Here is a 57,671-nt window from a genome sequence, read left to right as displayed (position 1 = left end):
CATCATAATAAAACAAAGGTTCTGCGCTATGTCAAAATGGTTATCCCGCACGCTTACCGCATCAGTACTTACTCTCGTGAGTATAAACTCGGCCTTAGCCAGCGACGATTTCGAACAATGTAAAAACAACCTGAGTGAACAGGCTGTTAAAGCCGGTATTTCTCAGGAGTTGGCCACACAAGTTTTTGCTGAGATACGTTATCAGCCCCGGGTTATTGAACTCGACCGCAATCAGCCTGAGTTTGTTCAAACTTTTCCTGGCTATTACACTAAGCGAGTAAATGATTGGCGGATAAATAAAGGCAGGGCCATGTATACCGCCCATCGCGAATTACTGACTGAGCTCAGTCGCAAGTACGGTGTTCCAGCCCACTATCTTGTCGCCTTCTGGGGTTTGGAAACCAATTTTGGCTCCTACAAAGGCAACATGAACGTCCTGGATTCGCTTACCACCCTGGCATGTGATGAAAGAAGAAGCCGCTTTTTCACTAAGGAATTGATGACGGCCATTAAATTACTCGACAGGGAATCTCTCGAACAATCTAAAATGGTGGGCTCCTGGGCTGGCGCGATGGGTCATACTCAGTTTATGCCTTCCGCATATATGCACTACGCCATTGACGGCGACAGCGATGGTAAGGTGAATTTATGGGACAGCGAAAAAGACGCCCTTGCATCTGCGGCTAATTTTTTATTCCGGTTGGGATGGCAACCCGGTTACCGTTGGGGTCGGGAGATTACACTACCCGATAACTTTGACTACCGGCAAGCGGGCTACAAACACAAACGTCCAATTTCACAATGGAACAAAATGGGCGTGACAAAACCCGACGGCACACCTATTGGGAACAGTGAAGAGCCAGCGTTTGTTGTCGTTCCTGCAGGGCACAATGGCCCCGCGTTCATTGCTTATCACAACTTTCGCATTATTATGCGCTGGAATAACTCTGAATTTTACGCCATCGCGGTGGGTAAGCTGGCCGATCAGATCGCTGGCGAAAGCGGTTTAGTATCGCCACTGCCTGACCTTCCGGCATATAGTAGAAGTGATATAATGAAACTACAGGCCGCCTTGAATAAACTGGGACATGATGTAGGTAAACCCGATGGTATCATTGGCCCCGCAACCCGCACTGGTATCAGGCAATATCAGATTGACAACAATATGATCGCCGATGGCTTTCCTGGATTAGATGTGATGAAAGCCATCGGCGTATTTGAAGAAGAAGAAAATTAAGAGTGACTTTCGCCTGTGCGGCTAGTACATGTGCTGGCCGCCGTTAATGGAAAGGGTGGAACCGGTAATAAAGCCCGCTTCATCACCCACCAGAAACATCACGCTACGAGCTATGTCTTCAGGCTTGCCTAATCTGCCTACCGGAATCGTGGCAATGATTTTCTTGAGGACTTCTTCTGGCACTGCTCGCACCATATCAGTATCCACGTAACCCGGCGCAATAGCATTCACCGTTACGCCTTTACCTGCACCTTCAAGGGCTAGCGCCTTGGTAAAGCCGTGAATACCCGATTTCGCGGCGGCATAATTGACCTGACCATATTGCCCAGCCTGACCATTAACCGAACCAATGTTGACAATACGTCCAAAACCACGGGCACGCATGGAATCGATAACAGCCCGACATGTATTAAAACACGATGCCAGGTTTGTCTGAATAACAGCATCCCACTGTTCAAAAGACATTCTGTGCATAGTACCATCCCGGGTGATCCCGGCATTATTCACTAATATTTCTACCGGACCATAATCTACGCTGATTTGATCAATGGCTTTTTTTGTCGCTTCAAAATTAGAAACATCAAATTTAAAGGAAGGGATCCCCGTTCGTTCGGTGAATGCTTTCGCCGCCTCATCGTTACCACCATAGTTTGCAACTACGGTATATCCCGCATCTTTCAATGCAACGCAAATTGCCTCACCAATTCCTCTGGTACCACCTGTGACTAATGCTACTTTGCTCATTTCGTCTCCCTATTTTGTTGACGTATATATGTACAACATGACTATATAAGCATGCCAAGAAGCAGAATGACAATGCTTTCGTTACAGCTTTATGATGATAGTCATCATACAAAAATAGGGACAATGTAATGGTAGATTAAAAACGTTAATATTATCAGCACGTTGACAAAAAACACGACTGTAGAATTGTTAACTGGTCAGATCTTTTCTCAAAATAACAAGATGTTACCACCCTGCTAACTCAATTTATGAAGACCAATAATTTACCCTACGTTTCTATCCTTTGCGGGGTTTTATTGATTTTCCCGGTTCGGCCGCCATGGGATTGTCCGGCCATCTGTGTTTTGGATAGCGACCTTTCATATCTTTTTGTACTCCAAAATAGCTGCCCCGCCAAAACGTCGATAAATCGGATGTTGTTTGAATTGGTCTGCCTGCAGGAGACAACAACTCAACGGTAATCACTTTGTTGTTATCTCCAACGGTAAGCACAGTGTCGCACCCAAACATTTCTTGTAAACGCACGGAAAGTATTACTTCGCCGTCACTGCGATACTTGAGTTTTCGCTTCTCGCCACTGGGCACCACAATACCCTGTGGTAACAAGGTATCCAGGGCGTGCTGCTGGCTCCACGGCAGTGATTCATGACACCACTTGGCCCAAGGAAGGTTCAATAGCGCATCCCAGGTTTTGTGTGCACTGAGTTGTTTGCAGAGAAATTCGCCATCGATAAGTGCTAAAGGTGAGGCTGCGTCACGCCACTCGGCAGGCTCGTCAAAAGCCCGCGGCTGAGGTAAGCCAAGGGACGTCGCCAGTTTATAGCGGTGCCACCATTGCCAGTTCTGCTCACTGAGTGGCCATTGCTCAATAGTCAAATTTTGTAAGTGACTTACCCAGGCGTTGCCGATGGCCTGCTTATTCAATTGAGAGGCAGGTTCGGACTGCAGAATGATCTCACCGAATCCTTCGACAGCACGCGCTTCCATCTGCTTTTTCTGACTGTTGTAAATAACCGTTTCTCTGATAGCGAACTCATTGCTGTACAACCTGCGGAGCAATGCTTCGTCGATGGGTTCCACAATGCGACACACCACGTCGCCGCCAGACAACTGACCGCTGACAACCACTAGCCACGGCGTTTTTTCATGAGATCCCGCAGGGAATACAGCACCTCTGCCACACGCCATTTTATAGCGTCCAAACTCCCGGAAAATACTCACACGCTGCGCAAAGGCCAGTGCCAGGCACACCGACAACGGTTCTCCGCCTATCGATTGTAATGACATATCAAGAGGACTATTAATTAACCTGGCATATCGCTTCGCTTGCCTGTCAATGCGACGCATGGTGTTTTTATCCGCACGAATTATCCAGTCAGTTAAATGCAAACAGCTGTCGGCAGACGGACTTTCCTCTATGATAGCAGCGCAATAACAAGCCACCTGAGGTAGGTGAGGCATTGCTAACTCACTGCTACGACGTTTGGCTTCCAATAGCATATGCCCCATTCTCGGCGTCACTGGCAAAGCCGATAGCTGACGTCCGTAGGGAGTGATGTTGCCCTGTTCATCCACCGCACCAATTGCGGCGAGTTGAGCCTGCGCCAGTTGACACTGTGTACTCGTGGGCGCGGTGAGTAAAGCCATGGCGGACAGTGTCGTACCCCAAGACAACGCATCGAGCATAACACCGGCAATGTCTTCTCTGACAATTTGCGGCAGCGAAAAACGGGCAAGGCGGTGATGGTGTTCTTTACTCCACAACCGGTAAACCTTTCCGGGCCCTAAACGCCCCGCCCGTCCTTTTCTCTGTGTGGCCGATGCCTGGGATATCATTTGCATAGTCAAGGTGGTGAGTGCCGTGGCAGGATGATACATCGGAACATTCTCAAGGCCGCTGTCTACCACTACAGTGACACCTTCAATGGTCAAGCTCGTTTCCGCAATGTTAGTTGCCAGAATGACTTTTCTACGCCCATTTTCGTCAGGTACCAAAGCCGCTTGCTGTGCGGTTTTATCCATGGCGCCATACAACGTGTGCAACTGAATATTCTGCCTGCTGAGAAACGCAGACAATTCACGTCGCACCTGATTAATCACTGCGACTCCAGGCAAGAAAACCAGGATGTCACCGTCATCGTTGTGAACACTGTCGATTACAGCCCTGGCGGTTTTTTTCACCACCAAAGCGGCACTGGTTTCTCCCAGATACACTTCTTCAACGGGAAACTGCCGTCCTTCTGTTTTCAGCACCTCGGCCTTTGGCACCAAGGTAATTAGCTCATCTACATCGAGTGTAGCGGACATCACCACTAACCGCAGATCGTCACGCAATCCTTCTTGTACTTCCAGGGCCAGAGCTAAACCAAAATCACTGTGGATACTGCGCTCGTGAAACTCATCAAAAATAACGATATCTATACCTGTTAATTCGGGATCGTTTTGGATTAAACGTGACAACACTCCTTCGGTAACAATCTCAAGGCGAGTTGCGGCACTTATTTTTGCCTCTCCACGTATGCGGTAGCCCACCGTTTCTCCCACATTTTCGTCCAACAGAGATGCCAAATACGCCGCCAGATTTCGCACCACTACGCGGCGCGGTTGAAGCATAATGATTTTTTTATCTGATTGGACGAGTAAAGACAACGGTAATACAGTGGATTTACCGGCTCCCGGCGGTGCACCAACAATAACGTTCCCTTTTTGCAGATGGGTTTTCAAAGGGGCTGTCAAAGCACTGGCAGGTAATTGGGTTTGGCTTGGGTGCATTAAAACACTATGGTCATCGTTGGAATCGCGGTATTTTACCTGTCTAAAAAGGCTCTAGCCACTACAGATGAAAATACGAAGAAGATAACCTTATGCGAAGTTTCATTGGTCTCGATTTGTCCATAGCTGAAAAATTGTCCCTCGAGCGGTGGCGGGAAAACGCGCTCCCTGACATCCCGAGCAAATCCAAGCGCGGTATTGCCTCTGGGGCTTACGCTATCCCCGCAGCGAATTTCCATATCACACTCGCTTTTCTGGGCAATATAACACCTCGTCAACACAACGCACTGATACCGGCTCTCGACGCGATTAGCGCACCTCCGTTCGCCCTAACCTTAGATTCCACTGGTTACTGGCATGGCCCCAAAATAATATTTGCCGCACCTTCATCACCGAATCAGGCAATCGCGCAACTAGCAGGAGAAGTCAAAAAGGCCGCACGTCGTGCCACTATCCCTATTGACAATAAAGCGTATCAGCCTCATGTGACCTTAGTGAGAAAGGCTAGCAGTTTCACGCCGCCGCCATTGTTCATGCCTTCTATAACCGTGAAAGCCAATGCGTTTCACTTATTTGAATCAAGATCTACGCCGTCAGGCGTGCAATACCCCATAAGAGCATCGTGGACATTAAACCCAAATTTAACAGTGCGAGAACAACTTAAACAAGGTTTACTATGACTTATGCTATTTCGGGCTTTACAGAACGCACGATGATGGGTAAAACATCACAATCCTGAATTTACGTTTACAGATATCATGCAACAAACATTTCGCCTGGTTATCGATTGCCCTGACCAAATTGGCCTGGTTGCCCGTGTGTCACAGTTTTTGGCAGACCACGGCGCTACTATCGTAGAGGCCAACCATCACACCGACCTGCAAACAGGCCGTTTTTTTATGCGCCATGAGATTGGGGCAGACTCGATACGTCTCGATTACGCCGCTTTTGTAGAGGCTTTTACACCCGTAGCCAATGAATTTCAGATGAACTGGAAACTCACGGATTCACGGGTTAAGCATCGTGTTGCATTGCTGGCTAGTATTGAATCCCACTGTTTGGTAGATTTGCTGCATCGCTGGCATACCGGCGAGCTGCACTGTGACATTCCGGTTATCATAGGCAACCACCCCCAAATGAAGCAGTTTGCTGATTGGTACAAGGTGCCTTTCCACTGGATAGATTTCAAAGCGCTAGGCAAAGAACAGGCGTTCTCCCAAATCGAAACACTGCTGGATGAATACAGGATTGACCTCACGGTATTGGCCCGTTTCATGCAAATCCTGCCTGATACCTTGTGCAGCAAGTTGCAGGGCAAAGCCATTAATATTCATCATAGCTTTCTGCCGTCTTTTGCTGGTGCCAGACCTTATCAGCAAGCCTACGACCGCGGTGTAAAACTCATTGGTGCCACCTGCCATTACGTCACGAAAGATCTCGACGAAGGCCCGATTATTGAACAAAGTGTAAAACGCATCAGCCACAGCGACACAGCCGCAGACATGGTGAGAAAAGGCAAAGACTGTGAAGTCACGGCGCTGGCTCACGGTGTGCGTTATCACTTGGAGGACCGGGTTATCATTCACCGCAACAAGACCGTGGTATTCGCCTAACCCCTGCACCTATCCGCTGCTTGTAAATAACCGCTTGCAAAGCGGTTATTTTTCTACCATTGCAAATGCTACCGCTAACTGACGTGTACATGTGCTACCTGGCGTTAACCAGTGTTTTTCTTTAAACTGAAAGCCGTACAATAAACCATTTCAGCGCCATGATATTTCTAAGCGCTGACGAAACGCGAATCACGCGGAATGAGCATAACAATAACGACGGAAAAATTTATGGGAAAAATAACGTACACCCTGGCAGCCGCTGCCGTATCTTTGGCCCTGGCAGGCTGCTCTGATCCTGCGCCGACACAGTCAGCGCCGTCCGAAACAACATCGCCTCAACCTCAGTTCGACAATGTGTTACTACAGGAATTTCAGGGGCCGTACGGCGGCGTGCCACAGTTCGATAAAATGCAACTGGCAGACATAAAACCCGCATTAGAAGAAGCCATGGCACTGAACATGGCTGAAATAGAAGCCATCGCCAATAACCCTGAAGCACCGACCTTTGAGAATACCATTGTCGCTATGGAGCGAGCCGGTAGTGCGCTTAGTCGCGTATTTACGTACTACGGTATATGGAGTTCGAATAAATCCAGCGCCGAATTTCGCGAAATTCGCGCCGAAATGTCTCCTGTGCTGTCCAGTTTCTTTACCCAAATCACCCAAAATGAAGCGTTGTTTGCACGGGTAAAAGCTGTGTATGAAAGTGACGCACTAAAAGCCCTCACTCCAGAAGAGCAACGCATTACATGGATCACTTACAACAACTTCGCCAGAAACGGAGCTACCCTCGACGGCGAGGCAAAAGCGCGGTATGCAGAAATAAGCAAAGCGCTGGCCACGCTGTACAACCAATTTTCCACCAATGTGCTGGCTGACGAAGAAAACTACGTTACTTACATTACTGAAGACCAACTCGGTGGATTACCACAATCATTTGTTCAAAGCGCTGCAGCTGCAGCAAAAGAGCGAGGCCAGGAAGGAAAATATGCAATTACTAACACTCGTTCATCCATGGACCCATTTCTCACTTACAGCACCAACCGTGCGTTGCGTGAACAAGTGTGGCGAACTTACTACAACCGAGGCGACAACGGCGATGAATTTGACAATAACGCTATCATAAAACAAATTCTGCTCCTGCGGGATGAGCGAGTAGCACTACTAGGCTATGACAATTACGCCCAGTGGCGGTTAGAAGATCGGATGGCAAAAACACCTGAGAATGCTATGGATCTTATGATGAAAGTCTGGCCCGCCGCCATCGCCCGCGTGGAAGAAGAAGTAGCTGATATGCAAGCCATTGCCGATGCTGAAGGCGCTGATATTACTATCGCCCCCTGGGACTATCGCTTTTACGCAGAAAAAGTACGCCAAGCCAAGTACGACCTCGATTCAAACGAGGTTAAACAATATCTGCAACTGGATAAGCTCCGCGAAGCAATGTTTTACGTGGCGGGCAGGCTGTTTAATTTTGAATTCACACCGGTAACAGACGGCACAGTGCCAGTATTTCACCCCGATGTAAAAGTGTGGGAAGTTACGGATAAAGACAGTGGCAAGTTAGTGGGTTTGTGGTACTTAGATCCCTTCGCTCGCCAAGGCAAGCGCTCAGGCGCGTGGGCTACAACATACCGCAGATATACCACCTTTGACGGCGAAACCACCGTACTTGCATCGAATAATTCTAATTTTGTCAAAGGGGCCAATGGGGAGTCTACACTGATTTCCTGGGATGACGCCGAAACGTATTTCCACGAATTTGGCCACGCACTTCACTTCTTGTCTGCCAACGTGAAATACCCCACGTCCCATTCCGGCGTTCGGGATTATACCGAATTTCAGTCGCAGTTACTCGAGCGCTGGCTGACGACCGATGAAGTTATCGATAACTATCTGGTCCACTACAAAACTGGAGAGCCAATTCCAGCAGACCTGGTCGTTAAAATCAAAAAGGCGTCTACCTTCAACGAAGGCTTTAAAACTACCGAATATATGGCCTCTGCCATTATGGATTTGCTCTACCACACCACAGATCCTAACACCATAGAGCCGGATACTTTTGAGCGTGAACAACTGGCTAAACTGAACATGCCGGAAGAAATTGTAATGCGGCATCGCAGCACACACTTTGGCCACGTTTTTTCAGGTGAAGGATACGCCTCATCGTATTACGGTTATATGTGGGCTGAAGTGCTAACGGCTGATGCTGCTGAAGCATTTGCCGAAGCGCCTGGAGGATTCTATGATGAAGCTTTAGCTGGCAAGCTGGTGAAGTATTTATTCTCTGTGCGCAATGCCATGGACCCTGCAGAAGCATATCGTTTGTTCAGAGGCAGAGATGCCCAGGTAGACGCATTAATGCGAGACAGGGGCTTCCCGCTACCCCAAAAAGAAGACTAACGTACCACTCAAGCCAAGCCTCTGTGATTTCACAGGGGCTGTTTGGTACATGGGGAACCACTAAAACCCAATTTTATAACCCAAATGAATTTGGTTGTCTGCACTGCGGTCCCAAGACAATACAAGATCTGAACTGTTTGCCCGCCATGATTCCCGTCTAAGGGCGAAAGACAGCGTATGAGCGTCTCTCCATCCCTGTGTTTCTAAGTAAACTGAAAACGTTGTGCTATCTGGAAGCGAAAACGAACCGCTCATGGGAAGATCCAAGTCGTGGGCCGGGCGTAATTGAGAAGCCAACCCCATTCGGTAATTGGGTTGCTGCCACCAGGTGATGAGTTCGTAAGCCCGTGAAGTTACCCGTTGATTAAACACACCAAATTCCAACACGCCCCGCCCGTAGCGCGCAATCGCTTCCACATTAATATTGCGGGTTAGCGAAGTGGCGACACTGAGCTTGTAGTCTTTTTGCCGACAACCATCGAATTTAATTTTATTTTTAGACAGAGAAACGGAGATCCTGTCTGAAACGTCAACTTTCTCACTCAGCCAGCTTTCCGCTTGTTCGCCGATGGACGAGCCGGCGACACATATACTGGGGGCGAACGTCATCGATGCTACAAGTGCAAGACTGTAATATTTCATCACCACATTACCCCCGCTTGTTGCGCTACTCTTCATGATAAACGCCTCTGCAATAATCAGAGTATAGACAACCACGGGAATATGTTGGGTATAAAAATCAATGCACGGGCATCAAATTCAAATTAATTGCATTAAATTGTTCTGTTACCTGAACTCCAGTACGGCAATTTTAGCGCTGCTATATGGTGTGCTCTCCTGGGTAATCCACACTTCACCGTCTTTTGCGTAGCAAACACCTTCCACCTGGGTAAATTCCGGCAGTAGATCTACAGTTTTCACCTGATAATTCGCATCGAGAGTAGCGATAAACGCTTTAAATAAACCGAAGGCATTACTGCGATAGCCTACCAGAACAAATTCCTGATATTGCTCACTCCAATCGGCACCGGTTACTACACCGGGCAAGTTGTCAACAGAAACGGCAGGCGTAAGTACTTGCTTATCTATGTCTGGCGATATGTGGTACACATGTGAACGGCCAGTCTCCCAGCTTTTAGAAAAAATGATGAGGTCCCCATCTCGATATGTCATTGCTTCACCGTCAAAATCGTGGGCATAGGGCTGATTTTGCGCAGGTCGGTTGTTGGCATAGGAAATACTGATGGTCTGTTCAACATCACTGCGCTCAGCGGCAACCCGATAAATATTCAGCGCAGATCGTTTCCCTGCATTGTTGCCTATATCGCCGATAAACAGATTTTCCGCATCACCGGTTATGGTTTCCCAATCGCGATTTGTAGCCGACACTTCTACTCGCCCAGTGGTTTCTCCATTGCGGTTTATCACGAATACTTCGGGCTTATTACCCGAATCATTAATTGTAAATGCCATGTCATCACGGCAGAACAAACCAGATGTTTCTCCCAGTTCCGCATCGAGAGTGCTGACTGAAGAAACTGTAAAACCGTGTTGCGGGACCGCAGAAACAGAACAACCCGTTATTATCCATAGTGGGGTAAGCAAAAATAAAAATCGGCGCACCTTTACGATATTCCTTTAATGTTGATATCAACTCATTGATAGTAAGCCATTCGAACTAACTCTTATAGCATACTTAAGTGTACACAATACAATCAGCGGCTAATCCGCATGATCCATAACACAGTATAAAACAGCAGAACGAGAAAAAAATGCCGTTAGTCACGCTGTTTACGCAGATGACAGCAACAGAAGGAACACACAGTGACAGATCCACTACTCAGCTTAGTTAGCGTTGGACTACTTTCTATTTTTTGCCAGTTTTTGGCTTACAAAATAAGGTTGCCGGCTATTCTACCTCTGCTTATCACGGGTATCATCGTTGGCCCGGTGTTTGGCATGCTCGACGCCGACGCCTTATTTGGCGATCTTCTCTTTCCCATAGTATCCCTGTCGGTTGCAATCATTTTGTTTGAAGGCTCGCTAACACTAAAATTCAGCGATATTGCCGGACACGGCAATATGGTTCGCAATTTGTGTAGTATTGGGGTTTTAGTAACCTGGGTCGTTGCTGCCGTTGCAGCTCACTATAGCCTGGCACTCAGTTGGCAGCTCTCAGCGTTGTTTGGGGCATTGGTAACTGTAACCGGTCCGACGGTTATTGTGCCGATGATCCGTACTGTGCGTCCCAAAACGAACATCGCTAATATTCTTCGTTGGGAAGGCATTGTCATAGACCCCATTGGCGCTCTGTTGGCGGTACTTGTTTACGAGTACATCGTTGCCTCTCAGGACACCGCCTTACTTCACACCCTCATTGCCTTTGGTAAAACCGTTGGTATTGGCACAGTACTTGGCGTCGGATCCGGCTATCTACTCGGGCTGGCACTGCGGAAAAAACTCATCCCACACTACCTGCAAAACACCGCGGTACTAACACTTATACTTGGTGTCTTCGCTATTTCAAACCACGTGGCCCACGAATCCGGCTTACTCGCGGTGACCATTACAGGCATGGTACTGGCCAACATGAAAGATGTTGATGTGGAAGACATTCTGGAATTTAAAGAAACACTTAGTGTGTTACTTATTTCCGGACTCTTCATCATTCTGGCGTCCAGACTCAATCTCAACAGCGTATTCGATGTCGGAGCAGGCGTTATGATTGTGCTTGCAGCAATCATGTTTATCGCCAGGCCTTTATCTGTTCTGGCGTCTTCAATTGGCACCGGTCTCAACTGGCGGGAATTGGCGCTAATCAGTTGGATTGCACCGAGGGGGATAGTAGCAGCGGCAGTATCAGCACTCTTTTCGCTAAAACTGGAACAAATTGGTTACGAGGGCGCAGGCGCCGTTGTTCCCATTGTTTTCATCGTCATTATTGCCACCGTGGTAATACAAAGCCTGTCAGCAAAATACGTTGCCCAGTTTCTCGGAGTCCGTTCACCTCCCCCCAACGGATTTCTCATATTCGGTGGCAGTAAGTTTAGCCGTCTATTGGCAAGTGAACTCGTACAGCACGACATTCCGGTTTGTATTGCCGATACCAACTGGGATGCGGTGAAAGCCTCCCGAATGATGGAAATTCCGTCTTATTTTGGCAACCCAATATCAGATCACGCAGCCAGAACTCTGGACATGGGCACATTCGGTACCGTACTGGTGATGTCACCGTATAAGCAACTCAACCCAATGATTGCTTATCACTTTGAATATACCGTGGGCAAAGACAGGGTCTGGGGGCTCACCAACAATGAACAAACCGCACGTCCGAGTCACCAGGTTGGAACACAGTATGCCAAAACCCTGACCCTTTTCGACGAAGGCGTTACTTATGGTTATTTGGCTTCGGCGGTATCACACGGAGCCAAGGTGAAGACCACGGGTCTGAGTGACGAATTTACCTTTGAGGACTACGTTAAAACCTACAAAGACAGAGCGATACCTCTCATTGCCCTCGACAACAACAACCGTACCCATGCGTTTCTAAATGGAAGGGAGTTGTCACCAAAATCAGGATGGAAGGTAATAGGTTTGGTCATTCCGGACAGCGAAGCGGTATAAGGTAAATTGGCACCCTATCCTCAGACAGGGTGCCTCTCCCTGGAAAACTGTGTAATCAAGCGCTTCCCTCTGTTGTTATTATTGGATGCTTTGTTGTTTGTTTTTTACTTGATTTACACTGTCAGTCTATTAATAGCAATTATACGGCCAACTTTTAATTTTATTTATATTTCAAATAGATAGAATAAAATAGAACAAATAACATACACTCCAATACAACTGAGGCATCCAAATTAGTGCAACTTGTCGTCACGACGCCCGTTTGTGGTGCATCCGGAAGACATCCTCATAATTTCTGCTGTGGTATTGACCGCCCCTCTGTTGGCTTGCAAAACGGCATAACCCGCTTCGCCTGCACTTTTGGCACTTTGTGGATTTTTCAGCCACATATCGCATTGACGAGTTAATGTCTGTTGGTCATGTACTATCACCAAGGCTCCTTTTTCCTGCAGATACTGACAGATAACCGGATTGTTGTACGTATGTGGGCCCATGATAATTGGCAATTGCCGCGCAGCAGGTTCAAGAGCATTGTGTCCGCCACGCTCTGCCAGGCTTCCGCCAACGAAGGCGATATCAGCCAAGCCATAGGCGTGGTTAAGTTTGCCCATTTCGTCAATCAGGAAAACCTGCGTATTCTTATCAACGCACTGACCACTTGAGGAACAAACCAGTTTAATGCCAGTATTAATCAGTAACTGTTTGACGGCATTGAACCGCTCGGGATGTCTTGGAACCAAAATTAACAACAATGAGGGGTATGTCGATTGCAAATGCTGATAACAAGTTAACAATGCCACTTCTTCTCCATCATGAGTACTGCCCCCTATGATCACGGGCCGCGTCCCTTTAGTTAACCCCCACGACACCGGCGGTAGCCCCTCTACATTGGAAGCCTGATCAAATTTTATATTATTAGTGAGTGTTAACTTACGCTCTGCGATACCCAAATAAAGATAGTTGTCGTAATCACGCTTACCTTGAGCGCACACGTGATCTATTTTGTGTAACATGGGAGAAAACAACAAACTGACTTTCTTGTATCGCTTTGCAGACCGGGTTGTCATCCTCGCGTTGGCAACGACAACGGGGATTTGACGACGCCAGCAACTGTGAATTAAATTTGGCCACAATTCGACTTCTGTGATCACAACCATCTTTGGCTTTACCCGTCTCAACATGCCTGCCATGGCCATATGTAAGTCGTAAGGCAGATAAAAGTGATGAACCGCATCCTTAAAAATATCCCGCACCCGAGCCGAACCAGTGGGCGTAGTGGTAGTAATGGTAATCGCCGTATCAGGCTCTTCCCGCATAATCTTCTTTATCAGTACAGACGCTGCAACCACTTCCCCCACAGACACGCAATGAAACAAATAGCCATGTGGTGCTTTAGGCGGCAAGACAAATCCAAATCGCTCAAACCGGCGGCGGTTATACTCACTGTTTCTCTTATTTCCTCGAATAACTAAATTGGCAAAGGCAAAGGGAATTACGAGCGCAAGCAGGAATGAATACAACCACCTAAAGGCATTTTCCGCCAGTGAGGGTTTCCATCCGTCAGTAATGTCTTTCATAAAATGTCTTTTTAACCGTCATCAAAGTGTCGTGTAAATTTGCTTAGATCGCGTTTTATCGTACGAGTACTACACTGGATAATGAAACGCAACGGGACTCAACCAAGGGTGCTATTTGTAAAATTAAGTGCAATTGGTGACATTGTAATGGCCTCAGGCCTACCGTCCAACATAAAAGAAGGGTTAAACGCCGCCGAAGTGTATTGGCTGGTAGAGGCACCTTACGCCGACTTTGTCCGTGCTCATCCGTGTATCGATGGCGTCATCCCCTGGCCGAAACAAATGTGGTCAGATCTCATTAAACAAAGAAAATGGTTGCGTTTGTTTGGTGAGGTTCGCAGCTTCAGAAGACAACTAAAACGTCTTAAAGCCGATGTAGCCATTGACGCCCAGGGACTATTGAAGAGCGCCGTCCTGTGCTGGCTGAGTGGCGCAGGCCGCAGAGTAGGGTTTCGCAGTAAGGAACACAGTCACTGGCTGTTAACGGAGTCTATAGATAAACCTATCTCAGATAACATGAGTTCTGAATACGTATCTATGGGTGAATACCTGGGTGCTTGTGACTATTCTATGCTCTTACCCGCCGAGAAACACGTACAGGCTTTCGTTAATGAGCTTCGTCATCAATATCGTCTAAATCAGATCTTCATTGCGCTGTGCCCTTTTACGACTCGTCCTCAAAAGCACTGGCCTCAATCCCACTGGCAGCGTCTTATCGCACTGGTTCAGGTCAACTGGTCGTTCCCCGTAGTAATACTCGGTGGCCCGGACGACAGCGACGCCGCTGATGAGCTCGCAGTTACTCATGACAACGCTATCAGCCTGGCAGGCAAATTAAGTCTCAGCGCGAGTGGCGCTCTATTGGCTTATGCCAGTGTCGTCATTGGTGTGGACACGGGACTCACACACCTGGCCATTGCGCATCAACGCCCGGTACTGGCACTTTTTGGCTCTACACGCCCGTATACTCAAACCCCAGCCGGAAACGCCACCGTGTTCTACCACTCCTTGCCATGCGCCCCTTGCAAGCGCAAACCATCCTGTGAAGGGGCTTACACATGCATGGCGGCTATTCCCCCGGAACAGGTCGTCGCCTCGTTGAAAAACGCGCTGGATAGGATACCTTCGGTTTGACTATTCACGTACTCCATATTGAACTTGGCCGACACCTCTACGGTGGAGCGAAGCAAGTGGTGTACTTGCTCAATGCACTAAATTCAACTGCCATAACCAGCACCCTCGTGTGCCCCACTGACAGTGACATAGCTAAATTACACCTGCCCCATTGCCGCACTATTCCCGTGCCATATGGTGGCGACATTGACGTGTGTTTTCCTTTGCGGTTAAAAGCTCTAGTTACAAAATACAAACCTGACATCATTCACGTACACAGCCGCAGAGGTGCAGATGTATGGGGAGGCCTTACTTCTATTGTATGTAACATTCCAGCCATCTGTACCCGTCGCGTGGACAACCCGGAAGGGAAAATGGCGCGCTACAAATATCAGTGTTACGATGCAGTCGTCAGTATTTCCCACGGTGTCCAGCGGATAGTGACACCTCACTGTAACAAGCAAATTCAGCAAGTCGTTCATTCAGCCGTTGATACCGCAGACTTCCATCACCGAGCAGACCGCAATTGGTTTAATGCGCAGTTTTCCATCCCCGAAAACTACAAGGTAATAGCCAACTTCGCACAACTGATTCCCCGCAAAGGTCAGGCAGATATTATTCTGGCAATGAAAAACGTATGTAGACGGGTTCCCAATGTAATTTGTTTATTGTTTGGTAAAGGCAAACAGGCAAGTTATTATCAAGCGCTGATAGACAAACATGATCTAGAGCATTGTGTTCGCTTGTGTGGGTTTACCGAGGATGTCCCCAAAATATTGCCAAACATCGATATTTTAGTGCATCCAGCTTACGCCGAAGGTCTGGGCATTATCCTTCTCCAGGCCGGGGCATGTGGCAAACCCGTAATTAGTAGTCCGGTAGGCGGGATCCCAGAGATAATCGAACACGGCAAAACCGGCTGGATGACTACCCCGGGCGACGTTTCCCAATTGGAACACGCCATTGTCCACCTTCTCAGGCAACCTCGCGAAGCAGAAAAACTTGGATCAGCACTCCGCGAACATGTCACTCGTCATTTTACCCCCTCTGCCATGGCTGTTCATTATGAAAGTTTGTATCAGCAACTGCTCAATCAACCCGCCTGTCGGCGATCTTCATAGACTACTACTAAAGTATTAGCTCTATAAATTCCTTTCTTTTTCCTTGTCGGCAAATCTAACAATTATTTTAAAACAACCACAACAATATACAACAAGTGATTGTTTTTAATATAATTTTTATTATGGCACAAATAATGCTTTAGCCGTTTGCACGCTTATTGCGTTCAACAAATCATCTTTAAAAAGGAATCCACAGATGAACTTAAAAAAATTATCAAAATCTGCATTGCGTAAAGCGAGTGTTATAGCAGGACTGACACTCGGAGGCATGTTGTTTGGTGCTGCTTCCTCACAAGCTGCAGCGATTAAAACCGACATTGTTATGATTGTTGATGAGTCTGGCTCTATGGGCGGTGTTCAGGCTAACTTGCGTAACAACATTGGTTTATTTGCCTCTATCCTGTCTGCTGGTGGTATCGATGCACGTTATGCCCTGGTAGGCTACGGTAGAAGTGGCGACCTGATACGCTTGGTCACAGACTTCACCGATCCTGCCGGTTTCGCGACTGCTGCTGCTAACCTGGTAGCCAGCGGTGGTACTGAACCTGCTTATGATGCAACAGCCTATGCCCTAAACTCACTTGCAGCAGAAACCGGTAACCTGACCTACCGTGCTGATGCTGTTAAAAACATGATCCTATACACAGACGAACGTTCAAATGGCGATAGCGAATACGATGAGGTATCGCTTGATGCACTCTTGAAGTCAAATAATTCACTGTTTAATGCTGTGGTATCTAGCGAATTTTATACAGATTTGGTTGATCTTGCAGTAAACAATGGCGGTCAGTTCTTCGACCTTGACTTCCTTAACACGAATGACCAAACAGTCGTTGAAGATTTCGTTCGCCAGTTTGCGCAAGCAAAACTGCAGGAAACTATCGATTTCTGTGTTGCAAACCCTAATGACCCAGCTTGCCAAAATGTACAGGTACCTGCCCCTGCGACATTAGCCTTGTTTGTTCTTGCTGGTCTAGGCTTCGCTAGCCGTCGTAAATTTGCTTAAGCCGTTGTTTGAAACGGGTTCCCTGAACCCGTTTTTACGGGCATAAAAAAACCGCTCAAACGAGCGGTTTTTTTGTCTCTTTCAACGATTACGCTTCCGCGATAACAACCAGTTTAACTGTGGCCATTACTTCAGAATGCAATTGTAGGTCGATGTCGTATTCACCTGTTTCACGCAGCGTGCCTGTAGGCAGTTTAACTTCCGCTTTAGCTACTTCTACGCCAGCTGCAGTAACTGCATCGGCGATGTCGCGTGTACCAATAGAACCGAACAATTTGCCCTCGTCACCAGCTGGGGCAGCAATAGTCACTTCACCCAACTCAGTTACTTTATCAGCACGTGCTTGAGCAGCGGCTAACTGTTCAGCAATTTTTGCTTCCAGTTCTGCACGACGTGCTTCAAACTTTTCGATGTTTGCTTTAGTCGCAGGAACCGCTTTTCCCTGAGGGAAAAGGAAGTTACGTGCAAAACCAGCTTTAACTGTTACCTGATCGCCCAGACCACCAAGGTTAGCGATTTTGTCTAATAAGATGATTTCCATCTAAGTTACTCCTTCGCCAATTACTTGTTGTGTGAATCTGTGTACGGCAACAACGCTAAGAAACGCGCACGTTTGATAGCAGTAGACAGCTGACGCTGATACTTTGCACTGGTACCGGTAATACGACTAGGAACGATTTTACCGCTCTCAGTGATATAGTTTTTCAGTGTAGCAATATCTTTATAATCGATTTGCTCAACACCTTCTGCAGAGAAACGGCAGAACTTACGACGTCTGAAAAAACGAGCCATGATTGATCTCCTTACGCGTTATCTTCAGTGGTTTCGGGTTTCTTTTCTGCGCGCTCAGTGCGAGGTGCAGAATCGTCACGACGCTCACGACGTTCTTCCTTCATCATAGGAGAAGGTTCAGTCACAGCGTTTTTAGTGCGCATAACCAGATTACGCAGGATCACATCGTTAAAGCGGAAAGCATTTTCCAACTCGTCAACAGCTTCTGCAGTTGCTTCAGCGTTGATCAAAACGTAGTGTGCTTTGTGAAGCTTTTCGATTGGGTAAGCCAGTTGACGACGACCCCAGTCTTCCAAGCGATGGATTTGACCACCGTCTTGCTTCAGGATGGTGGTATAACGCTCGATCATACCAGGTACTTGTTCACTCTGATCAGGGTGAACCATAAATACGATTTCGTAATGACGCATTACACGCTCCTTACGGTTGTAGCCTCGACAGTACAGCCAGACTGTATGGAGACAAGGAACTTAAAGTAAGATGGCTGTAAGGGCGCGCATTATATAGATGATCTGAGCACTACACAAGCAAATATACGGGAGGTGCAGATATTAAGGTGAGCCGGGATTAACTCACCACTAATACAGCTACGCCAGTCAGTGCACCTAACGACCAAAAAATCGTACTGCGGCTAATTTTATCTCCCATAATCGCAGCGACCATCAAAGAGAAAATCGCACTGGTGGCGATAAGGGTTTGTACAATACCGGCTTTGGCATTTGCGAAGCCCAACATCTGAAAATACATAGCGAGTACAGTCCCAAGCAGGGTGGCAATGGCAAAAATCCCCCACACTCTGGCTTTGTTTTGTCCTGTCGGGAGCCATTTCTCCCGGCGCACCGCCATAAGTACTACCACAATCACTACACCACCAGCCAGACGCCAACACGTTGCTTCGGCAGCACCAATACTGTAGCTGGTGAGAATATCCCGGCTGATCACTGCCCCAACCGCCTGGCATATTGCTGCAGCCCCCGCATAAAGATAACCCGTTGATGGCATAATATGGGGTGACGTTTTGCGTGTAGATTTTACAACCATATCTACGGATATAATTACCACCGCCACCCCGAGCCATTGTATCCAGTTCAGCCATTCGGCTATCCACATCATGGCAAGCAAGGCTGCAAAAATAGGCGCCAGGGTCTCCGTTACCAAAACTGACTGACTATCACCTATACGCTTTAGTGCCAGGAAAAAGCAAGTGTCACCAATGCCAATACCTATTACACCGCTTAGCAGCAACCAAAGATAAGCCTCGGTTGGGAGATGGGATAAAGGGATAAAGCCAATACAAACCACGCTCAGCAACACCAGGGTGGAGATACCTTTATACAGGTTCATTGACAATGCAGAAAAGCGATTGCCTAGCTGACGAAACAGGCGGGCGGCAACAGCCCAAAAAAGAGCAGTGGTAAGGGCGGCGAGTTCACCGATCATGGCAGCTACTGATGGTTGTGGATTACAAGGGACGGCATGCTATCAAAAACAGCATGCCGTGAGTAGTAACGATTAACCAGATTTAGCCCCTCTTTGGGAAGAGTGGCTACTCGCGAAAATCGGTTAATATATTATCAGCAATCTCGCGCACCCAGATATTTCTGAACGAAACAGGATTGGTGTGATCTTGCAACTGTAATGGGGCACAGCCGTGTGCTTCGTACGTCGGCCCGCCTATCCATTCACTTCTACCCAGTATTTCCGTGTGATTTTGTACCAGTACACCATTTATCAGTACGGTGACATAGCCAGGTTTTACCAATGATCCGTCGGAAAATTCCGGCGCGTTAAAAATAATATCATAAGTTTGCCATTCTCCAGGGGGATGCAGAGGATTAACCAGAGGAATTGACTGTTTATATATACTCCCCGCCTGGCCGTTGGGGTAGGTCTTGTTATTGTAAGAATCTAGAATTTGTACTTCATATCGCTGCTGGAGAAAAATGCCAGAATTATTTCGCTCTTGCCCTTCCATACCCTCTACGTCTGCAGGAGTTTTCCATTCCAGATGCAGTTGGACATCGCAAAAGCTTTGCTTTGAAACGATATCACCTGCACCTGGGGAAACGGTAAACGCGTTTCCGCTCACCTGCCATGTTGCTTTGCCCCCATGAATACTCTCCCAGGCATCAAGGTTGTCACCATCAAACAGCACAATCGCATCTGATGGCGCGCTATTGGGTTTGGCAGTTACCATCGCAGGCACCGGTTCCCATACCTCGGTTTTCTCCGCTTTTTCCTGGGGCGATAGTTCCGTCCCGGCCGCACTCACTGACAAACCGGAAAACAGCAACGCCGTTCCGATTCGATTAAAAGAAAAAATAGTCACGTGTCATTACCCTTATTGCAACTGACGACGGGAATGTGCCCGTCACCGGCAAACGGAATTGCAAGTTTGCCAGCACCGATATCGAATTTCACCCGTTAAGACGTAGCCCAGGCACCCTGCCCTTTTTTATACGGCACATTGCCATCGTAACGGGTTGGGATTGGATCATAGCGAAGTACCTGGGTACCTCCGACCCTGGAAGTAAAAAAGCAAAAGAGAACCAGTTGCTTTATTAATGAGAAGTAATGAGGAACAACGCTAACCTCTTCAGGTCCCCAGGCGTTAGGCCGCGCGGTATCCACTCCTCTCAACCCCTTATCTGAATTGTAGTCACGGGCTTGAGCATCTAATTCTGATAGCAGCGCCAGTTTCTCTTTGTCGCTGAGCAGTAGAAATGCCTTGTTGTACTTTTCTTTTGCCGTCTCATTAAGTTTCACTAAGCCATCGCGAAACGTTTTTTGTAGCGCAGGGGTGTAGCAATCTGCAACGAGCACCGCCATCATACTGCCAACATCAGCATCCTTTGCGCCAGGCGTGTCAGTTCGCGGCAAAATTATCTCACCAATTTCGTTCATATACGCCACATCGTCTTTTGTAAAACCGGTGTTTTTAAGCGGCACGGAGGGAAACTCCACATACGCCATTACATCGCCCATGAAGGCAACACCGGTTGCGGCAGTGATCATTTTCAGTAAGTCACGACGATTCATGTTACAAGTTCCCCTTTTTCAGTTCTTCTACTGCAAAATGAGCTGCTCTGGCCGTCATCGCCATGTAGGTTAAGGACGGGTTCACACACGACGCAGAGGTCATTGCCGCTCCGTCGGTAACAAACACGTTCGGCGCGTCCCACACCTGGTTGTGGCCGTTCAACACAGACGACTTGGGATCCCGCCCCATGCGCGCGGTTCCCATTTCGTGAATACCCATACCAGGCGCGTACTCAGCGTCGTAGCCACGCACATTCTTAAGCCCTGCCGCTTCGAACATGTCAATGGCGTCCTGCTTCATGTCTTGACGCATTTTCAGCTCGTTTTCTTTGATTTCCACATCCATGGCAAGTACCGGCAGCCCCCATTTATCTTTTTTCGTCGGATCGAGGTAAATCCGATTTTCGTGGTAAGGCAACATTTCACCAAAAGCAGTTGCTCCGATATACCACCCACCCGGTTCGGCCATCGCCTCCTTGAGTCCGGCTCCAATGCCAAGTTCAGCGATATCTTTACTCCAACCGCCGCGACCAGCCCCTCCCTGATAGCCAAATCCTCGCAGGTAATCCCGTTGGTCATTCCCCCAGTTTCTGAATCTCGGGATATAGAACCCAGCGGGACGACGCCCCTTGTAATATTTATCGTCGTAGCCTTCAACGGGTGCGCTGGCACCAACCCGAAAATGGTGGTCCATCACATTGTGACCCAGTTCACCACTGCTGCTTCCAAGACCGCCTTCCCATACATCAGTCGCCGAATTCATTAACAACCAGGTGGAGTTGAACGCCGACGCGTTGACGAACACGATTTTGCTGTTGAACACATAAGTTTGGTTGGTTTCCGCATCTATTATCTCCACTCCGGTGGCCCGCTTGGTATCTTTGTTGTATATAATTTCTTTGACAATAGAAAACGGACGCAGCGTCAGGTTACCCGTTGCCATGGCAGCGGGTAGCGTCGAAGACTGAGTAGAGAAATAGCCACCAAACGGACAGCCCAACCAACATTTATTGCGGAACTGGCACCCCACGCGAATATCGTTTATCCCCTGAGTAATGTTGGCTGTTCTGGCGTGAATAATGTTGCGCGTTCCGTTAAAGGCTTTTTTGACCCTTGCCGCCACATCTTTTTCTACAATATTGAGAGGAATGGGTGGCATAAAATGCCCATCCGGCAGCACATCAAGTCCTTCCCGGGTACCACTGATCCCAGCAAATTTTTCTACATAGTCATACCAAGGCGCAAGATCTTCGTAGCGAATAGGCCAGTCTACCGCAATGCCTTCTTTCGCGTTGGCGGTGAAGTCCTCTTCATTCAAACGATAGCTTTGCCGTCCCCACAACAAAGAGCGACCACCCACGTGGTAACCTCGATACCAGTCAAAACGCTTCTTTTCCACGTAGGGGGCGTCTTTTTCATTTGCCCACATACCGAAAGTAGGTTCATTTAGAGGGTAATCTCTGCGCAATACAGGATACCCCGCTTTCATTTCTTGTGTAGCGAGTCCGCGATGCGGATAATCCCAGGACTCTTTGTGCGCATTGACATAGTCTTTCACGTGCTCAATATTCTGTCCGCGCTCAAGCATGAGCACTTTGAGCCCTTTTTCAGTGAGTTCTTTGGCAGCCCAGCCACCACTGATCCCCGATCCCACAACGATCGCATCATACGTATTATTTGCCATGTTTTGTCCCCTTAAACATTTGCGGCAACGCCTATACCTGCTTAGACATCACAAATGCGGACCGCTTGTTTAAGCGATTGTAGTTTGCCTGCCTGATTGTCTGGTGTCGGAATGAATTCCTGGGCCAGATACCCGGTGAAGTTCAAATCCGCTATTGCTTTTGCAATGGCGGGATAATACAACTCCTGAGAATCATCAATCTCATGACGCCCCGGTACGCCGGCCGTGTGAAAGTGGCCAAAGTACTGATGGTTGTCGCGAATGGTGCGAATGATGTCCCCTTCACTGATTTGCATGTGGTAAATGTCGAACAAGAGTTTGAAATTCTCGGAACCGAGCCGACGGCACAGCTCGATACCCCATGGTGAGTTATCGGCCATATAATCCGGATGATCGACTTTGCTGTTAAACAACTCCATCTGTAAAACGACGCCGTGTTTTTCAGCGTGAGGGAGTATTTTCGATAACCCCGCCACGGCATTGTTCAGGCCAGTTTCATTGTCCATGCCGCGCTTATTGCCACTAAAGCAAATAAGATTGGTATAGCCTGCTTCAGCCACTTTCTCGATGTGAGTCAGATAGCGTGGAATAAGCGCCTCGTGGAAGCGAGCATCACACCATCCATCTTCCAAATTGAGTTCAGCGCCATTACACATAGAACAATCAACACCGTGTTTTTTCAGAATATGCCATTCATCTGGGCCCACCAAATCAATAGCGGCGAAGCCGATCTCCTTTATCGCCAGACACAGTGCTTCCAATGACAAATCCGGAAACGTCCAACGTGCGACAGCGTGACGAATGTTCCCTTTCAACACGGTTTTGTTTTGATTGCCATGAGCGCCGGTAGATAGCGACCAAGTGCCGGCCGCAGATAGCCCAATACCTGAGATGGCCAGTCCTTTCAGCATCGTCCGTCGTGAACTACGCATCGGTCGCTCCTTTTTCATTTTTGAAGGCCAGAACAAAAAGCACCAGAACAACTGCAGCAAAGCCGGCAGGGAATAACCAGATACTGGTCCAGTCACTCACCCCCTCAGTTGTGTAGGCATCAGTAATTTTCCCCGCCACCCAAAAGCCTACTAGCATACCAACCCCATATGTCGCCAGAGTGATAAGCCCTTGCGCCGCACTTTTCACTTTCTCTCCCGCTTTGGCGTCGGTGTATATTTGCCCGGAGACAAAGAAGAAGTCATAACAGATACCGTGAAGTGCAATCCCCATAATTAGCATGAACATACCACTGTCGGCGTTGCCATAAGCAAACAACACATAACGGAGGACCCAGGCCAACATACCCAGTACCAGGGTTACCTTTATGCCGAAGCGGTTCAAAAATACCGGTAATGCGAGAATAAATAAGGCTTCAGATACCTGCCCGAGGGTCATTTTTCCCGTAGGGTTTTCCACGCCAATACCCGCCAGAAACGGATTGGCGTTTTGGTAGTAGAAAGCCAGTGGAATACAAATCAGTACAGATGACAGAAAGAAAACCAGAAAACTGCGATCTTTGAGCAAAGACAGGGCATCCAGCCCTAGCATTTCAGTCATGCCGCCCGAACCATCCGCGCCCTTCGGTGGTGTTGGCGGCAATGTGAAGCTGAATATACCTAACAGCACTGACGCTATTGCACACAGCATAAAGGTATTGCGTAACAGGCCTTCACCGATAGCCGTCTGGGAATCCCAGGAAAATACGTAGCTGATAACCAGACCGGCAACAATCCATCCAATGGTGCCCCACACCCGGACCTTGCCAAACTCTTTGGATGGGTCGGACATTTGGTTAAACGAGACGGAATTCACCAACGCCAGAGTAGGCATGTAAGCAATCATGTAGGCAAGTACATAAGGATAAAAAGCCGCAAAATCACCCGCCTGATACATCATGTACATGAGGGCAGCCCCTACCAGATGTAGTATGCCTAAAATGCGTTCTGCATTGAAAAAGCGATCAGCTATCAACCCCACGATAAAAGGAGCTACGATGGCTCCCCAGGACTGGGTAGAGAACGCCATACCCGTTTCGCTACCGGTTGCCCCAAGGTTTTGCCCCAGGTAAGTCCCTAGAGTGACAAACCATCCACCCCAAATAAAAAACTGGAGAAACATCATGATACTCAGGCGCGTTATTATCATTCTTTTTTCCTCTATAAGGTGCCGTGCACCACTGCTTTACTCATCCAGACCAAGAATTCTGCGATTGCGGCTTTCGCTACTGCGGGCACCGGCAAAATCGTCAAATGCAACGGAAGTGGGCTGAATTATGTGTTGTTGGATAAAAGGAGCTCCTTCTGCGGCACCTTGAGCGGGATCCTTCAGGCAGCACTCCCACTCCAAAACTGCCCAACCGGTATAACCGTATTGAGTCAACTTACTGAATATGCTTTTGAAATCGACTTGTCCGTCGCCCAGGGAGCGAAAGCGCCCGGGGCGATCTACCCAATCTTCATATCCACCGTACACACCGCTGCGTCCCGAAGGGTTGAACTCTGCGTCTTTGACGTGAAACATCTTAATGCGGTCGTGATACCTGTCGATGAAATCCAAATAATCCAGTTGTTGTAGAACAAAATGACTGGGATCAAACAGAATGTTCGCTCGGGGGTGGTCGTCTACCGCTTTCAGGAAGCGCTCAAACGTGGCGCCATCATGTAAATCTTCACCGGGATGAATTTCGTAGCAAACATCCACACCGGCGTCGTCAAACACGTCCAAAATGGGTTTCCAGCGCGCCGCTAGCTCTTTGAATCCAGCTTCTACCAAACCGGGTGGACGCTGAGGCCACGGATACACCAGGTGCCACATAAGTGCACCTGAAAAAGTAGCGTGAGCTTTTAACCCTAATCGCTGACTTGCCTTGGCAGCCCATTTGAGTTGCTGCACCGCCCACTCAGTGCGCGCTTTAGGGTTCCCGTGAAGGTGCTCTGGGGCAAAGCTATCAAACAGTTCATCGTATGCGGGATGAACTGCCACCAACTGCCCTTGCAAATGGGTGGATAACTCTGTGATCACCACCCCGGCTCTCTCGCAAACGGCGTTCGCATTGTCGCAATAGGCCTGACTGTTCGCAGCTTGTTCCAAATCGAAAATTTTTGGGTCAGTGGGTACCTGAATACCTTTATAGCCCAAAGAACCCGCCCACTTAGCCATGCCTTCGAGTGAATCAAAAGGCGCATCTTCACCCACAAACTGGGCGAGAAAGATAGCCGGACCTTGAATTGCTGACATGCTTTTTCCTCTTTAAAAAACGTAATTAACGAAACTATTCCGTATCTGCAATGGCGTGCCACTTAACGTCACTACTACCACTTTCCAACATAGTCTGAATGAAAGCCATGCCTCGCAACCCACTGTGCAAACCCGGCACACCCGGCGCTTTGCCTTTGCCTCCAGCTCGTATCGCAGAAGCAAAGTCACTATATAAATTAGCCATTGCTTCAAGGTATCCTTCCGGGTGCCCTGATGGTGTGCGACAACGGCGAGATGCCTCAGGATACAAACCGGGCTGGCCCGCTCCAGCACGATACACAACAAAGGGCGCGCCAAGAGGTCGATAAATCACGGAATTCGGCTCCATTTGATGCCATTCCAACCCACCCTTGTCGCCATACACGCGAATTTTCAGCGCATTTTCTTCACCTGCACATATCTGACTGGCAATCAGTACGCCTTTTGCATTGTTCTCGGTGCGGAAAAACGCGGCGCCATCGTCGTCCAGTCTGCGCCCTTCAACCACAGTATTCATTTCTGCACACAGTGACGTAATCGTTTCGCCAGAAATAAACTCAGCAAGGCCAAAGGCGTGAGTACCAATATCTCCCATACAGCCAGAACCGCCCGACTGCGAAGGATCTGTGCGCCACGAGGCTTGCTTGTTGCCCTGCTCTTCGGGCTCACTCAACCAGCCCTGAGGATATTCCACCAGGATTTTTCGCACGCGGCCTAATTTGCCATCTTCTATCATGGCTTTCGCCTGCCACACCATGGGATACCCCAGATAAGTGTGGGCCAGGCCATAGAATCTGTCTGATTGATTTACCACTGTCGCTAAAGCTTTCGCTTCATCCAGGTTCAATGCCGCAGGTTTCTCACAAAATACGTGAAAGCCCGCTTCAATCGCAGCAATGGTTACAGGCACATGCAAGTGATTGGGCGTTACCACCACCACCACTTCCATACGCATTTCCTCAGGTAACGAGGCTTCGGTGCTGAGCATGTCCTGCCAGGACGCGTAAACGCGGTTATCATCTATTCCAAGACTATCGCCAGTGCGTTGGTTGTTTTCTTTGTCACGACTAAAAGCGCCACAAACAAGCTCATACTGGCCGTCTAACCCGGCTGCATGACGGTGTACAGCGCCAATAAACGCCCCCTCACCTCCGCCAACCATACCCATGCGGATACGCTGCATTTTTGCCATGACTCCTCCCATACATACCGACATTGTTACAAAGTTGTAATTGGTGTAAAAATGTAACGGATTACATTTGATGCTGTCAACGTATTTTCCGACTACATACGAATTCAGTGAGCTAAACCGCTTGTTTAATCTGCAAGCGTGTATATTTTTCGTTTTACATTTGAAAATAACGCTGGATTTTTTACCCGGCATGGGTAATGCTACCGAACAAAATGTAATGCGTTACATCTCGTTATCATTCCTACTATTTGAAGAGATACTGACAACAGCAGGCGCACAAGCAGAAACAGAGAAACAGAAAATGTCTAATATTCGTGAAGTGGCGGACATGGCGGGCGTATCGGTGGCAACCGTATCACGGGCATTGCAGCACCCTGAGCGAGTGTCGCCAAAAACCCGTGACAAAGTGATGACTGCGGTTAAAGAAGTGGGTTACAAACCCAACCTCATGGCGGTAAAATTCCGCTCAGGCAAGACCCACAACCTGGTTGTACTGGTACCCACAATCGCCACTGTATTTTTCGCACGTGTTATCAGTGGTATGCAGGAAGCAGCAGCGGAATTGGGTTATGCGTTGCTGCTGGGCAATACCCTGGGACGGGATGACATAGAAGCGGGTTACGCAAAAATGGTACAAACCTCCCAAGCTGACGGGTTAATTCAACTTCGGGCGAAAAACCCCTTCGACCACGAAGATATTGAACACGGCGTTTTATTGCCCATGGTTAATGCCTGTGAGGTATTGGACTCCTCGTTATTTCCCACGGTTGTACTGGATAACCGAGCCGCAGCGCGGGCAATGACATCTCATCTTTTGTCCCTCGGGCATACTCGCATCGCCCTGATAAAAGGCCCTGCAGAAAGCCCCCTCACCCGTGACAGATTAAGCGGTTACCGAGACGCATTGGAAAACGCAGGTCTTGAATTCGACCCACACTTGCTGTTTCCGGGTGACTTTACCTTGCAAGCAGGCCTTGCCGCTTCCCAGCGCATTTTGGCCCTCGACGACAGACCTACCGCCGTGTTTTGTGAAAACGATGAAACCGCCATCGGTGCGGTGCAGGGCTTTAAAGCAGCCGGACTTAGTATTCCCGATGATATTTCTGTTGCCGGTTTCGATAATATTGATTTTGCCGCCTATTGTGACCCGCCGTTAACGACCATTGCGCAACCCGCAGAAGCCTTCGGTCGCACCGCTGTTAATTTATTGATAGACGTACTGGAGGGCAAAATAAAAAAAGCCCCTCGGGTCATCATGCCCTTTGAGCTTGTTTTAAGAAAAAGCACCGGAAAAGCGCCCAGCGCTCCAATTCAGGCTATTCAGGCAAGGTGTGAAAGCTCGGTTGATACCACGCAAATAAAATCAGGAGAGAATCATGTCTGAGCATAATAAAACGCTAAATTCACTTGTTGCCAAAACGTGGGGCAGTAAATTAAGCCGCCGTCAATTCACCAAGCTTGGAGCCATATCATTAAGCATGATGGCCGCACCAAACCTGGCATTAGCTCAAGCCAAACCCGAATTACGAGTAGGGTTGCAGTTGTATACACTCAGAGAAATGATGGCTGTGAGTGTTCCCGCAGTACTAAAGCTGGTGGCTGCGGTAGGTTATAGAGAGCTGGAATTTGCCGGTTATTTTGGCCATTCACCCAAAACTATTCGCAAGATTATGGAAGGTGAAGGCCTGTCTGCACCGTCAGTACACATACCCTTGGACACATTCAGAAAAGAGGGGATCAACAAAATCATAGAAACGGCCCAGGAAGTGGGTCATAAATACGTTGTCATTCCCTACTTAACTGAAGAACAACGAGGCACCACGATAGATGTATATAAACGCCTCGCAGAAGAGTGTAATACCTGGGGAGAAGCATGCAGGAACCAAGGTCTGGTATTGGCGTATCACAACCACGACTTCGAATTTATGACCACCGGTGGTGTGGAGCCTTATGATGTACTGCTCAACGACGTAGAAGCACAAAATATGGCAATGGAACTGGATTTGTACTGGGCGGTTAAGGCAGGGAAAGATCCATTGGCTTATTTCGCCAAATACCCGGGCCGTTTTAAACTCTGGCATGTTAAAGATATGGACAAAGCCGGTCATTTTGCCGATGTCGGCACGGGAACAATTAATTTTGACGCTATCTTTGCAAAGTCGAAGCAAGCAGGCGTTGCACATCGCTTTGTTGAGCGCGACAAAACGGATGACAAGCTTAAAACCATCCAGCAAGGATATAAAGCCGTGTATTCTTTAATGGCTAAAGCGTAAATCGCCACCAGCTGGGACAAATACCCCGCTTCATAGCGGGGTATTAATGACAACTTTTCAGGCTGGTTTCTGCAAGTACTCCCTAATGACGTAATGCAAAATACCGCCGTGTTCAAAATACGTGAACTCATTGTCGGTATCAATACGCACATCCATTTTAAAGCGTTTAGTTCCACCGTCATCAGAAGTGGCGACCACTGCCACCTCTTTCTGGCCGCGGCTGACAGCATCAATGGTAAACCGCTCGTCACCCCGAATTTTCAGGGTTTCAGCATTGTCAGAAGGCTTAAATTGTAGCGGTAAAATACCCATACCTATGAGGTTGGAGCGATGAATGCGTTCGTAACTTTCGACCATTACCGCTTTGACTCCCAATAAAGATGGTCCTTTGGCTGCCCAGTCGCGACTGGAGCCGGTACCGTATTCCTTTCCCCCAATCACTACAGCTGGAACCCCTTCCTCTTTATAGCGCATTGCCGCATGGAAGACAGACATCTGTTCGCCGCTGGGGAAGTGGGTAGTCGCACTTCCCGATGTCCCCGGCGCGAGCTGGTTTTTCAGTCGAACATTTGCAAATGTCCCACGCATCATGACCTCGTGATTGCCCCGTCGCGACCCCAGTGAGTTAAAGTCTGCCGGCGCGATACCCTGCTCTTGCAAATACTCGCCAGCCGGACTGTCAGGTGCAATGGATCCAGCGGGAGAAATGTGATCAGTGGTGATGGAATCACCGACTTTTACCAGACAGCGCGCATCCGCTATTTGAGTTAGCGCTGCCGGTTCCCTCCCCATGTTATCGAAAAATGGTGGCTGCTTGATATAGCTGGAATCCGGCCAATCGTAAACAGAAGTTTTTGCTACCGTCAGATCGTTCCACACATCATTGCCTTTGAACACATCGGCATATTTCTGTTTGAACAGATCGCCAGAAACGTATTGGCCAATGTAGTCTTGAATTTCAGCGTCACTGGGCCATATATCCCGCAAGTATACCGGCTTTCCTTCATTACTGGTGCCAATGGGCTCGCTGCTAATGTCGGTTCGCATGTTACCCGCAAGGGCATATGCCACCACCAGAGGCGGGGATGCGAGATAATTGGCTGCTACATCAGGGTGAATACGCCCCTCAAAATTACGGTTTCCTGACAGCACTGAGGTTACCGTTAACTTCGCTTTTCGCACCGCGTCGCCAATTGCATCAGGCAAGGGGCCGGAATTGCCAATACACGTTGTACAGCCATAGCCCACCAAATGAAAACCCAGCGCTTCCAGTGGCTCCATCAAACCGGCATCTTCCAGGTATTGAGTTACCACCTGTGACCCTGGAGCCAGCGAGGTTTTCACCCAAGGCTTTGTGATTAAACCCAGTTCCACAGCCTTTTTGGCCAACAAACCGGCGCCGATCAGTACGGACGGGTTTGAAGTATTGGTACAACTAGTGATGGCCGCAATGACAATGGCGCCATCTTCAAGGTTAAACTTAGCGCCATTAAAGTTAACGAAGGAGTCGATTTCCTCATCAACCTCTGCCATATCGCCCCCTTCGGCAACAAACTTCGCTTCCTCTTCCACAACCTTAATGTCAATCTGGGACTGATACCAGGTAGTGAACGCCCCGGCAGCCTTATCGAGGGCAATGCGATCCTGTGGCCGTTTCGGGCCAGCAACAGAAGGCACCACATCGCTGAGATCCAATTCAAGCGTTTCGTGATAAACCGCCTCTTTAGAATGGTCGTCATGCCACAAGCCGGCCACTTTCGCGTAGTTCTCTACCAGTTCGACCTGAGCGTCATCCCGACCGGTAAGACGCAAATAGTCAAGCGCCACATTATCAATAGGGAAGATACCACACGTTGCGCCGTATTCTGGTGCCATATTAGCGATCGTCGCTCTGTCAGCGGTAGTTAAATACTTGATACCCGGGCCGTAAAATTCGACAAATTTTCCAACCACGCCATGGGCTCGTAATTGCTCGGTTATGGTCAACACCATATCTGTTGCTGTGACACCGGGAGAGAGTCTACCGCTTAGACGAAAGCCCACGACTTCTGGACGCAGCATTGTAACTGGCTGCCCGAGCATGGCAGCCTCAGCTTCAATGCCGCCTACCCCCCATCCTAGCACGCCAAGACCATTGATCATTGTGGTGTGTGAATCTGTTCCCACCAAGGTATCGGGATAGACCCAGGTCTTATCGCCCTTGTCTAAGGTAAAAGCACACCGGGCAAGGTATTCAAGGTTAACCTGGTGCACGATACCGCGGCCCGGAGGCACAACCTTAAAATTGTCAAAGGAAGATTGCCCCCACTTCAGGAACTGATAACGCTCCTGATTTCTTGTAATCTCTATGTCGGTATTCTTTTCAAAAGCCTCTTTTGAACCAAAGTGGTCCACCATTACTGAGTGATCGATGACGAGCTCTACTGGATTGAGAGGATTAATTGCCGTTGCATCTCCCCCTAGTGCATTCACCGCATCTCGCATAGCGGCCAAATCAACTATGGCCGGCACACCGGTAAAGTCCTGCAAAATAACCCTTGCAGGTACAAAGGAAATTTCCTGCTGACTATTCTCGTTTGTGTTCCACCTGGCCACACTTTCTATGTGATCGCTGGTCACGAAGGGCGTGCCTTCGTGACGAATAAGATTTTCCAATAATATTTTGATACAAAAGGGCAATCGGTCCAGATCGTATTTATCGGCCAGACTATCAAAGCTCACCGCTGTATAGACTTTCCCACCACTTTCTACTTGTGTTGTCTTTTGATATTTCACGCGTTCACCACCTGTTCGATAGACGAAGCGCCCACAGGACTCGCTGCCCTTTGGGACGGAAGAATGTAACATTCATACGGTTGACACCTGAAAAAAAGTTCATCTGGATATACCCAAGTTTGCGGCTTATTGCGATCATTTACAAAAAAAATGCATTTTTTTAACACCGGGAGTAAGCTATTGCGTAGAAATAAGTTTGGAATAACACAAAGATGGGCAAAGAAAATCATCCGCTGATAGAAAAACTGCAACTGCAACCGCATCCAGAAGGCGGCTTCTTTAAGCAGGTTTTTCAATCCCAGCACCGGGTACATTCACCGGTTCACAACATGTCTCGTCCCGCGGTGACGCACATCTACTTTCTGTTGTTGAAAGGGCAGGTGAGTCGCTTTCACCGCGTGCTCCATGACGAAATTTGGAATCACTATGACGGTGCGCCGTTGCGACTTTATCACATCCACCAACAACAACTGCGGGAACAACGTTTAGGTGGCAGCGAATACGACTTTGTCGCTGTCATTCCGGCGGGCGATTTCCAGGCAGCAGAAACCACAGGCGACTATTCGCTGCTTGGATGCACTGTATCACCTGGCTTTGACTTTGCCGATTTTAGTTTCATCGAAGAGCCCTCGATGAAACAGTGGATTGAAGTCGCTCATCCCGATATGTCCCGCTTTGTATAGCCAAACTGGCTACTGAAGCCACGCGTAACTACATTTAATAAAAATGGATGTTTCTTGTGTTTTTATACTGGCTAACGGGTTACTTTCTAACGCTGTCGCGCCCACCCCAACAAAAAATCGGGTCAGAGGATTTAGCTTGTACGAGTACAATAGTTGCCCGCTAAGTTCACGGGTTTTAGGATCGACCTTAAATTGATAGTTGTCTGGATTTCGGGTGGTGTTGCTATAAGACACGATAAGCCTGAGTAGTTGACGGGTATCAAATTGGTAGCTAAGTCGCATATCAGTAAGACGCGCAGTGAACAGTGGCTCCCCTTCGGCCTCAAGGGCGTTAAATGTGTGCATAACTCGTAACTGAGCATGTTCGCCTATATTCATATCAATTTGAGATTCTGTATAGACTTCATCTCCCAGGCGATTGTGAGCAAAGTCTATTTGGTCTCCTACACTCACATAGTTACTCAGGAAAAAACGTGAATTAGGGCTGGTTTCAAGATATAAATTTATCTGTTTTTCTTCAAATCGCGTCGTATTTCCTCCAATGTTTAGCGACGATGAATCCAACCGCAAACCCACCCGTTCGCGGCGCACAACCCCCAACTCCACTAAGGATTGCAGTGTACCCCGAACACTTGCATAGCCTTCAAATTCCCGTTTGATCAAAGCGCCCGCACTGTTGTGTGAAATGCTCCATTCGCCGTTCACCCGGATGCGGTTCCACCAGCCGCTATCACGCCACCATAGGTAGCCACCGCCTAACACAGACTGGTAATAATCGGCTTTTGTTTCGAAACCCAGGTCGGCGCGAAAGTCTTTTTCGTTGGCATAGTGCTCGGCATTAAGGAACCAGTTTCTTTCCTCATGTTCGTAATTCATTCGCCACGCGGTACCAAAAAAGCTATCAGTTTGTCTGGTGCGCAATGCAGCTTCGCTGTAGTCCCCGGGGTTAGTACAAGTTGCATCACAAAATCCTCTGTAGAGATCAGAGGGATATGTGGTATCCGACGCAACCCATTGCAGTTCGAGGGTATCCTGCTCGGTTAACCTGTATTTTAAATCCATTCCACTGACGTAATTATTATAGTGCACCGAATCGCGAAATGTACCTACATAGCCCACCGACAAGTCATTCGATACATCATAGCGATAGCGTATCGCTCCATTGCGAGATTGCTCATCTAAAGTGACCACATCAGAACCAATGTTCCCAGGCACAATAAAAGTGGTTTGCTCATCGTTGGCAACAAAAACGCCAAATGTATGATTGTTAATTTGCCCTGTTAACTTACTGCCGAAATCCGGCGCACTGATGTTCCGGGTGTACACAAGGGTCTGATTTGTCGAAAAATAATCAGCGTTCTCCACAAAAAATGGCCTTTTCTCATCGAAATACAAGGAGAAAGTGTTGTTGACGCTCACTTGTGCCACATCGGCTTCCACCTGAGAAAAGTCGGGGTTTAGCGTTGCTTGCAACGACATCTGAGGCGAGATCCCCCACGTAACGTCCAGCCCGAGTTCACTGGCACTCACCGAATCCCATTCACGCGTAGTTGCAAAAACATCTCTGCTCCTGCCCTTTCCAAAGACGGCAGTCGGCACAATTGCCAGGTTTTTACCTTGAGTCGCCTGTCGAAAACCACGCACTTTCCCCATCTGACAAAGCGTACAGGCATTGTTTCTGTCGAAGGGAACGTTGGAAAGCCTGAAACTATTCTGACGGGGATAAAATCGCACGAACTCTGCGCCCCAGATTTTGTCCTGCCCTGATTCATTAAAGTTCATCGCACGCATGGGGATTGCCATTTCAACAACGTAGCCAGATTCCGTTAATCGTCCTGCTGATTGCCAGATAGCATTCCAACTGTCACTTTCTTCACCTGTCATTTCGTTCTCTACGGCATCGGCCTGCACACCATAGGGATTGACAAAAAACTGATAGGCAAGGCGCTGGTTATTGAACGTATCGAGTTTGATCCCCACCAGGTCGTTACTCCAGATGTCATCTCTGTCGCGATAAAACGCTCGAATTGCCGATGGATTTGGATCCTGCGCGACGAATCCAATAAATAAGGTCTGACCATCTTCAAACACATAGACGTCAGTGTTAACCGGAGAAACAACATTGTCGTAAGGCTGCGTGACATAGTCCAGTGTTAAGTGAGTTGACCGTTGCCATTGCGGTTCATTTAACTCGCCGTCAATAGCAATCGAATTAGGCAGTGTCGGAATGAAGACGTCTTTACCGCCTGAATCTATAATTCTAGAAGAGGGGGGAACTTGATTTACTGCAGGAGGTACCGTTAACACCTCCTTATGTAAAAGTGAGTTATTCTGTATGTCTGATGCACTTGCCATCGCGATCCAAAGCACCGGCAAACACCACGCAATTAAACACTTCATTTTGTCATCCTGTCAAAATTTATCGCACCATGTTATTTTTTGCGAATGGTACGATGGGCAATGCGGCGTTTTTGCATCCGTTACGTTCAATAGCAGCCCATTGAAAAAACGCCATTTTTATAATTGTGTTTAAGTGTTACAAGCCCGGTAGCTTGCCAACGAGGTCTCGCATTGGTCCCGTTGCCAACCACCTCAACAGTTAACATTACCCTGTTTGGCACCAAAACTCAAAGTCACGTTAAACAAACTCTTACAGGGTAATATGAGGAGCGTTCATGACACCATCATCACTCATTTTCGATATAAACGAAACGCTGTTAGACATGACGGCGGTCAAACACACTGTGGCGCGGCTAACGGGCAGCGAAGATGCCGTACCGTTGTGGTTTTCCACCTTGCTGCACCACTCACTGGTAGAGAACAGTACTGACAGGTTTCACAACTTCAGTGATATTGGTGCGGCGGCGTTAGTTATGGTCTGCCACGCCAGGCAGCGCGCAATATCCATGGAAGAAGCCAAAGGCGCCATCGTGCCCGCGATGACAAGCCTGCCGGCTCATAAAGAGGTAAAGTCCGCTCTTCAGCGATTAAGAAAAGCAGGTTTTACCTTAACCGCGCTGTCGAATTCCGCCAGCGCTGGATTGCAACGGCAGTTGCAATACGCTGATATAGCACACGCATTTGACCACGTGCTCAGTGTTGAACAAATTGGAATATATAAACCCAATTCGGCTGCATACCGCTGGGCTGTGAAGCAAATTGGTACCCCAGCGGGGCTCACCATGATGGTAGCGGCTCACGGTTGGGACACCACGGGCGCCAAAGCGGCAGGGTTACAGGCGGCTTTTGTTAGCCGTCCGGGTAAAATGCCCTACCCTCTGGGCATTGACGCCGATATAACGGTAAAAGATATAGCTGCATTGGCAGCGCACTTAGGCGCCTAACGGCGCAGAACTTGTCACCCTTCCATATCTTCCAGCTCTTTGCCCCGGGTCTCGTTCACCAAGCGTACAACAAAGATAACAGACAACAACGCACAAAACGCATAGAAACCATAGGCGCCAGCAAGACCGATACCAGCGAGCAACATTGGAAATGACAGAGTGATACCAAAATTCGTCAGCCATTGCACCAAACCCGCTACTGCCAATCCGGAACCGCGTATTTGATTGGGGAACATTTCTCCCAGCATAACCCACATAACCGGCCCCCATGAGAAGTTAAAACAAAATACGTACAAATTTGCTGCGATCAGCGCCACTGGCCCCCAATCGCCGAGCACCAGCCTGCCGTCATCACCAGTTTGGGCGTTTGAGAAAGCCAGAGCCACGGCGGCAAGTGTAATAGTCATGCCTACTGAACCCCATTTTAGAAGTGGCTTTCGCCCAATCTTATCTATTACCAACAAGGTGATAATACAGGCACCAATACTTATGCCACCGCTAATAACATTGATTAACAGCGCATCGCCTTCGGAGAAACCCACTGCCTGCCACAGCACGGCACCATAGTAGAAAACCACATTAATACCAACCAACTGCTGCAATGCCGCCAAGCCAATGCCCACCCACACAATTGGCCGAAGTCCACCACCTGACGGGTTGATAACATCGCGTAGCCGGGGTTGATGATCATTCGCCAATGAGGCTTTGATATCGGCTAGTTTTTGTGTCACCCCTTTGGAAAACAGTTTATTAAGTACATTGGATGCCTGTTCGGTTTTGCCCTTGGCAACCAAAAAACGGGGGCTTTCAGGAATAAAGCACAGCATTAAAAGAAACAGCGATGCCGGAATAAGTTCCATCCAGAACATCCAGCGCCAGGCGGCATAGTTCAGCCATAGTGGCTCTGTTGAACCCGCAGCAATATCCGCCAATAGGTAATTACTGACAAAAGCGGCAAATAAACCACTGATAATTGCAATTTGTTGAATGGAGGTAAGCATGCCGCGATATTTTGCTGGTGACACTTCTGCGATATACGCCGGAGCCATTACCGATGCTGCGCCGACAGCAAGGCCTCCAAGAATGCGGTAAATTATAAATTCTCCACTGCCAGCTGCCACACCGGACCCCCAGGCACTAACAATAAACAGCACCGCAGCCACCAACAGCAACGCTCGCCGACCCAGCCTGTCCGCTAGCCAACCTGCGAAGAATGCGCCAAAGGCGCAGCCCAACAACATACTGGACACATTAAAACCGGTACCCACGCTTTGCGATTGGAAAGCCGATTGCAACCCGTCTACCGTGCCGTTGATAACGCCACTGTCAAAGCCGAATAAAAAACCTCCAATAGTGGCAACCACACTGATAAAAATGACAAACCCGTTGTTTACAGATTCCTGGTTTGTTGAATGTTGCGCGTCATTCATTATTGTTTTCCTCATCAACCCTATTTAATTGCGAAATTGGTTTTCTTCACGTATTCCTTTCCCGGTGGCGGCCCAATAGATACCTCCGGCCATATGCCATTGAAACGCCTCTATCTGGTAAGTACCAGACATATGCCCTAACGACGTGTAAAACGACCTTCCTCCTTCGAAATAGTGATACCACGCAATGGGGTGAAATGCTCCCATCCCGTTGCCCGTCACATTCCCCCAATCAGCTTTCGTGTTATAGGTGCTTTCATCCACAGTGATCAGATAGTTGAGGTCGCTGACATGGGGAGGAGAGAATTCATACCACTCATCCGTCCATATTTGCCCATCAGTAAACCCGTGCATGCCGGGAAAGTCAGCGTCCAGAATACGTATTTGTGCAGTTTGTACAGGCGGGTGTATAACAAAAGTATGGCCAACCAATTGTTGATACCATGGCCAGGATTTTTCTGTGTCACTTGCACTGTGAATACCCACAAATCCATTGCCTGCGCGGATAAAGTCGGTGAGTTGTTGCTGCTGTCGTCCGTTGAGTACATCACCGGTGGTGGACAGGAAAATGACAGCATCAAACCGCGCCAAATCCTTACTGTTAAAGATGTTGGCATCTTCGTGCCATTCCACGGAAAAGAAGTGTTTTTTCGCTAAATTTTGGATTGCCTCTACCGCTTTGTGCTGTGACTTATGATGCCAACCGGCAGTTTTGGTAAACAACAATACATCAAATTCAGTAGCGTGGACACGCCCTGTTGCAGTCGCAATAAATAACATCAGTGCCAGCGGGCACATACTCATAAATTTTAACATTCCCATTCCCAAAACTGGCCTGTCCCGACCCCAAATGTTAACAACCACAATTCCTGTATTTCCAAGCCGGAGTTTACCTTAGGGCCGTTTTATGAGTCTTAGTAATGGTATTACGAATTTACGTTTAAAACCCACTTGTTATTGAACTGTTAATTAAAATGGCAATACCCTACTTATATTCATTTTGACCATAACAAGGGGTGAGACACAATGAAATTCGCGAGTAGACAAGCAGTTATGAACCTATTAATGACACTGACCATACTGGGCATTGCACCATCGGGCTACGGGCATGCTGCCGTGGTTACGCATGCCTTGGAAAATAATGGCAGCAACAGATATACAGCGACATTTTCACTTCACAATAACGGCAACGAAAATATTGAAGCGTTCACACTGTACTTCGAACACAGCATGTACGAAGACATTGCCATTTTGTCCTCTCCCCCGGGGTGGGACGCGTTTGCAGTAGACCCCGATACTATATTCGGTTTTCCGGAACCGGGCTTTGCGGATTTCCACACGCCCTCTCACTCGCTCTCCCCAGGCCATTCCCTCAATAATATCCAACTGTCTTTTCTATGGACTGGCAATAATGAGTTGAGCAACTTCACTTCTTTTTTTGAAATCTATAACCCAACGGATTATTCCGTCACAGAGTCAGGCGTATCCACTGCACAGGTTGTTACAGTCAATGCGCCTGCCACCTTGCTGCTGCTCTTGTGTGGTTTTTTCCTGGTTCTTGCACAACGGGGCACGGCGGGAGAGAAAATATGAGCATGAGATCATTTCAGCGCTTGCTAAGCATGTTTTTCCTTACTGTGTTCGTTGGGGCTGGTTTTCCTTCACTTGCCGACATTAACATTGAAAGTATTACCCTGACAGATAAGTATCGAGCAGGCAGGCATCAATTTACTTACGTTTTTGACGTAACCGTTAACAATACCAGTGACAACGTTAATAACCTTGTCGTAACTGCTGAATCTGCGGTTAGCTCAACCGTAATAAATTCAACTGCGATGCATTTAACCCACCTTGGCGCAAATGAATCAGCCCTCCTTGAAGGACAGTTAGTCATTACCCAAGACAGACGCGTACCATTTAACCAGTCAGCGTTGTCGTGGAGCATTGACTATGAGGACGACAATGCAATAGCTAACACCTTTTCACCTAACGCAGCATATCACACGGGTGAATACACGAATTTCTTTTCCGCGTTGGGTATTGCCAGTGAGGAGGAAGTGACGGCGAAACTCCAGGCCACATACGCACAGTTGTTTGAGCTTATGCCAGAAAATGATGGCGGGGAAAACCAGGTAACAAAAATCCTGAAATCAGATTCATTTGATACAAATATAGCGAATTGGGTAGCAACACCTGACAATGGTTCTGAACTCTCCATAGCATTAAAACACGAGAGTCAAGCGCTTGTTGTCTCGCCCTCATGGCAAACAACGGGTGATGTCTTCTCGGTTAAAAATCAACAATTCATGAATGTAGATTTCCGTGACGGCGTAACGATATCGATGGATGTTAAACTACCGGAAACTTACATTATCGACGGAAATTTGATCACTCAGTTGATCCTTGAAGATGAAAATTTCCAACCGGCCTTTCTTGGTTATACCAGGGTTACCGGCCGTCCTGCCGATACTTTTTTCACACTCACCTTCAACAATATCAATCCTGATACTGCCTTTGGTTATATTAGCGACAGTTTTGATTTTTCCAGCGTGCGTGGACTTGGCTTACAATTTATTGCCGGTTCAAAGCCTGTTGACATCGTGGGCGACATTGTTATCGACAACGTCGTGGTCAGCACTGCGTCTGTTGACGCGTCACCTGAAGACAACGGGAAAAGTTTGTTGTTTGGTGCAGGGGATGACATGGCGTTTATCAAGGCCATCGACTCCAATGATATTCGTTCAGAAGGCATGTCTTACGGTATGTTCATTGCCGTAATGATGAACGACCAGGCCACGTTTAATAAGCTCTGGAAATTCACTAAGACACACATTCAAAATACGTCAGGTCCTCATCAGGGCTTCTTCGCCTGGCAACTAAGTGCCGATGCTCCCTACTTGCCCATAGCGACAAATCCGGCGCCAGACGGCGAGGAATATTTTGCCATGGCGCTATTTCTGGCGAATAACCGTTGGGGGAGTGACGAAGGAATTTTTAACTATAATGAAGAAGCGAACCAAATTCTCCACGACATGATTTTCACGCGTTCGCCCACCACCCGGCATATGATGCATCCGGATTTCAAACAAGTTGAGTTTGTTACAACGTTGAATGTGGATTCATTTACCGACCCGTCTTATCACCTGCCTGCGTTTTATGAGTTGTGGGCAGTATGGGCCAATGAAAATAACACCTACTGGCATGATGTGGCAAAAATCAGTCGGCAGTATTTCACCAAGGCTTCCCATCCGTCAACGGGGTTATTCAGCGACTACGCCTCCCATGAAGGGGTTCCTCAGGTCACAAGCTTTAATGGCAACAGTCATATAAGTGCATGGGACTCTTTTCGCGTTATGGGCAATCTGGCCATGGATTACTATTGGATTAGTGAAAGTGAAACGCTGAAGGAACTCGTAGAGAGACAGGTTGCGTTTTTTGAGAATGAAGTAACGACATACGGAGACTTCATCGCACTATATAACGTCGACGGGTCACGGGTTCCTGGAATCAACTACCGAAGTCACGGCAGAACAGCAATGAATGCGTTTGGAGCGACAGTAAGTAATAGTCCCTTTGCCAAAGAAATGATTACCTATCTATGGCAACAAGACGCGCCTACCGGAAAGTACCGCTACTACGACGGCATGTTGCATATGCTCAGTCTGCTGCACGTATCTGGTGAGTATAAAATTTACCACCCCCAGTAACCTCGCAACTCCTGTGCCCTTATTTCTGGGGCACAGTTTTTTACCTTGGCTTTGGTGCCCGGTCGAAATGTTCGTCTCTGTACTGGGTTGGTGTTAAGCCAAAGTGCTTTTTAAAAATGGCATACATATATTGAAGTGAAGGGTAGCCGCTTTGCAACGCCACGCTCTTAGTCGGCAAATCCGTCTCTTCCAATAGACGTCGCGCTTTATTGAGTTTTTCGTTGTGAATTTCTGTGTGTACTGTGTGCCCTCGTTCCAGTATAAACCGCTGTTCTAAATTCGAACGGGAGATACCGATAAAATCAGTAACCTGATCAACTTTAATTCCCTTGGTAGCATTCTGCCTAATAAACTGCATTGCCTGGATAACATACGGGTCGTGAAGGGCTTTGAAGTCAGATGACTGTCGCGCCGATATTCCCGCAGGTGGAATCAGTACTCTAACGATGTTTGACGATGGCCGAGTAAGCCGTCTGTGCAGCAATTTCGCCGCTCTATACCCCATTTCAACCGCACCTTGGGTTACTGAACTCAAGCTTATCCTGCTCAGGTGACGTGCAATATCATCATCGTCAATACCGATCACTGACACTTTTTCAGGCACCGCAATATTGGCTAGTTCGCAGGCTTGTAAAATATGCCGGGCACGGCTGTCGGTAACGGCTATAATGCCTATTGGTTTTGGTAGGCCGTGTAGCCAATCTGCAAGCCTGTTAATAGCATAATGCCAGGTTTCAGGGCTAGTAGTGACGCCCTGGTAATAAAATTCCTCATACCCTTCTGACTTCATGAGGTGTTTGTAGATTTTCTCTCTTTCAAGCGCCCATAAATGGGACGCATCTGCCGGTACGCCATAGAAGCCGAACCGTTCCAAGCCTCGGCTTTTAAGGTGGTCAAAGGCTTGTTTCACTACCTGATAATTATCGGTTGCAACATAAGGCACCGGCGGGTAATCGGCTTCATCAAAATAAGAACTTCCCACACCTATAACAGGCTTGTCTGAATGTAACAGTGCTTCTCTTATTTCAGCAGAATCAAAATCAGCAATGACACCATCTCCCGACCATTCGTCAATGTGATTCAACCTTGCTATAAAATCTTCTTCAAGGTATACATCCCAGTTAACCTTAGAGGCCTGTAAATAATTTCCGACGCCTTCAATGACTTGCCGATCGTATATTTTATTTGCATTGAACAAGAGAGAAATACTGTGCTTAACGTCAAACAACTTGCGCCTCCGGAAGAATCGCTATACGGCTTCATTGACTAAGCCATAGTGTTAAGTAATCTAAGGACAGGCCATGACGTGCGACGTGACTAACGAACTACCGTCAGGCTGCTTGCATGACTACATCTTAAAGTAAAAGAGACTATTATAAAATCGTAAAATATTTTAACCTCCGCTAACATTATTTTTTTCAATCAGGACTTATTAAGGTTATGTCTACACCGTGTCACCCCAATCGCACTCAACGCTTACCTCATCTATCAGTGGACAATATTGTTTTCGGTATTATTGACGGCAAATTAAATGTACTTATCGCCGAATACAACGAAGGTGATGCCAAAGGGAAAAAGGGATTGCTAGGAGGCTGGATAGGCATTGAGGAAGACATAGATGATGCGGCAAAGCGCCTCGTCAGCGCTATTACCGGTGAACAAGACTTTCACATGGAACAACTCCGTGCTTTTGGTGCACCAGACAGGTTTCACCTCGACCGGGTGATCACTATTGCTTACTACACCTTGGTCCGACCTGAAAACTACTCGTTTCACGCGGGCTTCACAGCCGATGATGTCCGTTGGTATCCCGCTGATGGATTGCCCACACTCATATACGACCACAATCAGCTTGTTGACGCAGCACTGGAACAACTAAAACGCAAAATACGGTTTGAACCCATTGGATTTAACCTCCTGCCTGAAAAATTCACCTTGCGCCAATTGCTCGAAGTTTACGAAGCCATATTGGGCATTAAGCTTGATAAACCTAATTTCCGCAGGAAAATTCTGAAAATGAACTTACTGGTGGACTGCAAGGAAAAGCAAAAAGGAGTGACACACAGAGCTGCAAACTACTATCGCTTTGACCCTGTGGTCTATGAAAAGCTCTGTGAGCATGGTTTCAATTTTGAGTTCTAAATCTGTATGACAATTGCTGCAATGTAAAAAAATTGCCCGTTCACGACATTCCCCCACCGGCAATAATCGCTGGGTAATTTTATTACAATATTGTTAAAAAAAGGAAAAAACTGGCATCTAGTCCACTGCTATAGTTACGACGTTCAATAATTAGACAGGAACCAGTTATGAAGCCAACTCTTTTCATTTTACTACTGCTTAGCCTTCCATTAACCCTCAACGCAAGAACCGCCGACAATGATGCCCCCGCCTTTAATATGGAGAAAGATCTCCTGCTTTTACACTTCGACTTAAAAACCGATGTAGATGATGTACATACCATTGCAGCAACCGATTTAATTCTTCGCAGTCCCGCATTCACGAAACTAAAAGTTTTCGCTGTCAGTGGAACCTACGGCGTGCAAGGCGGTTTGTATGTACCTGCAGACAAATTGCTCGACAGGGTGTTTGGGAATCGCTGGGTAGATGCGCATATGTATCGAGCTAAAGCGCTGACCTCCACTATTTCAGTTATTCACGACACCTTGTCTACAGGCGGAAAAGTGTGGTTGGCAGAAGCCGGGCAAAGTGACTTTACCGCTGCTATTTTACGTCAATACACAGCGCGTTTTGGCAAGTTAGACCCGACTTCCTTGATCGTCGTTCAGCACAGTGAATGGAATGAAAACAACACGAGTCAGGACGCCCTACAATACACAAAGGAAAACACCACTTATATCAAAATTCCCGACGGCAACACCTTAGGTAACGGCACACCTGGCTATAACAACCCAACCTATCCTGCCAAACAGCTTGAAAACCAGAGTCAACCAACGGCGGAAACGTGGAAAATGGCAAGCGCAATATCCAAAGGCTTCAACGGTGTAAATGGCAGGTATCTAAACAAGGCGATTGAAAGTGGCGGCGTCGATTTCTCAGACTTAGCTGAAGTGATTTGGATTCTGAATATTGAAGATGTCGATTCCGCAAAGGACTTCTTTCTTCACGTTAATTCAGGAAACTAACCTTCATTTGTTGACTGATATAGTACCTCGGGGCCTAGCTTAATGCAGGCCCCGGTGTATTTACCGCTTCATCCTGCATACGGCAAGCGCGTTGCGAAAGTTTTTAGCTGTTTGTCATGTCCAAATAAGAGTGGATAGTCTTTTCTGCCCGGCATGGGCCAGTTGTTGCGCCAGGAATGAGCGTCGTGAACGCCCCAAAATGTTACCCGACCCACTTTATCGCTGTGGCGGTTGAAGATTGCGAAGAGCGCTTCATAACGACTTGCCAGTTCGTCAAGTTTTTCCTTTGGCAACACTTCAGTGTAGGGGTTGTATTCATCCTGCAGCGCAATTGACAGCCCTACATCAGCCCCCATGTTCTCATCATCCGGGAACGGCAACACAGAAATATCCAATTCAGTGATCATGACATCCACACCCTGTGCGGAAAATGCTTCTATACTGGCTTCCACATCGTCAAAGGACGGGTAGTCCAGGGCATAATGCGCCTGCATGCCCACACCGTCTATTTGGATTCCCTTTGACTTCAATCGCTTGACTAGCTCAATAACCCCCTTTCGTTTAGCTGGTTTAAAGAGGTTGTAGTCGTTGTAATACAATCTCGCATTTGGGGCAGCCTCATGAGCATATTCAAATGCCATGTCGAGGTAGTCATCGCCAATAATTTCGTACCACAGTGACTGTCGCAAAGTCCCATCTTCATTAAACGCTTCGTTCACTACGTCCCATGCGTAAACACGGCCTTTGTACCGGCCCGCAACGGCTTCGATATGGCTTTTCATCAGTGTCAGAAGTTCTGCCCGGTTTTTCCGTGTTCCATCCTGGTGATAGAAAACCCAATCTGGTGTTTGACTGTGCCAGACAAGCGTATGCCCCACTAGCTGTATACCCTGGCGCTCAGAAAAGGCAACAAGTGCGTCGGGACGAGAAAAAGAGAACTGGTCAGGCTGCGGGTGGATCTCCTCCCATTTCATCATATTTTCAGGTGTTAACGTATTGTAGTGCTGAGCCACTAATGCACTTTCGATACCATCTGCAATATGTAATTCGTTAACAGCTGCACCAATGGCGAACTTATCTTTAAAGGCTTCTTTCAGGCTAAATTGCCCCTGGGCAGAGATCGTATCAGCAGGTTCATTACTACACCCCGTCAGCGAGACAACCGCACTCAATATACCGGCAACAAGTAGATTCAGCTTCACTTCATACTCCTTATAGTCAAATGAACTATAAAGTTTGATAGACATTTAGTAACATGACAAACAACCATTTTTAATATTGCCATTACATTTTTACGTTTTTATATAGACTTTGAATTTACACAGTATACTTTACATTAACAAAGCCTGGTTATAGTATTTTTGACAATTAGAATAAGAGAGATGGTTTGTGAAAGCAGCATTAAGCGTTAAACAAAAGTTTGGTTACGGCTTGGGAGATACCGCAAGCAACATCGTATTTCAGATGGTCGCTAACTTTATGTTGATTTTTTACACCGATGTATTCGGCATTACCGCTGCCGCAGCCGGGACTTTACTGTTAGTCGTTCGCTTGTTTGACGGAATTACCGACCCTGTCATGGGTACCATTGCAGACAGAACCCGGGCTAAACTCGGCGGCTATCGACCTTATCTTTTATACTTGGCCGTGCCCTTTGGTGTGTTTGCAGTACTCGCATTCTATACACCGGACTGGTCCTATAACGGCAAACTCATCTATGCCTATATTACGTACGGTTTGCTCATGACGGTGTATACCGCCATCAACATTCCATACGGCGCACTGGGCGGCACCATGACGACCGACCCCACCGAGCGCGCATCTCTGCAATCTTACCGGTTTGCTATGGCTATGTTCGCCATGTTTCTAGTGGTCTGGGCAATTCCCAAACTGGTCGCCGCATTTGGCCACGGCAACGATCAGCAGGGTTATCCCATCGCCATGCTTTTTATGAGTGGGCTTGCCATCGCCTGTTTTGTCTTGTGCTTTTTCTTGACCAGTGAAGAAAAATTCGACGCATCGAAAGATGAAAAAGCCAAATTGACGGATTTTTTCACTCTGATTAAAAACAGTCAGTGGACGCTGGTTGCCCTTATTAGTTTGTTCACACTCATTCTAATTGGTGTGCGCTCATCGGTGGCCCCTCACTACATAAAATACTATTTACAAGCGCCAGATCTCATCTCGCCGTTCCTTACTGTGGCGGCAGTGGGCTCAGTGTTAGGTGCCGTCTCCACCCATTTGCTCACTAAGAAAATTAAAAAAATTCAACTATTTAAAATTGCGTTATATGTAGTCATCATTTCCCATGTGTTGTTCTTTATTACGCCGCCATCAAGTGTTCCAATCATATTCGCGCTTTTCTTTGTCGCTAATTTTGCTCACATGATCATCACGCCACTTATGTTTTCCATGGTGGCAGACACCATTGATTTTGGCGAAAAGATCAGTGGTAAAAAGCTAACAGCTATCGCCTTTTCCGGGCATTTACTGGCAATAAAACTCGGTTTTGCTATTGGCGGTGCGATTGCGGGTTGGTTGCTTTCTCTTTTCGGTTATGTGGCCAATCAATCACAGTCCGCCGAGGCTTTGCAGGGCATTCTCATAGCCTTTGCGGGTATCCCGACACTGTGCATGATAGCGGCCCTTTTCTTTATTTCACGATATCGCCTGACTGAAGCCACAGTTTTAGATATCCAACATTCTCTTTCAAAGCAGTAAACAGGTTTATTTATGCAATTGAGTCATGCAGAAGAAGTTCAAATTAGAGATGCGGAGCGTGCAAAGACGCTTACAAAGACACAGAAGGATACGCCGCTTGTAAAGCACATTTTTACGGCTGACCCTTCAGCCCATGTGTTTGAAGGTAAAATTTATGTGTATCCATCACACGATATCGAATGTGAAGGTGGACCCTCAGTAAACGATGATGGCGATCAATACGCCATGCGTGACTACCACGTATTGTCTTTGTCAGAAGACTTAACTGAAGCAACCGATCACGGCGTTGCCTTGTCTCTGGAAGACATTCCCTGGGCAAGCGCTCAGTTGTGGGCCCCTGATGCGGCTAAAAAAGGAAATACCTATTATTTTTACTTTCCGGCCCGAGACGCCGATGGGCTGTTTCGCATTGGTGTGGCCACATCTGATAAACCCACCGGTCCATTTGTTGCCGAAGAGAGTTATATCCCTGGTACATTCAGTATCGACCCTGCGGTATTCGAAGATGACGATGGCAGTTTCTATTTGTATTTCGGTGGTTTGTGGGGGGGACAGCTAGAGCACTGGCAAAACAACGAATATACGTCGTCAGCGAAACAACTGGCGGCAGAGGAACCGGCTTTTTGTCCTCGAGTGGCCAAACTTAGCGAAAATATGACCTCACTGGATACTCCACCGAAAGACATCCTCATATACGACGAACAAGGAGAGTTGATTAAAGCGGGTGATAATCACCGTCGCTTTTTTGAAGCAGCCTGGATGCACAAACACAACGGCGTGTATTACTTCTCCTATTCTACCGGTGATACCCATAAAATTGTCTATGCCACAGGAAACTCTCCTCTAGGCCCGTTCACCTATCAGGGAACCATACTGGAGCCAGTATTGGGTTGGACAAATCACCACAGCATCGTCTCTTATAACGGCAAATGGTATTTGTTCTATCACGACAGCACACTGTCTAAGGGCAAATCACATTTGCGAAGTGTAAAAATGGCTGAATTGAAGCACGATGAAAACGGCAACATTGTGACTTACAAGGCCTATCACGAGTAATCGCCATGAACATTGTGATTGTAGGTGGCGGCACGGCAGGTTGGCTTACCGCGGCATTGATTGCCGCTAAACACCAGGGTGAAATAAAAGAACGCAAACTAACACTGACGCTTATCGAATCCCGCCACACACCCACTCTGGGTGTTGGCGAAGGTACCTGGCCTTCGATGAAAGCGACGTTGAAAACCATAGGTTTAAGCGAAACCGCTTTCCTACTTTATTGCAATGCCTCTTTCAAGCAAGGATCAACCTTTATCAACTGGGTGAAAGGTAATGACCGTTACCACCACCCCTTTTCTCCTCCTGATCGTTCCCCTGGTCAACAAAACCATTCGCAGCCAACCGAAGTCACTGCCCAATGCGCTTCTCAAACTGACTTAATTCGACATCACATTGCGCCTAAACTTCTGGCTGCAGGCGATTACGAAGGGACAATGAATTACGGTTACCACCTGGATGCGGACAAATTTGTTAGCTTACTCAAAGTGCACTGCACCTCCAAACTCGGTGTGAAGCATCAGTACCGGAACATTACAACCGCTCAAAAGGACAAAGCCGGGAATATCACCCACGTGGTCAGTGAAAACGGTGAGGCGTTTTCCGGTGACTTGTTTATTGATTGTTCCGGTGTCAGAGCCTTACTTTTACAAGGGCAGTTCAATATCGACACCGTGAATGTCAGTCACGTGCTACCCAACAACTGTGCACTGGCCTGCCGCCTGCCCTACAAAACACACGACGCTCCCATCCATTCAAGTACCAGGGCAACGGCAACGCCTCACGGTTGGATTTGGGACATCGCTCTTCAACACCGTCGCGGTATCGGCCATGTTTTCTCAACAGATTTTGCCTCTAAGGACAAAGTTGAAAACCAACTGTTTGACTATGTCAGACAGGATCCCCACTTAGATGAAAGCCACTTTGAAACCCGGGAAATTCGGTTTACCCCAGGTTACAGAGAACAATTCTGGCACAAAAACTGTGTAGCTGTGGGTATGGCTGCGGGTTTTATTGAACCTCTTGAAGCCACTGCTCTTGCGCTCGTAGAGCAATCTGCGTTGTTCATTTCTGCACATCTGACTACCGAACCGGCAATTGTAAAAAGCATTGCTCATCGGTTTAACCGGTTAATGACCCACTACTGGCATGAGATCATCGACTTCCTCAAATTGCACTACACATTGTCCATGCGTGACGACAGTGATTACTGGCGTTCGGTATCGTCTTGTGACAACCTGCCACAAACGCTGAAAGAAAAACTCCTGCTTTGGCAGGCACTACCTGCGTCAGTGTATGACACGGAAATGAAAACACCCTTGTTTTCCCACAACAGTTTTCACTATGTGCTGACGGGGGCCCGGCAATATCAGGTAGCAAACGGAAACGATATTTGCGATCCCCCCATTAATAATCACTTAGTTCGGGCCCTACCGACACAACAGCACTATTTTCAACAATTGCGTCTCGCCAATAATAAAAAGGCCACTTAGTATGTCCAAGATAGAAATTGTTAATAATATCGATCATGCAAACCTCCACGTTATCCCCGAATTTGCTGCCCAATTCGATAACTTGAGCTGGATCTATCCAACATTCATACAGGAATTCCGCCAAGTTGTGCGAGAATACCCTGTGTTGCTTCACCAGAGCCATGCAGGAGAGCTTACTCCAGTTGTACTTTGCGGACTGAATGAAAATGAAAATGTGTTTGTCAAAGACGGTACTTGGCAGGCCAGCCATATTCCTTTATCAGCGCAGCGCCTGCCTTTTTCTATCGGGTTTCAACAAACGAATACTGAAACCATCCCAGTCGTCACACTGGATATTTCCTCTCCACAGGTAAACGCAGAAAAAGGCCAGCCGCTGTTTTTACCCCACGGAGGAAATACACCGTACCTGGATCAGATTACTAACGTGCTGCAGCATTTACACATTGGTTCACAATCAAACCCGAGTTTCATTGACACCCTTAATAAATTCGAACTAATCGAGAACGTCACCTTTGACATCACTACCAGCAAAGGGAACAAAAAACTCGTGGGCTTTAGTACCATCCGTGAAGAAAGGTTGGCCGAATTGAATGGTGAACAACTGAGTACTTTACATACCAAGGGTTATTTAGAACCGATATTTCTAATGCTTACATCACTACAAAACATGAGTGGCATCAGCAGTAGAAGTCAGTTTTAACGGGTAACACCTTTATGCAAATCCCTCAGTTGCCCGACATTCCCGAAGTACTGGTTGCGGATTTTGAGTCACGGCCAGAGCACCACCTTATGGCACATACGCCCTTTGTCGTCAGGGGGCTTGCTGAAGGCTGGCCGCTATGCCGCCACAACACAAACGACATTGACTTTGTCGATTTATTAAACAACTCCAACAATGACATACCCGTGTCTTATTTTGAACTTCCCGCTTCCGCCAATGGCAGAATTTTCTATAACGATGACTTCTCAGGGTTTAACTTTTCCCACCACCAGTCTGCTTTTAGCGAATTTGCCAACAAGCTTTTAGATGAGACATCATGTTGCTACATGGGTAGCACGCCTCTGTCTTTCGCCTTTCCAGCACTGATACCTATGATAAACGCGCCATGGGCACCGGCCGACGCCATCATCAATTTGTGGGTTGGCAATGCGTGTACGGTAAGTGCCCATTATGATGTTCTGCAAAACCTCGCGGTCAACATCACAGGTGAAAGAACTTTTACACTATTTCCTCCTGAGGCTATCCGCGATTTATATCCGGGACCCGTACACAAAGCGCCCGGCGGACAGGCAATCAGTTTAGTCAACTTTTCAAATATAGATGAACAGCAATTCCCACGGTTTAAATATGCGCTGAAAACCGCCACTACCACTACGTTGACAGCAGGGGATGCCATTTTTATCCCGTCTTTATGGTGGCACCATGTGCAAAGCGCTAAACCTCTGAACACCTTGCTAAATTTCTGGTATCGGCACGACGCAACCCCCGTACATCAGCCCCGACCAATGGACGCGTTGTTCCTCACGCTAGCAGCCGTAAGAGACTTGCCCGACGCACAAAAAAAAGGCTGGATGGAAATATTTAAATACTATGTTTTTGAACACGATGAAGCTGATACCGCACACATTCCACCAAGCGCCAGGGAAAGACTGACCCATCCGCTGCCAGAAGACATGCAAAAACAGCTACGCACACTAGTAACAAACAACTTAAAACGATAGGGGACTGCCTTATGAGCACTTTTCCATATAGAAATATCGTCATAGCCGGAGGAGGCACGGCGGGCTGGATGACAGGCGCGGCCTTTTCAAAACTGCTTGGCAAAGAAGTAAATGTAACGCTCATTGAAGCCGATGATATTCCGACTGTTGGCGTGGGCGAAGCCACTATTCCTTCACTGCACGTTTTCCACGACCTACTAAAAATCAATGAATCCGAGTTTATGAAAGCCACAGGCGCAACATTTAAACTCGGGATTCAGTTCGAAAACTGGCTTGAGAAAAATACCTCTTATCTTCACTCATTTGGCTATTTGGGCAAAGGCTGTTGGGCGGCGGGTTTCCAACATTTTTGGTTGCGTGGCAAGCGCGTTGGTATTAGTGAAGAAATCGGTGACTACTGCGTAGAGCACCTAGCTTGCAGAACGTCGCGCTTTGCCACCGCACCTGGCCAGCCGAGAAACTATGCCTACCATTTAGATGCCACTAAATACGCAGTATTCTTGAAAAAAATGGCGTTGGCAAACGGTCTTCATCACATTTCAGAAAAGATCACCGGTGTAAATCTATCTAAAACTGACGGAGCTATTGCATCTGTGTCTTTAAGTGATAATCGCACTGTCTCTGGGGATCTGTTTATCGATTGTACCGGTTTTCGCGGCTTACTCATTGAACAAGCCTTGCATACCGGGTACGAAGACTGGGGACACTGGCTGCCCATGAACAGTGCAGTAGTAGCACAAACAGCATTGTCTGACACCTGCACAGTACCTTACACACGGGCTATTGCACACGATGCAGGGTGGCGATGGAAAATCCCGCTTCAGACCCGAGCCGGCAACGGCATGGTGTATTGCGATAAATTTTTCAGCGACGATGACGCCAAAACAACATTCACTGAGATGCTATCTTCAACGCCTGTCACTACACCCCGTATTTTAAAATTCAAAACGGGAACCAGGCGAAAACACTGGAATAAGAACTGTATTGCTATTGGCTTATCAAGCGGTTTTATTGAGCCGCTGGAATCGACTAGCATCCATTTGATCCAGCAGAGCATTATTCGACTTTTGCAACTTATACCCACCTCGGAGAATTTCACCCACAACCAAGCATTGTTCAATCAGCGCATGCGTTTTGAAACAGAGAATATTCGCGACTTCATTGTTCTTCATTATCATGCCACACAACGGGAAGACACGGAGTTCTGGCGCTACTGCAAGCGCATGGAGATCCCCGACAGCCTGCAACGAAGAATGGCACTGTTCAACTCTTCTGGTCACGTTTACAAGCAAGACGAAGAATTGTTCGGTGAAGATTCTTGGCTTCAAGTCATGCTCGGGCAAGGGCTTTATCCCGATTCTTACCACCCAATTGCCGATAGTATGCCAGAAAGTGAATTAGCCAGTTTTCTTGGAAGTATTCACGCTCATGTTAAGCGCCAGGTTAACCAATTCCCTCATCATACTGACTTTATTGATCAATATGCCAAGAGTGAAAGTTAGCTATGTCAGTCATTTCCTCCAGTCCGGTGACAACCCGTTATCCCACCGGCCTTAACACCGAAGTATTGACGAAGGCAGATGTATTTGTCGAACCTGACGAAGTGATTGGATGGGTTCGTCAATACGGGCAGTTTCGCAACGATCCGAGTTTCTACCCGGGAATCAGAGCACCCATGCCCTTTGATCTGCTAAAACCTCTAGTTTCAGTATTGCTTCGTGAGATCCGCAATACCTACACGATTCCCAGACATCTAAAACCTCGCGTAACTGGAGCCGACTTTTCTCTCATAACCACGCCCCCCACCAAGCTCGACATCATGCAGCAACTCCCCCACTACGATAGCGTTTACCCTCACCACTATGCAGTGCTCTGCTATCTCGCAAAAGGCAATCATGGCGGAACGGGCTTCTTCAGTCATAAGACAAGTGGCATACATCAGGTTTTTGATCACAATGAGGGTACCTACCTCACTACGCTGGAAAATGAGCTTTCACATCACGAGCTACCCAATGGCTATCCATTAGCGCAATCGCCCTTGTATACACTTATTGATGCAACACCATTTAACTTTAACACCCTTCTTGTTTATCCGGGGAACCTGCTTCACAGCGCACTCATATCCACATCGACAGACATTGACACCAGCCTGGATACGGGGCGACTCACCGCCAACGTGTTCATTCGCTTCGACTAACCTGCATAATAAAAAAGGCCTCTTCCGAGGCCCTATCAATAGTTAAAAACTGTATCTCACACCCAGATTATATCGTGCGCCAGTTTGAGTAAGCCTGTACACCAACCTGTCATCGCGTCCTACCTGTTTGTTTTGCTCGTCAGTAATATTAATACCTTCGACAAACACGGAAAGCCCTTCTATCGATTCAAAGTCATAGCTCACATTAACATCAATCTGGTGATAAGCCTCAGTGAAGATGGGCGCGGTCAAATCGCCGTTTACCCGTCTTTCACTTAAAAACTTATCGCGCCAATTGTAAGCTACGCGGGCCTGAAACCCGTTTTGATCGTAGAACAACACCAGGTTTGCAGTATCAGACAACCCCACTAATGCCTCGGTATCTGCCAGTGAGTTAATGTCGTAGCTCAAATCCGTGTCGACATAAGTGTAGTTCACTATACCGCCAAAACCGGAATCGCCGAAATTGTGCTGAACGTTAAATTCAACGCCATCAATAGTGTGTTCAGTGTCGCCGTTGACAGGTACATTAACGTTAAATACAACCAGATTGTCTGAATTGGGATCGCCAACAATGGAGCCTCCATCAAGATTTCCGTCTGCATCAAAGTTTGGTGTTACTAAAGGATCATCTGCATAGTTGGTCAAAATGTAATTGCGGATATCCTCATTCGATGCGTCAGCCCCTAGAGCAGCAACAGCAGCGTCAAATTTAGCGCCATCCAAAGGGTTGGCCAAGTTGAAAATTGTCGATTCAACGGTGCCAGTCGTGATCCAGTTACTTACGTCTTTCCGGAAATAGCCAAGAGAAACATAGCTACCTTCGTCGTAGTACCACTCGGTAGCGAGGTCAAAGTTCTTAGATTCCAGCGGCCTCACGCCTGGGTTACCCGATTGCCCGGAATAGCCACTCAAACTCCCCCCGGTGTTTATTGTAGTTCCTCCCTGAAGTGCGTTGTAACTTGCCCGAGAGAGGGTTTTTCCCAACGCAACCCGTACAATAACGTCATCAGTAACATTCAAATTAAAATTAAAGTTAGGTAAGAAGTTGCTGTAGTCGGCTTCCTGACTAAGGGTTTCAACGCCTGCAAATCCGGTAACAGAGGTGGCTGTATCCTCGTTCCATTCAACACGGGTATAAGCCGGGGCAGCTGCGGTAGAAACGACTTTTGTCTTTTCATATCTGGCACCCAACAGCAGGTTATAGGGCATGCTCCCTACTTCGCCTTCGTGTTTTATCTGGGCAAACACCGCTTTAATTTTTTCTTCTGTAAAGCGATTGGTACCCGCATCCCACTGTGTCGAAGCACAAAAATGCCCTTCCCCATTCGGGCCTGCAACCGCGCCTTCCGGTGCCTGACAATCTCCCCAAACAGAATCCACGTTTGCGGTGGGATCGGCAAACTCTGCCGCTCTTACTATCTCGTCAAAGTCGGCAAACCAAATTCGGTCAAATACGTCGTACATCGACTGCGTTGCTGTACCGGAAAAATCGCTGGCACTGCCATTGAACTTGTCGAGAATTGTATCTTCTTCCCAATCGATGTCGGCAAAATCTCCCACTTCGCCCACACCACCCCAATCTGCTCGTTGTACTTGTGTATGACGGTAACGATTACTGACTTTATTCAGTGAAACCCCAAAATCCACCGACGTATAATCAGACACATAGTAGTTACCGGAAAGCTTTGTTTGATCGACTTCAGAGGTATAGTAGTCATTGGCAAACCAACTACCAGATAAACGGAACGTTGACGGATTAAACTGATCGATATTCCCCGTTGCGATGGCAGGCACATCTCCTCTCAAATCCAAGCCTGTGCGAGAACGGGTATAAGACGGGAGCTGGATGTTGTTCCGCGTACCCCGGCGGGGGTCAGATGCACGCATCTCAGCTTCAGAGCTGTGATGGTCGAAATCTAAGCGAAGATCTTCTGTCGCCAGCCATTTGAGGTTCAGACCAATCGAGTCGGTGGTTTGCTCATTGCCCCAGGCACCTACTGTCAGCGATGTATCAGCGTAATCATCATCACTGTTTATTTCATAAATTTCTGAGTAAACCAGTGGAACGGCGTTAGGCTCACCAGCCCATATTGTTTCGCTTCTGTCACCAGCGTAGTTAAACCATACTGACGCGTCGGTGTGTTGCTCTTCAATGTCGTTTCGAATAACAGTGTAGTCAAGGGTTGCCGTAAGTGTATCAATGGGCTGATACTGCAATACCAGTTGACCGTTAATACGCTTTCTTTGGCGCTCTTCAAATACGTAGCGAGGCTGTTGTGGCGTAGAGTAAATACCGGATGTAGGACGATTCTGACCACCGGCTTCACCAGCCGGAACACCAGCCCATCCGGTATTAGTGTAATCACTTCCCCGGTACCCCTGATCCTGAAAAAACTCGCGCATCCCGCTATCGCGCTCCTGATAACTTGCATTAATGGACACACCCACGCGATCGTCCATAAACGTTTTCGAATACAAACCACTTAGCTCGGGTGTAAGACTTGGGTCAAGTGACGAATCATCACTGACAACCTTCACACCCATCGTCGCAGTGGTCCCCGGCGACTGCAAAGGGCGATGAGTCAAGATATTAATAGTGGCTCCAATTCCGCCAGACTGCACTGTGGCATCTGCCGTTTTGTATACCTCAACGCCTTTTACGGCTTCCGCTGCCACATTGGCAAAATCAAAGGTTCTGTCGCCCGTCGTTCGGGGAAGTTGACGTCCGTTTAAGGTGATCATATTTTGCGATGCGCCAAACCCCCGAACCGTGACCCGACTTCCTTCGCCTGCAGACCGATCAATGGATACACCGGTAATCCGCTGCAAGGACTCAGCAAGGTTTGTATCGGGAAACTTACCAATATCTTCTGCAGAAATGGCGTCAACAATACCGTCAGAACTGCGCTTGACATCCATAGCGCGCTGAAGACTTCCTCGAATCCCTTTTACTTCGATCACCTCGATGGCATCGGAGGCGGCACTACCCGTCGGCTCCTGAGCATGTGTATGTGCTGAGTACCCCGCAGTTCCTATTGCAGAGAGGACAGCGGTTGTTATGAGTTTTCTTTTAAACATGTGTTTTCCTCAACCCTATCGTTAATGTCACAATGACTATTATAGATATAAACACAACACAAGAGAGTTAACAATATTTTAACGTCTTCACATTTTACGTTTTCCTATTGTTATTTTTAGTTTACAAATTTTGCGCCTTTGTATTTGGTAGTGGCTAAGAAAAGGTGTGTTGCTGTGGTGATCAACAGTGTGTTTCCCGCTTTCCCACCAAAGCACAAGTTGGTAAGTTTTTCGCCCACATTGATTTGCTCTAGCAGCTTGCCGGATTTCGTAAAAACAAAAATAGATCCGGTGTCGTGACTGGCTATATACACGTTGTCTTTCTCGTCGACAGCGATGCCATCCGGCGCCTGTACCGCTGCAAAAACCTTTTTGCCAGAAGGGTTCACAGCGCCAGCCCCGTCGACGTCATACATATATACCTGGTTACTGTATGTACCCACGTAAAGTCGGCTTTCATCTACGGAAAGTGCCACTCCATTGGGCTTGTTCAGTTGGTCGTCTACCAAGACAAGAGTGTTGCTGTGCAAATCCAGAGCATAAAGCCCGGTGAAAGATAACGCCTTCTCTCGACCCCAGAGTTGCCAATCTGGGTCAGTAAAAAAAAGCCTATTTTTTTTACTGACAACAAGATCGTTAGGAGAGTGAAATTTACCGCCCTGAAATGCCTCTACAAGCCCATCGCAATCGCGCTGCAATATGCACACGCTGCGATATTTATGATTTGCAGCGTAGAGTTTTCCGTTGCTAACAAACAGCCCATTGCTACCGCTGTTCTCTAACCACAGTACAGGCTGACCACCCAGCGGCATTGTGTAGGTATCTGACAACGGGCCATGGCCTGTGTCTTTTGTGAAATTCATATTAGAAAAGTAAAAGCTATCGGTATCCGCAGACC

Annotated in this window: 46 protein-coding genes and 1 pseudogene (1 of these 47 cut by a window edge); 23 read left to right on the top strand and 24 right to left on the bottom strand. The window is 47.7% G+C overall.

The window, feature by feature from the left end; translation table 11 throughout:
- Positions 1-28: 28 nt before the first annotated feature.
- On the top strand, positions 29-1,237 hold the full coding sequence (locus tag KO518_RS02920) for a lytic murein transglycosylase (RefSeq protein ID WP_216024294.1): 1,209 nt from the start codon (positions 29-31) through the stop codon (positions 1,235-1,237).
- Between the two features lie 21 nt (positions 1,238-1,258).
- Here the strand turns inward: KO518_RS02920 and phbB are convergent, their stop codons facing one another.
- Entirely contained in the window at positions 1,259-1,981 is a 723-nt protein-coding gene (gene phbB / locus KO518_RS02915; RefSeq protein ID WP_216024293.1) for an acetoacetyl-CoA reductase, read from the bottom strand.
- A gap of 276 nt (positions 1,982-2,257) precedes the next feature.
- Positions 2,258-4,753 (bottom strand): ATP-dependent helicase HrpB, encoded by a 2,496-nt coding sequence (gene hrpB / locus KO518_RS02910; RefSeq protein WP_216024292.1) that lies wholly within the window; start codon positions 4,751-4,753, stop codon positions 2,258-2,260.
- 92 nt (positions 4,754-4,845) lie between these two features.
- Between hrpB and thpR the strand changes: the two genes are divergently transcribed.
- The 3 genes from thpR (at position 4,846) to KO518_RS02895 (ending at position 8,769) form a co-directional block, all read left to right on the top strand.
- On the top strand, positions 4,846-5,433 hold the full coding sequence (gene thpR / locus KO518_RS02905; RefSeq protein WP_216024291.1) for an RNA 2',3'-cyclic phosphodiesterase: 588 nt from the start codon (positions 4,846-4,848) through the stop codon (positions 5,431-5,433).
- A 78-nt stretch (positions 5,434-5,511) separates the two neighbouring features.
- Entirely contained in the window at positions 5,512-6,366 is an 855-nt protein-coding gene (gene purU, locus KO518_RS02900) for a formyltetrahydrofolate deformylase (RefSeq protein WP_216024290.1), read from the top strand.
- A gap of 228 nt (positions 6,367-6,594) precedes the next feature.
- Positions 6,595-8,769, top strand: coding sequence for a M3 family metallopeptidase (locus KO518_RS02895; protein WP_216024289.1), 2,175 nt, complete (start codon positions 6,595-6,597; stop codon positions 8,767-8,769).
- A gap of 60 nt (positions 8,770-8,829) precedes the next feature.
- On the opposite strand, the gene KO518_RS02890 is transcribed toward KO518_RS02895, so the two are convergent.
- Together KO518_RS02890 and KO518_RS02885 are read right to left on the bottom strand one after the other, a co-directional pair.
- Positions 8,830-9,447: a hypothetical protein gene (locus KO518_RS02890; RefSeq protein WP_216024288.1), complete on the bottom strand. Its 618-nt coding sequence runs from the start codon at positions 9,445-9,447 to the stop codon at positions 8,830-8,832.
- 108 nt (positions 9,448-9,555) lie between these two features.
- The gene (locus KO518_RS02885; protein ID WP_216024287.1) at positions 9,556-10,392 is read right to left on the bottom strand and encodes a hypothetical protein; all 837 of its coding nucleotides are present in this window, start codon (positions 10,390-10,392) and stop codon (positions 9,556-9,558) included.
- Between the two features lie 201 nt (positions 10,393-10,593).
- On the opposite strand from KO518_RS02885, the gene KO518_RS02880 reads away from it, so the two are divergent.
- Complete coding sequence (locus KO518_RS02880; RefSeq protein WP_216024286.1) at positions 10,594-12,393, top strand: sodium:proton antiporter; 1,800 nt, start codon at positions 10,594-10,596, stop codon at positions 12,391-12,393.
- A 233-nt stretch (positions 12,394-12,626) separates the two neighbouring features.
- On the opposite strand, the gene waaA is transcribed toward KO518_RS02880, so the two are convergent.
- Entirely contained in the window at positions 12,627-13,970 is a 1,344-nt protein-coding gene (gene waaA, locus KO518_RS02875; protein ID WP_216024285.1) for a lipid IV(A) 3-deoxy-D-manno-octulosonic acid transferase, read from the bottom strand.
- A 108-nt stretch (positions 13,971-14,078) separates the two neighbouring features.
- Between waaA and KO518_RS02870 the strand changes: the two genes are divergently transcribed.
- From KO518_RS02870 to KO518_RS02860, 3 genes are all read left to right on the top strand, one after another.
- Positions 14,079-15,104, top strand: coding sequence for a glycosyltransferase family 9 protein (locus tag KO518_RS02870; protein WP_371742223.1), 1,026 nt, complete (start codon positions 14,079-14,081; stop codon positions 15,102-15,104).
- Positions 15,101-16,204, top strand: a complete 1,104-nt coding sequence (locus tag KO518_RS02865) for a glycosyltransferase family 4 protein (RefSeq protein WP_216024283.1) — start codon at positions 15,101-15,103, stop codon at positions 16,202-16,204. The genes KO518_RS02870 and KO518_RS02865 overlap by 4 nt, the downstream gene beginning before the upstream one ends.
- Positions 16,205-16,400: 196 nt before the next feature.
- Positions 16,401-17,210 (top strand): VWA domain-containing protein, encoded by an 810-nt coding sequence (locus tag KO518_RS02860; protein ID WP_216024282.1) that lies wholly within the window; start codon positions 16,401-16,403, stop codon positions 17,208-17,210.
- Positions 17,211-17,298: 88 nt separating this feature from the next.
- On the opposite strand, the gene rplI is transcribed toward KO518_RS02860, so the two are convergent.
- From rplI to KO518_RS02805, 11 genes are all read right to left on the bottom strand, one after another.
- Positions 17,299-17,751, bottom strand: coding sequence for a 50S ribosomal protein L9 (rplI, locus tag KO518_RS02855; protein WP_216024281.1), 453 nt, complete (start codon positions 17,749-17,751; stop codon positions 17,299-17,301).
- Positions 17,752-17,771: 20 nt separating this feature from the next.
- Positions 17,772-18,002: a 30S ribosomal protein S18 gene (rpsR, locus tag KO518_RS02850; protein WP_070126454.1), complete on the bottom strand. Its 231-nt coding sequence runs from the start codon at positions 18,000-18,002 to the stop codon at positions 17,772-17,774.
- Between the two features lie 11 nt (positions 18,003-18,013).
- On the bottom strand, positions 18,014-18,412 hold the full coding sequence (gene rpsF, locus KO518_RS02845) for a 30S ribosomal protein S6 (RefSeq protein ID WP_216024280.1): 399 nt from the start codon (positions 18,410-18,412) through the stop codon (positions 18,014-18,016).
- A gap of 157 nt (positions 18,413-18,569) precedes the next feature.
- On the bottom strand, positions 18,570-19,442 hold the full coding sequence (locus KO518_RS02840) for a DMT family transporter (protein ID WP_252735757.1): 873 nt from the start codon (positions 19,440-19,442) through the stop codon (positions 18,570-18,572).
- Between the two features lie 106 nt (positions 19,443-19,548).
- Complete coding sequence (locus KO518_RS02835) at positions 19,549-20,295, bottom strand: DUF1080 domain-containing protein (protein WP_252735850.1); 747 nt, start codon at positions 20,293-20,295, stop codon at positions 19,549-19,551.
- A 131-nt stretch (positions 20,296-20,426) separates the two neighbouring features.
- Complete coding sequence (locus KO518_RS02830) at positions 20,427-21,041, bottom strand: gluconate 2-dehydrogenase subunit 3 family protein (RefSeq protein ID WP_216024279.1); 615 nt, start codon at positions 21,039-21,041, stop codon at positions 20,427-20,429.
- 1 nt (position 21,042) lies between these two features.
- On the bottom strand, positions 21,043-22,725 hold the full coding sequence (locus tag KO518_RS02825) for a GMC oxidoreductase (protein ID WP_216024278.1): 1,683 nt from the start codon (positions 22,723-22,725) through the stop codon (positions 21,043-21,045).
- 41 nt (positions 22,726-22,766) lie between these two features.
- Positions 22,767-23,657, bottom strand: a complete 891-nt coding sequence (locus KO518_RS02820; protein WP_216024277.1) for a hydroxypyruvate isomerase family protein — start codon at positions 23,655-23,657, stop codon at positions 22,767-22,769.
- Positions 23,650-24,864, bottom strand: a complete 1,215-nt coding sequence (locus KO518_RS02815; RefSeq protein ID WP_216024276.1) for a nucleoside permease — start codon at positions 24,862-24,864, stop codon at positions 23,650-23,652. The genes KO518_RS02820 and KO518_RS02815 overlap by 8 nt, the downstream gene beginning before the upstream one ends.
- Positions 24,865-24,900: 36 nt before the next feature.
- Complete coding sequence (locus KO518_RS02810) at positions 24,901-25,956, bottom strand: sugar phosphate isomerase/epimerase (protein ID WP_216024275.1); 1,056 nt, start codon at positions 25,954-25,956, stop codon at positions 24,901-24,903.
- A gap of 34 nt (positions 25,957-25,990) precedes the next feature.
- A complete protein-coding gene (locus KO518_RS02805) occupies positions 25,991-27,139 on the bottom strand; it encodes a Gfo/Idh/MocA family protein (protein WP_216024410.1) in 1,149 nt (382 codons plus the stop codon).
- 310 nt (positions 27,140-27,449) lie between these two features.
- Here KO518_RS02805 and KO518_RS02800 point away from each other — a divergent pair.
- Both KO518_RS02800 and KO518_RS02795 read left to right on the top strand, forming a co-directional pair.
- Positions 27,450-28,445: pseudogene (locus KO518_RS02800) on the top strand (LacI family DNA-binding transcriptional regulator); the annotation flags it as partial.
- 79 nt (positions 28,446-28,524) lie between these two features.
- On the top strand, positions 28,525-29,421 hold the full coding sequence (locus KO518_RS02795; RefSeq protein ID WP_216024274.1) for a sugar phosphate isomerase/epimerase: 897 nt from the start codon (positions 28,525-28,527) through the stop codon (positions 29,419-29,421).
- Between the two features lie 57 nt (positions 29,422-29,478).
- On the opposite strand, the gene acnA is transcribed toward KO518_RS02795, so the two are convergent.
- A complete protein-coding gene (acnA, locus tag KO518_RS02790; RefSeq protein WP_371742222.1) occupies positions 29,479-32,196 on the bottom strand; it encodes an aconitate hydratase AcnA in 2,718 nt (905 codons plus the stop codon).
- A gap of 212 nt (positions 32,197-32,408) precedes the next feature.
- Between acnA and KO518_RS02785 the strand changes: the two genes are divergently transcribed.
- Positions 32,409-32,879 carry a cupin domain-containing protein gene (locus tag KO518_RS02785; RefSeq protein ID WP_216024272.1) on the top strand — a complete coding sequence of 157 codons (471 nt, stop codon included), beginning with the start codon at positions 32,409-32,411 and terminating at the stop codon, positions 32,877-32,879.
- 9 nt (positions 32,880-32,888) lie between these two features.
- Here the strand turns inward: KO518_RS02785 and KO518_RS02780 are convergent, their stop codons facing one another.
- Positions 32,889-35,279, bottom strand: a complete 2,391-nt coding sequence (locus tag KO518_RS02780) for a carbohydrate binding family 9 domain-containing protein (RefSeq protein WP_216024271.1) — start codon at positions 35,277-35,279, stop codon at positions 32,889-32,891.
- Positions 35,280-35,554: 275 nt separating this feature from the next.
- Here KO518_RS02780 and KO518_RS02775 point away from each other — a divergent pair, with 275 nt between their 5' ends.
- Entirely contained in the window at positions 35,555-36,223 is a 669-nt protein-coding gene (locus KO518_RS02775; protein ID WP_216024270.1) for a haloacid dehalogenase type II, read from the top strand.
- A gap of 14 nt (positions 36,224-36,237) precedes the next feature.
- Here the strand turns inward: KO518_RS02775 and KO518_RS02770 are convergent, their stop codons facing one another.
- Positions 36,238-37,653 carry a sugar porter family MFS transporter gene (locus tag KO518_RS02770; protein WP_216024269.1) on the bottom strand — a complete coding sequence of 472 codons (1,416 nt, stop codon included), beginning with the start codon at positions 37,651-37,653 and terminating at the stop codon, positions 36,238-36,240.
- A 24-nt stretch (positions 37,654-37,677) separates the two neighbouring features.
- Positions 37,678-38,469 (bottom strand): ThuA domain-containing protein, encoded by a 792-nt coding sequence (locus tag KO518_RS02765; RefSeq protein WP_216024268.1) that lies wholly within the window; start codon positions 38,467-38,469, stop codon positions 37,678-37,680.
- 210 nt (positions 38,470-38,679) lie between these two features.
- Between KO518_RS02765 and KO518_RS02760 the strand changes: the two genes are divergently transcribed.
- Positions 38,680-39,246: a hypothetical protein gene (locus KO518_RS02760; RefSeq protein WP_216024267.1), complete on the top strand. Its 567-nt coding sequence runs from the start codon at positions 38,680-38,682 to the stop codon at positions 39,244-39,246.
- A complete protein-coding gene (locus tag KO518_RS02755) occupies positions 39,243-41,360 on the top strand; it encodes a glycosyl hydrolase family 8 (protein ID WP_216024266.1) in 2,118 nt (705 codons plus the stop codon). Before KO518_RS02760 ends, KO518_RS02755 begins: the two co-directional genes overlap by 4 nt.
- A gap of 40 nt (positions 41,361-41,400) precedes the next feature.
- On the opposite strand, the gene KO518_RS02750 is transcribed toward KO518_RS02755, so the two are convergent.
- Positions 41,401-42,588 (bottom strand): DNA-binding transcriptional regulator, encoded by a 1,188-nt coding sequence (locus KO518_RS02750; RefSeq protein WP_216024265.1) that lies wholly within the window; start codon positions 42,586-42,588, stop codon positions 41,401-41,403.
- 212 nt (positions 42,589-42,800) lie between these two features.
- On the opposite strand from KO518_RS02750, the gene KO518_RS02745 reads away from it, so the two are divergent.
- Together KO518_RS02745 and KO518_RS02740 are read left to right on the top strand one after the other, a co-directional pair.
- Complete coding sequence (locus tag KO518_RS02745) at positions 42,801-43,502, top strand: NUDIX hydrolase (protein WP_216024264.1); 702 nt, start codon at positions 42,801-42,803, stop codon at positions 43,500-43,502.
- A gap of 167 nt (positions 43,503-43,669) precedes the next feature.
- Positions 43,670-44,506, top strand: a complete 837-nt coding sequence (locus KO518_RS02740; RefSeq protein WP_216024263.1) for a hypothetical protein — start codon at positions 43,670-43,672, stop codon at positions 44,504-44,506.
- A gap of 68 nt (positions 44,507-44,574) precedes the next feature.
- Here the strand turns inward: KO518_RS02740 and KO518_RS02735 are convergent, their stop codons facing one another.
- Positions 44,575-45,708, bottom strand: coding sequence for an endo-1,4-beta-xylanase (locus tag KO518_RS02735; RefSeq protein WP_371742221.1), 1,134 nt, complete (start codon positions 45,706-45,708; stop codon positions 44,575-44,577).
- 187 nt (positions 45,709-45,895) lie between these two features.
- Here KO518_RS02735 and KO518_RS02730 point away from each other — a divergent pair, with 187 nt between their 5' ends.
- The 7 genes from KO518_RS02730 to KO518_RS02700 are packed head-to-tail and all read left to right on the top strand — an operon-like array spanning position 45,896 to position 53,692.
- The gene (locus KO518_RS02730) at positions 45,896-47,227 is read left to right on the top strand and encodes a glycoside-pentoside-hexuronide (GPH):cation symporter (protein ID WP_216024261.1); all 1,332 of its coding nucleotides are present in this window, start codon (positions 45,896-45,898) and stop codon (positions 47,225-47,227) included.
- 12 nt (positions 47,228-47,239) lie between these two features.
- Positions 47,240-48,283 carry a glycoside hydrolase family 43 protein gene (locus KO518_RS02725; protein WP_216024260.1) on the top strand — a complete coding sequence of 348 codons (1,044 nt, stop codon included), beginning with the start codon at positions 47,240-47,242 and terminating at the stop codon, positions 48,281-48,283.
- A gap of 5 nt (positions 48,284-48,288) precedes the next feature.
- Complete coding sequence (locus KO518_RS02720; RefSeq protein WP_216024259.1) at positions 48,289-49,773, top strand: tryptophan halogenase family protein; 1,485 nt, start codon at positions 48,289-48,291, stop codon at positions 49,771-49,773.
- 1 nt (position 49,774) lies between these two features.
- Entirely contained in the window at positions 49,775-50,473 is a 699-nt protein-coding gene (locus tag KO518_RS02715; protein ID WP_216024258.1) for a SapC family protein, read from the top strand.
- Positions 50,474-50,487: 14 nt separating this feature from the next.
- On the top strand, positions 50,488-51,495 hold the full coding sequence (locus KO518_RS02710; protein ID WP_216024257.1) for a cupin-like domain-containing protein: 1,008 nt from the start codon (positions 50,488-50,490) through the stop codon (positions 51,493-51,495).
- 11 nt (positions 51,496-51,506) lie between these two features.
- Entirely contained in the window at positions 51,507-52,997 is a 1,491-nt protein-coding gene (locus KO518_RS02705; RefSeq protein WP_216024256.1) for a tryptophan halogenase family protein, read from the top strand.
- Positions 52,998-52,999: 2 nt separating this feature from the next.
- Complete coding sequence (locus KO518_RS02700; RefSeq protein WP_216024255.1) at positions 53,000-53,692, top strand: DUF6445 family protein; 693 nt, start codon at positions 53,000-53,002, stop codon at positions 53,690-53,692.
- Positions 53,693-53,734: 42 nt separating this feature from the next.
- Here KO518_RS02700 and KO518_RS02695 read toward each other — a convergent pair whose 3' ends face one another.
- Both KO518_RS02695 and KO518_RS02690 read right to left on the bottom strand, forming a co-directional pair.
- Entirely contained in the window at positions 53,735-56,773 is a 3,039-nt protein-coding gene (locus KO518_RS02695) for a TonB-dependent receptor (RefSeq protein WP_216024254.1), read from the bottom strand.
- Between the two features lie 116 nt (positions 56,774-56,889).
- A protein-coding gene (locus KO518_RS02690; protein WP_216024253.1) for an SMP-30/gluconolactonase/LRE family protein crosses the window boundary here: on the bottom strand, positions 56,890-57,671 show its 3' portion. 58 nt of this gene lie beyond the right edge of the window; the window shows 782 of its 840 coding nt (coding positions 59-840); its start codon lies off the right edge, out of view; it ends in the stop codon at positions 56,890-56,892.

The organism is Aestuariibacter sp. A3R04 (genome assembly GCF_018860805.1).
Taxonomy (GTDB): domain Bacteria; phylum Pseudomonadota; class Gammaproteobacteria; order Enterobacterales; family Alteromonadaceae; genus Alteromonas.
The sequence above is the reverse complement of the archived record's forward strand: the minus strand, read 5'-3'. Positions and strand labels throughout refer to the sequence as shown.

What these genes read in the sequence shown, in the direction of transcription:
- KO518_RS02920 (WP_216024294.1), top strand. Translation starts at nt 29, where the DNA reads ATGTCAAAATGGTTATCCCGCACGCTTACCGCATCAGTACTTACTCTC.
- phbB (WP_216024293.1), bottom strand. Translation starts at nt 1,981, where the DNA reads ATGAGCAAAGTAGCATTAGTCACAGGTGGTACCAGAGGAATTGGTGAG.
- hrpB (WP_216024292.1), bottom strand. Translation starts at nt 4,753, where the DNA reads ATGCACCCAAGCCAAACCCAATTACCTGCCAGTGCTTTGACAGCCCCT.
- thpR (WP_216024291.1), top strand. Translation starts at nt 4,846, where the DNA reads ATGCGAAGTTTCATTGGTCTCGATTTGTCCATAGCTGAAAAATTGTCC.
- purU (WP_216024290.1), top strand. Translation starts at nt 5,512, where the DNA reads ATGCAACAAACATTTCGCCTGGTTATCGATTGCCCTGACCAAATTGGC.
- KO518_RS02895 (WP_216024289.1), top strand. Translation starts at nt 6,595, where the DNA reads ATGGGAAAAATAACGTACACCCTGGCAGCCGCTGCCGTATCTTTGGCC.
- KO518_RS02890 (WP_216024288.1), bottom strand. Translation starts at nt 9,447, where the DNA reads ATGAAGAGTAGCGCAACAAGCGGGGGTAATGTGGTGATGAAATATTAC.
- waaA (WP_216024285.1), bottom strand. Translation starts at nt 13,970, where the DNA reads ATGAAAGACATTACTGACGGATGGAAACCCTCACTGGCGGAAAATGCC.
- KO518_RS02860 (WP_216024282.1), top strand. Translation starts at nt 16,401, where the DNA reads ATGAACTTAAAAAAATTATCAAAATCTGCATTGCGTAAAGCGAGTGTT.
- rplI (WP_216024281.1), bottom strand. Translation starts at nt 17,751, where the DNA reads ATGGAAATCATCTTATTAGACAAAATCGCTAACCTTGGTGGTCTGGGC.
- rpsR (WP_070126454.1), bottom strand. Translation starts at nt 18,002, where the DNA reads ATGGCTCGTTTTTTCAGACGTCGTAAGTTCTGCCGTTTCTCTGCAGAA.
- rpsF (WP_216024280.1), bottom strand. Translation starts at nt 18,412, where the DNA reads ATGCGTCATTACGAAATCGTATTTATGGTTCACCCTGATCAGAGTGAA.
- KO518_RS02840 (WP_252735757.1), bottom strand. Translation starts at nt 19,442, where the DNA reads ATGATCGGTGAACTCGCCGCCCTTACCACTGCTCTTTTTTGGGCTGTT.
- KO518_RS02830 (WP_216024279.1), bottom strand. Translation starts at nt 21,041, where the DNA reads ATGAATCGTCGTGACTTACTGAAAATGATCACTGCCGCAACCGGTGTT.
- KO518_RS02825 (WP_216024278.1), bottom strand. Translation starts at nt 22,725, where the DNA reads ATGGCAAATAATACGTATGATGCGATCGTTGTGGGATCGGGGATCAGT.
- KO518_RS02820 (WP_216024277.1), bottom strand. Translation starts at nt 23,657, where the DNA reads ATGCGTAGTTCACGACGGACGATGCTGAAAGGACTGGCCATCTCAGGT.
- KO518_RS02815 (WP_216024276.1), bottom strand. Translation starts at nt 24,864, where the DNA reads ATGATAATAACGCGCCTGAGTATCATGATGTTTCTCCAGTTTTTTATT.
- KO518_RS02810 (WP_216024275.1), bottom strand. Translation starts at nt 25,956, where the DNA reads ATGTCAGCAATTCAAGGTCCGGCTATCTTTCTCGCCCAGTTTGTGGGT.
- KO518_RS02805 (WP_216024410.1), bottom strand. Translation starts at nt 27,139, where the DNA reads ATGCAGCGTATCCGCATGGGTATGGTTGGCGGAGGTGAGGGGGCGTTT.
- KO518_RS02795 (WP_216024274.1), top strand. Translation starts at nt 28,525, where the DNA reads ATGTCTGAGCATAATAAAACGCTAAATTCACTTGTTGCCAAAACGTGG.
- KO518_RS02785 (WP_216024272.1), top strand. Translation starts at nt 32,409, where the DNA reads ATGGGCAAAGAAAATCATCCGCTGATAGAAAAACTGCAACTGCAACCG.
- KO518_RS02780 (WP_216024271.1), bottom strand. Translation starts at nt 35,279, where the DNA reads ATGAAGTGTTTAATTGCGTGGTGTTTGCCGGTGCTTTGGATCGCGATG.
- KO518_RS02775 (WP_216024270.1), top strand. Translation starts at nt 35,555, where the DNA reads ATGACACCATCATCACTCATTTTCGATATAAACGAAACGCTGTTAGAC.
- KO518_RS02770 (WP_216024269.1), bottom strand. Translation starts at nt 37,653, where the DNA reads ATGAATGACGCGCAACATTCAACAAACCAGGAATCTGTAAACAACGGG.
- KO518_RS02765 (WP_216024268.1), bottom strand. Translation starts at nt 38,469, where the DNA reads ATGTTAAAATTTATGAGTATGTGCCCGCTGGCACTGATGTTATTTATT.
- KO518_RS02760 (WP_216024267.1), top strand. Translation starts at nt 38,680, where the DNA reads ATGAAATTCGCGAGTAGACAAGCAGTTATGAACCTATTAATGACACTG.
- KO518_RS02755 (WP_216024266.1), top strand. Translation starts at nt 39,243, where the DNA reads ATGAGCATGAGATCATTTCAGCGCTTGCTAAGCATGTTTTTCCTTACT.
- KO518_RS02745 (WP_216024264.1), top strand. Translation starts at nt 42,801, where the DNA reads ATGTCTACACCGTGTCACCCCAATCGCACTCAACGCTTACCTCATCTA.
- KO518_RS02740 (WP_216024263.1), top strand. Translation starts at nt 43,670, where the DNA reads ATGAAGCCAACTCTTTTCATTTTACTACTGCTTAGCCTTCCATTAACC.
- KO518_RS02725 (WP_216024260.1), top strand. Translation starts at nt 47,240, where the DNA reads ATGCAATTGAGTCATGCAGAAGAAGTTCAAATTAGAGATGCGGAGCGT.
- KO518_RS02720 (WP_216024259.1), top strand. Translation starts at nt 48,289, where the DNA reads ATGAACATTGTGATTGTAGGTGGCGGCACGGCAGGTTGGCTTACCGCG.
- KO518_RS02715 (WP_216024258.1), top strand. Translation starts at nt 49,775, where the DNA reads ATGTCCAAGATAGAAATTGTTAATAATATCGATCATGCAAACCTCCAC.
- KO518_RS02710 (WP_216024257.1), top strand. Translation starts at nt 50,488, where the DNA reads ATGCAAATCCCTCAGTTGCCCGACATTCCCGAAGTACTGGTTGCGGAT.
- KO518_RS02705 (WP_216024256.1), top strand. Translation starts at nt 51,507, where the DNA reads ATGAGCACTTTTCCATATAGAAATATCGTCATAGCCGGAGGAGGCACG.
- KO518_RS02700 (WP_216024255.1), top strand. Translation starts at nt 53,000, where the DNA reads ATGTCAGTCATTTCCTCCAGTCCGGTGACAACCCGTTATCCCACCGGC.
- KO518_RS02695 (WP_216024254.1), bottom strand. Translation starts at nt 56,773, where the DNA reads ATGTTTAAAAGAAAACTCATAACAACCGCTGTCCTCTCTGCAATAGGA.